This is a genomic window from Lactococcus garvieae subsp. garvieae (assembly GCF_029024465.1).
Taxonomy (GTDB): domain Bacteria; phylum Bacillota; class Bacilli; order Lactobacillales; family Streptococcaceae; genus Lactococcus; species Lactococcus garvieae.
On record NZ_CP118950.1, the window covers coordinates 229427 to 285014 of the forward strand.

Here is a 55588-nt window from a genome sequence, read left to right on the forward strand (position 1 = left end):
ATAATATTGATAGGTTCAATATTTGATGAGTGGAAAGAGCCCCCAGCTTTTGTATGGGATGTGCTGTATTCTTCCTTCATCAGACCCAATAATTAGGATAGGATGTTGCAAACAGATGCCTGAGTTACCAGAAGTCGAAAATGTACGCCGAGGCTTGGAAAAGCTGGTGAGAAATAAAAAAATATTGGAGATTGAAAGTTCTTATCCACGAATGGTTTTAACAGGATTCGAGGCGCTAAAAAAAGAACTTGAAGGCCAAGTCATCAAAGATATCCAGCGCCGTGGGAAGTACTTGCTTTTTGATTTTGGCCAGTGGACCTTGATTTCCCATTTACGTATGGAGGGGAAATATCGGGTGGAACCCCAGGACTTTGTAAAACAAAAGCATGATCATGTCTTTGTCAAGTTTTCAGATGCGACACTTATTTATGCAGATGTCCGCAAGTTTGGGACTTGGGAATTATTGAAAAGTCAGGATGTTGAACGTTATTTCATTTCGAAAAAGATTGGCCCAGAGCCCAGCTTTGAAACCTTTGATGAGGGGATTTTTGCTGAAAAACTAAAGAAATCGAAAAAAAAGATAAAACCTTATCTTTTAGATCAGACTTTAGTTGCTGGGCTAGGAAACATCTATGTTGATGAGGTACTTTGGCGTTCACAAGTGCATCCTGAAATGTTGGCTTCAGCCTTGAGTGAATCTCAAATTCACCGCATTCATGATTATACGATTGACGTCCTCCAAACGGCAGTTGAACGTGGAGGTTCTAGTATACGGACTTATAAAAATGCAATGGGTGAGGAAGGAAGTATGCAGGAATTGCTCATGGTTTATGGCAAGCAAGGGCAACTTTGTCCGAATTGCCAGCACGCGGTGATTGAAAAGATAAAGGTCGCAGGACGCGGCTCACATTTTTGTCCATATTGTCAAAAAGTATAGTGAAAACTTCAATTTTTTACGTACTAAAATATGCGGTGCAATCAGTTTCAAACAAATTTAAAAATGCTATAATATAAAGAGCAAGAGATTAACGGAGAAAATAATGGCTACAAAGAAAAAGAAAAAATTAGAAGATATCACAAAAAAATATGGTGCAGAACGTGAAAAAGCGTTAAAAGATGCGCTTGACCTTATCGAAAAGGATTTTGGTAAAGGTTCTTTGATGCGTTTGGGTGAAGCTGCGAGCCAAAAAGTTCAAGTGACAAGTTCAGGAAGCTTGGCTTTGGATATTGCACTTGGTGCCGGTGGTTATCCTAAAGGTCGTATCATCGAAATCTACGGACCAGAAAGTTCTGGTAAGACTACGGTTGCGTTGCATGCGGTTGCTCAAGTGCAAGCCGAAGGCGGGATTGCTGCCTTTATCGATGCGGAGCACGCTTTGGATCCTGTCTATGCTGCAGCGATCGGTGTCGACATTGACCAACTTCTTTTGTCACAACCTGACTATGGTGAACAAGGCTTACAAATTGCTGAAAAATTGATTGAATCTGGTGCAGTGGACCTTGTTGTTGTCGACTCTGTTGCTGCCTTGACACCCCGTGCCGAAATTGACGGTGAAATCGGAGATTCGACAGTTGGTTTGCAAGCACGTATGATGAGTCAAGCCATGCGTAAGCTTGCTGCAGGCATCAACAAAACAAAAACAACAGCAATCTTTATCAACCAATTGCGTGAAAAAGTTGGTGTTATGTTTGGGAGTCCTGAAACAACACCTGGTGGTCGTGCCTTGAAATTCTATGCTTCTGTACGTTTAGATGTTCGTGGCAGCACAAAAATCGAAGAAGGTTCCGGTGACAACAAAACAGCCATTGGTAAATTAACGAAGATTAAAGTCGTTAAAAACAAAGTTGCGCCACCGTTTAAAGTTGCTTTAGTAGACATCATGTTTGGCGAAGGTATTTCTAAAACAGGTGAACTCTTAACCATTGCCGTTGAAGAAGGCATTGTGAAGAAAGCAGGGGCTTGGTTCTCTTATAATGATGAAAAAATCGGTCAAGGTGCGGAGAAAGCGAAAGCCTTCCTTAAAGATAATCCTGAAATTTTCAATGAAATCGACCGTAAAGTACGTCAAAATCACGGTTTGACTGAAGGTGATGAAGCGGATGAAAAAGAAGAGGTTAAACCAGCAAAAGCAGATGAAAAAGCAAAAGTTGAAGCTGCTGGCGTAGAAGAAATCGAGCTTGAATTAGAATAAATAAAAAAACTTCTGTATTCAGAAGTTTTTTTATTTATAAGTCAACTGTTTTTTCTTTACGTAGATAAGAAATAATCCCGAAGACGACGATCCAGATTGCTGAACCAATTGCTGGTATACGTGTATCTTTGAAGAAGAAGAGGGAAATAAAGATCAAGCCAAATGCGACGATAGTTACTGGAACTAAGACGTTTGGCATTGGAACCTTAAAGCCGTCTTCAAGATACTCGCTTGATTTTCTATATTTTGTATAAGCAATCAAGGTCATGATATAAACAATCAAGAAGAGATTAGTCGCAACACTTGTGATAAAGACAAAGCCGTTAGACACACCTGGAATAAGTGAGATAAATGGAGCTAAGAAGATCAGTGCTGCTGTGAAGAAAAGCGCATTTGTAGGAATACCATTTTTTGAAAGTTTTGTGAAGGGCTGTAATGCTTTGTCTCCATGTAATTTTGAAAGAGAGAAAAGATTACGTGTAGTTGAGAAGAGTGCTGAATTAAGTGCGGAAGCTGCAGAAGTCAAGACGACAAAGTTAATGACTGCAGCTGCCCACTTGAAACCGATAAGGTCAAAGACCATCACGAATGGGGATTGATCCGCAGGAATATCTGTCCAATGATAGATAGACATAATCGCAGTAAGTGCTCCGATATAGAAGATTAAAATACGAATCGGAATTTGATTAATTGCTTTTTTAAGTGTTGGGCGTGGGTCCAAGGTTTCAGCAGCAGTCATTCCGATGAATTCCATCGCAACAAAGGCAAACATCACCATTTGGAAGCTTCCGATGAAGTTTGTGACGCCATTAGGGAAGAAGGAGAAGTCCTTCGTCACATTGCTTAAGCTAACTGTTGTACCGTCTGCTTGGAAGCCACTGAAGGCCATGATGATAGCAGTAACAATCAACCCAACGATAGCAACGATTTTTATCATCCCAAACCAAAACTCTGTTTCACCGAAAAATTTAGCATTGAGTGTGTTTAAAGCTGTTAGGGCCAAGAGAATAACTGTTTCGGTCAGCCAGACAGGCACACTTGGTAACCAAAACTGGATGTAGACCCCGACAGCGGTTAACTCAGCCATCGCCATAAAGATAACAACAAGCCAATAAGACCATTGAATAAAATATCCGGCCTTGTTGCCCAGATAGTGACTGACGAAGTTAAGGAAAGAGTGTTGCTCAGGATCCATATAGAGCATTTCACCGATTGCACGGAGCAAGATGAACATCAAGGCCCCAATAATGATATAAATCAAAAGAATGGATGGACCAGTCATACTGATAGATTGACCTGCCCCTAAGAAAAGCCCTGTTCCGATAGTTCCCGCTATTGCAATAAGCTGGATGTGACGATTTTTCAGACCTCTTTGGGTCTGATTGTTTTCATTATTCATAAAAACCTTTCTGTAATTTTATGTACAATTATAGACATTATCAGTTAATTATATCTTTTTTGAATTAATTTGGCAAGATGAGGTGACACAAGTTTAGAACAGACTTCTAAAAAATGTCATTTATTGTAGATCAAAAAAACAAAGAAAGTTATCTAAAGAGGGTTGAGAAAAAGCAGTAAAGCTGCTTTTTTTGGTATAATAAGATTATGTTAATCATAAATGAACAGTTGTTTGAAATTGATGATTTAATCGATGAAGTGGTTAAGGATTTTTTGGAATTACCTGAAGTCGCTGCTTATCGTGATTTGAAAACGACTTTTGAAGAAGATGAAGACTTACAAGCTAAGCTCCAACTTCTTACAGAAAATCAGGAGTATATCGCTTTTAGGCCAGAACTGGCTCAGCTCAGAAAAGAAATCCTGCTTAATGAGAAGGTTTATCAGCTCCGTATAGCTGAAAATGATTTGCAAGAGTTGCTATCCGAGTTAACAAAAGACATCAGTTCAGCAATTTCAGCACACATTTTTGTAGATGAAAATTTACCCTTGAAAGGAGGAAGCCGTCATGGACGCCATCATTGATAAAGAAATAGTGACCAAGAAATCGGAAGATAAGACAGTTCGTCCGCTTGAAAAGCAAGGGAGAATTGCGCTTTTTGTCTATTGCAACTCTTACAAAGGGAACAGACAGCTTAGCCACTATGGGGATCTTGGCTATACAAGTCGCAAAGCACATTATAGCTTGCTCTATGTGAATGAAGAAGATGTTTCCGAGACAATCAAGAAACTTAAGGCACTCAAATTTGTGAAACGAGTACGCCCAAGTCATCTGAAAGATCTCAACCAGAATTTCTCTGAAGCTTTTGCGGAGACAAATGAAGCGATTAAAGGACAACTTGAAGCTGCTTTAGGCAAATTGTAATGAAGATAAGACATCATAGACACAGCCTTACAAGCTCTAGTCTACAAAAAAACTGCCATTAGGCAGTTTTTTCAATGTGACGAAGATAATTTTGAATAAGGACTTGTGAGCAATTTTCAATGTGTAAACATTCAGTATCGGTATAAATCAAAGTAGAGGGTACTTGGGTAAACTCATTTTTATAAAATTCCTGAGCATTCTTAATCATTTGTTTTTTAGCGAACTGGCGATGGGTAATAAAGTCAGCGGTTGTGAGCTTTATTTCGCAGAGAATTTCATGGCGCATTTGGTTGTTATAATCCAGTATGCTGAGGTTGTCCAGTCTCTCCTGTAAAGCTAAGATGAATTTTCGCCCGTACTTTCTTCCGTGTAGATTTATCGTCAGGAAATCAGAAGAAATCTTTTGGAGGCGATCAAAGCTTGCGTTGAGATTTTCGATATTTTTGGGAAGGTCACTGTTGTCACGTAACTCTTTAGCTGCAGCAAGTGTAGCTATTGGATAGAGGTACCAGGTGTGCGCATCAAATTCGGAAAATTGATTGAGAATAGGCGTGAAAAAATGATGAATATCGTACATGAGAGTTATTGTTTTCCTTGTTAAAATCTTTAATATTATTGTTTATCAGTTGTGTATCCACGTTGTATAGTGTACCAAATTTTATATAGGAGACCAAATTATATGCAAAAAAGTGCTGAACCGCACTTTTATTGCTTTTTCAGATGGCGCAAACAGTCTAAGAAGCGCACAACTTTTGATTTTGAAAAACGAAATTCAATATGATTTTTTTTCAAGAAAGCAAGGAAATCTTTTTTACCTTGTTCACTATCAGTCACCTCTAACTCCAACTCATAATCAGTATGACCAAGATAGTCGTTCTTATCCAGAGCAGCAAGACCAATAGGGAGATGCTGTTCGTAGCGGATTGTGGTTAAACTACCAATCAGAGTAATACTCTCCAAATCTACCCCACGTTCGACTAAAATGTCGCAGATTTCACTCAGGTCAGTTTTACCGCAAGTGATACTTTTTTGCGCGAGCAGATATTGTGCTTCTTCAAGCGTGAGATCGATATTATGTTCGATATTCCCGACCTGTTGAGGAACCTTGAGTGTCATTTCTGCTGAACGATCAAAGGTACGGATACGCAGAGCGAGCTTTTTCTTACGCAGTGTAAAATCTTGAGAATCAAGATAGTGGTTGGTCTGTCGGACCGGAGTGACATGTGAAAAAAGTGTTTTCAAGCGGTCATACTCCGGCATAGAGAGCATCGTCTTATGCTCAATTTCTAAATTTGTTGACATTTTTATGTATAAAAAGATGCTCTGTTTAGATTACTCTTTACAAGATCTCCAAGAGAGGCATCCTCCCTTCTTATTAAAATGATGATTGATCTATTATCTAAAAGTATATCAAAAGCCTGTATCTAAGTAAAGCCAGAAAAGAAGAGAAAGCTCCTTTGTTACGGACTACAGTGCCATTAAAACAACATTTCGCTTCTTTTTCATAGTCGTAAATTAGTCAAGCTGTCTAGTGAATAGGGGCGATATATGGTATAATTGATAAAGACCTGTAATAAAATACAAAGGAGAATTGATCGAGCGTCAATTTGGATAAGCATATGACTGAAAGTACAGCAACTGAATTTAACTGGGAAGAATTTCTTGATCCTTATGTCCAAACGGTTGGGGAACTGAAAATCAAACTTCGTGGTGTGCGTAAGCAATTTTTAAAGAAAAAACTTTACTCACCGATTGAGTTTGTCACGGGGCGCGTGAAGCGACGTGATTCGATTCGGAAGAAAGCAGCCATGCGAGGTTATACGAAAGAAACAATCCGGGAAATGGAAGATATTGCTGGTGTGCGTGTCATGGTGCAGTTTGTTGATGACGTCTGGGATGTTTTAGAGCTTTTACGAAAACGTAAAGACTTAAAAATTATCGAAGAGCGGGACTATATCCATAACCAAAAAGCAAGCGGATATCGTTCATATCACGTGGTTATTGAGTATCCGATTGATATGATTGAAGGCGCTCAAGTGGTGCTTGCCGAAATTCAAATCCGGACCTTGGCAATGAATTTTTGGGCAACGATTGAACATTCCTTAAGTTATAAATATGGTGGGGTGATCCCTGAGGAAGTCCGAGAGCGCTTGAGCGCTGCGGCGCAGATGGCTGCGCAGTTGGATACGGAAATGGGTGCGATTCGTGAAGATATTCAAGAAGCCCAATTGCTTTTTGATGACCCACAAGCAAGACTGGACTACAAGAAAGAAAACGGAGAAGACAATGAGCTCTGGTAAAAAGATCTGGTTGGTAGGGAATTCAAGTGAAAAATCACAAAAGACGCTGTTAGAACTAACAGCGCTTTTGCAGTCAAAAAATTTCAAGTTTGAAAAGGAAAATCCAGAAATTGTTATTTCAGTCGGAGGAGATGGTACGCTCCTCAAAGCCATGCACCTCTATGAGAACAAGCTGGATAAGATTCGTTTTGTCGGCGTTCATACGGGACATCTGGGCTTTTATACCGACTTTATGAACACCGATCTTGATAAGGTGGCGCTTGCCCTAGAGTCTGAAACAGCTGAGCATGCGGTCCATTATCCCCTTTTGCGGATACGTGTGAAATTTCAGGACGGTTCAGAAATGCTCCACTATGCACTGAACGAATCGACGATTCGTCGAACGTCTAAGACTTTAGTTGCGGATATCAGGATTTCGGATTTTCTCTTTGAAAAATTTCGAGGCGATGGCTTATCTGTATCCACACCAACGGGATCAACAGCATATAATAAATCTATTGGTGGCGCCGTTTTACATCCGCGTGTGGAAGCCATGCAGATGGCCGAAATAGCCAGTCTTAATAATATTGTTTATCGGACATTAGGGGCACCAATGGTTGTTGCGAAGAAAGACAGTATTATTATCTGTCCAGAAGATGTTGAGGATTATAGTGTTACTGTTGACCAGCTGACCTTCAACTACGAAAAAATTGAAGCCATCGAGTACAGCATGGATGGTAAAACTATCGCTTTTGCAAATTGTGCCCATACAAGCTTTTGGGAACGTGTCAAAAATGCATTTATCGGCGAGGTGGAATAATGCTGCAAGCACCTTATATTGCTTATAGAGTGTTTCTTGGCATAATTATATTTACAGAGCGAGCAAATATGGTATAATAAAGTTCTGTTCTAGGCAAACTCCGACATATGTTGGAGTTTTTAGATGGAGAAAAATCAGCCCAGAGAGTGGGAGAATACTTCAACAGTAAGGTAACCAATGTCAGAGCAGACTTAAAAGGAGAAGTTAAACAGTGGAATTTTCATTTACAAATACAATTGATGGAAGTACGGTAAAGGCCCTACTTAAACGTCATGGCGTTTCCAAGCGCTTCCTTTCACATATTAAATTTGACGGCGGTGAGATTTTAGTGAATGGTATGGAGCGTAATGTTCTCTTTCCTTTACAAGTGGATGATGTTGTTACGATTGTTACACCTATCGAGCAAGGTACTGATTTATTGATTCCTGAAGATATTGACCCAGAAGTCGTTTTTGAAGACGATCATTATTTGATTGTGAACAAACCTGCAGGACGCACTTCAATTACAGGGCGTTTACACCCGACAGGAGCTATGTCTAACATTGTAAAGGGTTATATCGTACGAAAGAAATACGAGGACCAAATGGTACACATCATTACACGATTGGACCGTGATACGAGTGGCTTGATGATTTTTGCTAAACATAGTTTGGCTCACTCTCTCATCGTACACCCTAAATATAAGGACAGTGTGACCAAACGCTATTATGCCATTATTCATGCAGACGAGAACTTGCCCAAAACAGGGGAAATTAATTTGCCTATCGGTCGGGTTGAAACATCAATCATTGAGCGACGTGTGCATCCTGAAGGGAAAGAAGCCAGAACAAGTTATGAAGTTGTTGCAGAGAAAAATGGCTTGATGCAGCTAGATGTCGTTTTACATACCGGCCGTACACACCAGATTCGTGTTCATTTTTCACATCTGGGGCATATTCTTGTCGGGGACGAACTTTATGGCGGCAATCATGAGCTTATTGATCGTCAAGCTCTCCATTGTCATCATTTACAATTTGTCCATCCCTTTACAGACGAATTGATTGATATTGAGTTAGAAATGCCTGAAGATATGCAAAAACTGATGCGTTAGTCTTTCAATGTTAAAATAAACCCAATTCGAGTGCTAGGCGTGCATGCTAGCCCTCTTTTATCGGTAAAAAATAAAAAAGCGGTATCGAAACAGAGATACCGCTTTTTCTTGTGCCTCAATTTCTTGCTTGCATTTGCAAGGCAGTTGAAGTTGGGACTAGCGCTATAAAAAAATCTTCTGCCGACACAGAAGATTTTTTTTATTTATTTTTTAAAGTCCCAACCTTTGATAATTTTAACGCCAGTAATTTTTTCTGGATTGACAGGAGATGATTCTTCTTGTGGGTTATTTGGGTTCGCTTCCACTTTTCCTGCAGCAATTTTATCCACAACATCCATACCTGAAATCACTTGTCCAAAGACCGTGTATTGTCCGTCAAGGAAAGGTGAGCCCCCTTTTTTATAAGCATCGATAATCTTTTCGGGATATTTGCTTGTACTTAAGCCTTGCTCAGCTGCTTGAGGATTTTGGACGATAAAGAATTGCGAACTGCTTGTCTCTCCAGGACCACTGTTTGCCAAAGAAACTGCGCCGCGAATATGATAAAGCTGATTTGAAATCTCCGTAGCAAATGGTTTGTTGTTGTTGACTACAGATTTACTTCCAGTTCCCTTATTGCTTGGGTCACCGGTTTGAATCATGAAATCATTAATGACACGGAAGAATTCATTGTTTTTATAGTAACCTTCCTTGGCCAAAGTCAAGAAGTTTTCGACAGCCATTGGTGCCAATTTAGGGAAGAGCTTAATATTGATGTTCCCAGCTGTCGTTTGAATTTGAACTTCAGCTTCATCCTTGCCCACTTCTTTCGACAACTGAGGGAGTTCAACACTTTGCAAATCATTTTTTGCATCTGTCTTGCTGTCAGAACTGTTCGCAAAGTAAAGAAGACCACCAATGATAACAACGATGAGGACCAACAATCCTCCAAAGATAATATTCGTATTTTTTTTATTTTCCATTTCTATATTTTAACATAAAAGTTTCGAAGACTAAACGGCAATAAAAAGTTTATACTTGCAAATTTTAAAATAAAGGACTATACTAAATAAAAAATATCAGGAAGGAGAATCACATATGTTTAAGTTTGACCTACAATCTCAACATCATCATGCGCATAGATAAGAGTTGTGTCATACTTTGGTATAGATGCAACTTTAGAGTACGCTCGAAAGACATCTATGCCGGTGATTCTCAGAAAGACCGGATGGCTAGGCTATACGGTCTTTTCTTTTGGGCAAAATTATGCTGTAAATGAACGAAGAAGTAGTAGAGAAAGAAAAAAATATGAAAAATGAAAATCAAGTAAAGCGCAATTTAAAACAAAGACACATCACCATGATTGCGCTTGGTGGCACGATAGGAACAGGCTTGTTCCTAACCTCAGGAGCGACTATTAGTCAGGCTGGACCTTTTGGAGCAGTACTGGCTTATATCTTTGTCGGGATTATGGTTTATTTTGTCATGACCTCTTTAGGAGAGATGGCCACTTATTTACCCACATCAGGCTCTTTTACAGATTATGGGGCACGCTTTGTGGATCCAGCTTTTGGCTTTGCCTTGGGCTGGAACTATTGGATAAACGGTGCAATTACGATTGCGGTTGATTTGACAACGGCAGGATTAATTACTCAATTTTGGTTCCCTCAGGTCCCTTCGTGGATATTCTCTGGTGTAGCCACAGTTCTTATTTTTGCGATTAATATCATGGCGGTACGCGCTTTTGGGGAAACAGAATATTGGCTCTCCATTATCAAGTTGATTACAATTATTGTCTTTTTGGCTGTTGGGGTGTTAACCATTATCGGAATTTTTGGAAATCATATTGATGTTGTTGGTAATCTAACAGCGGGGAATCACGGATTTACTGGTGGGGTGACCGGATTTGTTGGTGTTTTACTCATCGCTGGCTTTTCTTTTCAGGGCACAGAACTTCTGGGAGTTACAGCAGGTGAATCAGAAAATCCTGAGAAAAGTATTCCCAAAGCGATGAACTCTATCTTTTGGCGCATTCTTCTTTTCTATATTTTTACGATTATTGTTATTGCAGCTATTATTAATTACAAAGACCCACGCTTGCTTAACCCTGATTCGACAGCGGTTATGAGTCCTTTTACTATTGTTTTTAAGAATATTGGTTTGGCCGTAGCAGCGAGTCTAATGAATGCTGTGATTTTAACATCGGTTATCTCCTCAGCAAACTCAGTCATGTACGCTTCAACACGTATCCTCTACTCTTTGGGTAAAAAAGAAGGCGCGCCACGTCAGTTCTCAAAGATAGCCAAAAACGGTATTCCTATCAATGCTTTATTGGCAACGACAGCGGTCTGTGTGGTCGCATTTTTAACAGGAATTTTCGGCACACAAATTTATCTTTTGCTTGTGGACCTGTCAAGTTTGACCGGATTTATTGCATGGCTTGGGATATCTATCAGTCACATTCGTTTCCGTCGGGCTTTCTTGGCTCAAGGTGGCGATTTGAGCAGTTTGCCTTATCAAGCAAAATGGTTTCCCTTTGGCCCCATCTTGTCTCTCATCATGACGGCAATGATTGTTGTTAATTTAGACCCAGCTATGCTTTTCAGTAGTCACTGGGGTGAAGGCTTGGCCATGTATGCCGCAATACCACTTTTCTTGGCCCTATACTTTGGATATAAATGGAAGTACAATACAAAATTAGTGCCACTCAAAGCGGTAGATTTGAGCCGGGAGAAATGATAAAATGAAAGCATGAAGAAAATCAAATTCTACCTGCTTCCCTTCCTCTTGTTATTTATTTTTATGAGCTTGACGGCTTGTGGGGTAAACACGAAGAAAAATACATGGCAAAAGATTGAAGAAAGCAAGACGATTACTATTGGTTATGAGGCAGACTTTGCGCCTCTAACTTCAAGGCAAGAGAGTGGAAAACCTGAAGGTTTCAATGTAGCTCTAGCAGAGGCAATCTTTGCTTCTTATAATATAAAGGTTGACTGGAAAGCATTGGACTGGTCGGCCAAAGAAAAAGCCTTGAAAGAAGGAGAGGTTGATCTGATTTGGGGCCCTTATACAGCAAATAAGACAAGGGAAAAGACCCTTTTATTTAGTCAACCTTACCACACGGGAAATTTGGTGTTGCTTGTCCCTAAAGAAGCAGAACTTTATAATATTGGCGATATGCATGGTCAAGCAGTTGGTGGGCAAAAAGCTTCAGCAGCTTATGATTTGTTTAGCGAGTATCCACAGATTTTAAAAAATATTGTCAAAGAAAATCTGATGTTTCTCTACAACCAGCCGAGCAATGCCATCGCCGCCTTGCAGGCAGGTGAAATTCAAGCTGTTCTTTTAGATAAGGACTATACTCAAACTTATCTTCGTCATCATCAGCTTGAAGGATTATATAATATTCTAGAAACGCCTTATCCACAAGTTGAGTATGCCGTAGCAGCACGAAAGAAAGATACTGAATTAATGGATAAAGTCAACCAAGGCTTACAAGCCCTTCAGCAGTCGGGTGAATTTAGCAAACTCTCTAAGCAGTGGTTTCTTCCTTAAGGTGTTAAAATAAAAAGAGCGAAAGCTCTTTTTATTTATAGTGAAGAGGAATAAAGATGAAATTTATTGCAATAGTAGGAACCAATGCCAGCTTTTCTTACAATAGAAAGTTGCTCTGGTATATGAAGAAACATTTTATTAATGAAGCTGAGATTGAAGTTATCGAGATAGCAGGCTTACCCTTGTTTTCGGAAGACAGCATGGACTTGCCCGACAGAATCCGTGAAATCGCTGAAGCCATTGAAGCCGCAGATGGCTTGATTATTTCTACTCCGGAGTACGATCATGCCATTACTGCGGCCTTGAAGTCTTTGCTGGAATGGCTCTCTTGGGGAGCATTGCAACCCATTATTAATACACCGGTTATGATTGTAGGCGCTTCTCTAGGAAAGCAGGGGTCTGTTTTTGCACAGGAAAATCTCAGACAAATCCTCCAATCCCCCGGATTGGAAGCCTTTGTCTTACCCGCTAACCAATTTTTATTGAGTCATGCGGCTGATGCTTTCGATGTCTCAGGAAATTTAATTGACAGACAAACGATTTCTTGGTTGGAACATTGTTTCAGAAACTTTTGCCGTTACAGCGAGAACTTGCAGCCTTTACGCGCGCTGATAGAAACAGATGCGGATACTGGAGCATCGGAGTATGAGTGATTTTTTGTCTCAAAAATATCGAGGTTTAGGTACAGTTATTGAGCTAAGTTTACTTGAGGTGGATAAGTCAGAGACTACAGAAAGACTTGATCAGGCCCATAGAAAAATTGCTCATTATGAAGATTTATTCACAGTCAACAGGGCGTTCTCGGAGCTCATGGCGGTCAACCAATTCGCAGGATTAAAAGCTGCTCCCTTGTCGGAAGAAGTTTATACTTTAACGAAAAAAGCTGTGCAGATCAGTCAGGAGCATTTTGGTTTTAATGCAAGTATTGGACCATTAGTGCGCCTTTGGCACATCGGTTTTGCTGATGCCCGTATTCCTTCCGAGCAAGAAATTCAAGACATGCTTGCTTTGGTAAGTCCAGATCATATCGTTCTGGATGATCAGAAAAAGACTGTTTTTCTCCCTCAAAAAGGAATGTCCTTAGACTTAGGAGGTATAGCCAAAGGATATATTGCAGATAAAGTTGTAGAATTTTGGAAAGAAACTGGTCTTTCCACAGGCATCGTTAATCTTGGGGGTAATATTCGGTTTTTGGGATTGCCTCTAAAGGGACATTGGCGTGTCGGAATTCGTAACCCACTTACTCATGGGATATCGTTGGTACAGCAAGTGCTGACCACTTCCTCGTCTGTCGTAACTTCTGGAATTGATCAACGCTATTTAGAGCGAGACGGAAAGAGCTATCATCATATTCTCAATCCTGAAACAGGTTATCCTCATGTGAACAACTTAGCCAGCGTGACGGTATTTTCTGAAAAGTCATTAGATGGGGAGATTGAGGCGAAGAGAATGTTCTTTTCGGAAGAACCTGAAAAAGTCTTTGCTAAAAGACAAGATGTGATTCAAGCTGCAGTACTTATTACCAAAGAGAAGGAAATAAAAATCCTTGGACTTAAGCCCAAGGATGTACGTTTAATAGATAAACGTTTTAAGATTTTAAACTGAGTATTGCTCAGTTTTTTTCTTTATTCAGGTCGTGCATAAGAGGCAATCATTTGCTCGGCACACTTAAGACCATCAATGGCTGCCGATACAATCCCGCCAGCAAATCCGGCACCTTCACCAGATGGATAAATGCCTTGTGTGGAAATAGATTGGAAACTTTCTTCATCACGATTGATGCGAACAGGAGAAGAAGAGCGAGATTCAACACCAGTCATAATTGCATCGTTCATGGCGAAACCTTGGATTTTTTTGTCAAATCCAAGAAGAGCTTCCTTCATAGAAGAAGTAATATATTCAGGGAAGAGTTGGCTTAAGTCCGTTGGAGTGACACCTAAAGCATAAGAAGGCGTCACTTTACCGATGCCAGTAGAGGGGCGATCTGCAAGGAAATCTCCAACCAATTGAGCAGGGGCTTGATAAGTTTTACCACCGAGGACAAATGCTTTTTCTTCAAGTTTTCGTTGGAATTCGACCCCAGCAAGTGGATGATCTTGGCCAAAATCTTCTGGGAAGACTTGAACCAGTAAGCCACTATTGGCATTTTCTTCAGACCGGGCATGTTCGCTCATACCATTGGTTACTAAACGGCCTTCTTCCGACGCGGCGGGCACGACAAGTCCTCCAGGGCACATGCAGAATGTATAAACGCCTCGTCCAGAACTGGCCTTGTGTGTTAACCGATACTCTGCTGCGCCAAGACGAGGATGCTCAGCAAATTCTTTGTACTGTGCTTGATTAATCAAGCTTTGAGGATGTTCGATGCGAACTCCAACAGCAAAAGGTTTAGCTGTCATATTAATTCCCTTATCGTACAACTCAGAAAAGGTATCGCGTGCGCTGTGTCCGATGGCTAAAATGGCATGATTGGAGAGGATTTCTTCGCCATTTTTGAGAACAATACCTTGAAGCTTATTTTTGTCGATGATAAATGAAGCGACTTGACTGTCAAAAAGAACGTCTCCACCCAAAGCAATAATCTGTTCACGAATATTCTTGACAATATCGCGAAGTAAATCTGTACCTACGTGCGGATGCGCTTTGTAGAGGATATCTTCAGGGGCGCCGGCTTTTACAAATTCTTCTAAAACTTTGCGCCCACGCAAGTCGCGTACACGGGAAGTAAGTTTTCCATCTGAAAAGGTACCTGCACCACCTTCACCAAACTGGACGTTTGAAGCAGGATTGAGTTTTCCTTTTTTCCAGAACTCATCGATGGATTTCACACGTTCTTCAACTTTTTGGCCCCGTTCTAAAACGATAGGACGGTAACCCATTTGCGCTAAGAGTAAAGCAGAAAACATGCCAGCAGGACCAAAACCGATGACTAAGGGACGATGTTTCATGGCTTCTGTTCCGATTTGTGGCTCTTTATATTTCAAGTCTGGCGAGGGTGAAACATTTTTTATTTTTTTCTTGAGGAGTTTGGCTTCATTTTTGACTTTGGCATCAACCGTGTAGATAAAGTTGATTTCTCCCCGATGGCGCGCATCGATTGATTCCTTATAAATACGATAGTCAATCAAGTCGGATTCTTGAATTTTTAATTTTTTCAAAAGTAAGCTTTTCACTTTTTCCACAGGCTCATCAATTGAAGTTTTTATTTGAGATATTCTTAACATAGTTTGTTCTCTTATCTAGATAAAGTGTTGCTGACAAAAGCTAGCGCACACTTCTTGATTGTAAAAACCCAGCCCTGAGAACTGGATTTTTGCTTTTATTTCATTGTTGGGAAGAGTAAGACATCACGGATAGAAGTTGTACCAGTGAAGAGCATGACTAAACGGTCGATACCGATACCGAGACCACCCGTTGGTGGCATACCGTGTTCCAATGCTTCAACATAATCATAATCTACACCGGTGGCTTCATCATCACCCAGTTCTTTCGCTTTCGCTTGTGCTTCGAAACGTTCAAGCTGATCGATTGGGTCATTCAACTCTGAGAAGGCATTAGCATATTCTTTACCGTTGATGAAGAGTTCGAAACGGTCAGTGAAGCGTGGATCTTCAGCATTCATCTTCGCAAGAGGAGAAATTTCTTTTGGATGTCCAAAAACAAATGTGGGTTGAATCAATGTATCTTCCACGTATTTCTCGAAAAATTCGTTGATAATATGGCCAACCGTTGTGAAGTGGTTTTCCACATAAATATCATGTTCTTTCGCCAAAGCAGCAGCTTCTTCAAAATCCATTTCTTTCCAGAAGTCAACGCCTGTTTGTTCTTTAATTGCATCGACCATGTGGATGCGAGCGAATTTACCACCCACATTGATTTCTTTACCATCGTATTCAACGATATCTTTGCCGAGGACAGAGTGCGCAACGTGTTGGAAGATTCCTTCAGTCAAATCCATGATATCGTCAAAGTCAGCATAAGCTTCATAAGATTCCATCGTTGTAAACTCAGGATTGTGTGTCATATCCATTCCTTCGTTACGGAAAACACGACCAAGTTCATAAACTTTTTCCATACCACCGACGATTAAGCGTTTCAAGTGCAATTCTGTTGCAATACGAAGCGCCATGTCGATGTCTAATGAGTTATGGTGTGTATAGAATGGACGTGCTGCTGCACCGCCGGCTTCGTTGTTTAAAACAGGAGTTTCAACTTCAAGATAGCCGCGGCCATCCATATAACGACGGATTTCGCTGATAATTTTAGAACGTGTAACGAAACGATTAAAGCTTTCTTTGTTTGAAATCAAGTCCAAATAACGTTTACGGTAACGCGTTTCAGTATCTGTCAGGCCGTGGAATTTTTCTGGCAATGGACGAAGTGCTTTAGACAAGAAAGTCAACTTGCTTGCCTTAATAGAAAGCTCGCCCATATCTGTCTTCATGATTTGTCCTTCAACACCAAGGAAGTCACCGAGGTCAGCCTGTTTGAAAATTTGGTAGTTTTCTTCGCCAACTTCGTCTTTACGCACGTAAATCTGAATTTGTCCTTCACGGTCTTGAATATGAGCAAAACCAACTTTACCCTTACCGCGTTTTGTCATTAGACGTCCCGCGATGGTTGCATGCAAGTCTTTTTCGTGTAATTCTTCTTTAGTATTTTCATCGTATTCTGCATGTAATTCTGCAGAGTTGTGTGTACGAGTAAATTTATGTCCGAATGGATCAATGCCTGATTCACGCAGTGTTTCCATTTTTTCACGACGGACTTTCATTTGGTCATTAAGTTCTTCGATAATTTCAGCCAAAATGTTTTTCTCCTATAAAAAAGTTTATATCAACCATATTTTAGCATAATTTTACGGCTTTTGACAGCTTATAATCATGTTTTTGAAAAATCTTATGAAAGAAAAGTTGAACTTTATTTTTAGAAAAATAAAATGCCGTCATTTACAGACTTGAAATATGACATTTTTCAGAGAAAAAGAGAAATAGTCCCGAAATATAGAGCTTAAGAAAGCTTGTTTTAAAAGACTTTCGGTCACTTTGTCTTTCTGTTGCATTTGTTACTGAAACCAAACATAAAAATACTACTAAAATTAATAAAAAAATGCTACAATAGTTGAGTTATCTTGGAGAGGCCTCTTTATGCTAGGAAAGTCAAGCCTAGACTGAATTAAGCCGGATAAATCCAACTTAAAGATTTTATGATACAGGAGTTACGTTTTGAAAAAAGTCAAAGAGCTTTTAATTGGTAAATCTTTAAAGTCAACAGTAGGAGATTCACACCTGCTGACTAAATTACAGGCCTTAGCCATGTTATCGTCAGATGCCTTGTCATCAATTGCTTATGGACCTGAACAAATTCTTTTGGTATTGGTTGCAGTAGGTGCAGGGGCTTCATGGTATTCGATACCTATTGCCTTAATTATTTTAGTTTTACTGTTTGCGCTGATTGGAAGTTATACGCAGGTTATTCATGCCTATCCATCAGGAGGCGGAGCTTATCTGGTTTCAACAGAAAATCTTGGTACAATCCCAGGATTAATATCCGGCGGATCGCTTCTGGTCGACTATATGTTGACGGTTGCTGTATCTACAGCTTCAGGAGCGGATGCTATAACCTCAGCTTTACCTGAACTTCATCAGTACAATTTAGAAATTGCAGTGGCCCTTGCCTTACTGCTTATGCTGATGAATCTCCGAGGCTTACGAGAATCCGCAGCCTTCCTCATGATTCCTGTCTATACGTTTATTGTGACGACAGTTGCCCTCTTAGGCGTTGGGGTGTTCCGCATCTTATCGGGAAGTTTACCCTACCAAGCACCGGCTCATATCGGTACAACCGTAGGAGGGGTTTCACTTATCCTCTTGCTCAAAGCCTTCTCAACAGGTTCATCATCTCTGACAGGGGTAGAAGCCATTTCGAATGCTGTACCATTCTTTAAGCAACCGAAAGAAAAAAATGCAGCCAAGACTTTGGTGATGATGGGGATTATTTTAGCAGTGTTCTTCAGTGGTGTAATCTTCTTTGCTTATTGGCTTGGATTGACACCGCGTGGTGACGTGACCATTATCGCCCAAATGGCGCAAAAGATTTTTGGAGACAGTGTTTTTGGGCATGCATTCTTCTTTATCTTCCAAATTGCTACAGCTCTCATTTTGGCGGTAGCAGCAAATACAGGTTATTCAGCCTTTCCAATGCTTGCTTTTAATATGGCGAAGAAAAAATACATGCCTCACTTGTTCACTGCGCGTGGGACACGTTTGAGTTATTCAAACGGGATTATCAGCCTGGCTATTGGTGCAGTTATTCTCTTGTTTATCTTTGATGGGCAAACAGATCGCCTTATCCCACTCTATGCTATTGGTGTATTTACACCATTTACGTTGGCTCAAATCGGTATGGTTGTCCATTGGCGCAAGAAGCTTGGAAGTAAGTTCTTGCTACGTTCTATCCCTAACATTATTGGGGCAATCATTTCTTTTGTCGTGGTGATGATTTTGCTCATTTTCCGCACAGCTGAAATTTGGCCATTCTTTATTGTTTTACCTATTTTGATTTTCTGCTTTATCCGTATTCACAGTCATTATATGAATGTGGCGGAACAATTGCGTTTGCGCAAAGAAACCGCAGAGCACAAGTTTGATGGTAACACAGTTATCGTCTTGGTCGGAAATGTAACCAATGTTGATGTTGGAGCGATTAACTATGCACGTTCTGTAGGAGACTATCTTATTGCGCTTCACGTGTCGACAAAAGAAGATACGGAAAAAGAAGCAGAGATCGAACGTGATTTCAATGAAACTTTCCCAGACATCAAGTTGACTGTTGTACATACCAGCTATCGGAGTATCATCACGCCAGCTGTTCGCTTTATTAATCTCGCTGCAAAACAAGCAAAAGCGCACAATTATACAACCACTGTTTTGATTCCAACTTTCATTCCGTCAAAACCATGGCAAAATATCTTCCACAATCAGACTGGCTTACGCCTCCGTTACTATCTGAATGCTCATGAAGATATCATCCTTTCAAGCTACAACTATCATTTAAAAAAATAAATAAACCAAGCGTTCAAGACAACAGAAAACTGTTGACTGGGCGCTTTTTTCTTTCCCTTTAAATAAGAAAATAACTTCATATTAGGACGATAAATGAGACGAATAGGACATGTCAATGAATACACAAAATAATTTTTGTTTTTTGCTATAATAGTTGTCATGTTAAATAAGAAGATTATGCCAGGTTTGGGGCTCAGTTTTGTGGTTGCCTTAGTGAGTTACTTTTTAAATCTCTTTGTTTTTAAAGGGCTAGGTGCAGCAACTATTGCTATCTTACTGGGAATTATTTTGGGGAATGTTTACTTCAAACAACCGGTCCTCTTTGCAGGTACGGCTTGGTCAGAAAAGAAACTTCTTGAGTTTTCAGTCATGTTTTTAGGAGCGACTGTTACCTTTCAAACGATACAAAAATTAGGCTGGAGTGGTATAAGCTTTATTCTTCTACAAATGGTCCTTACAATTGTGTTTGTCCTGTTTATTGGGAAGAAACTTGGTTTTTCCTCGAAAGTTAATGCGCTGATGGCCTCTGGGAATGCCGTTTGTGGTTCTTCAGCCATTGCAGCAGTTGAGCCAGTTATTGGAGCTGAAGATAAAGACAAGCGAACAGCGATAACAATGGTTAACCTTATGGGGACAGTCTTAATGCTTCTATTACCGCTTTTAGGGACCTGGTTTTTTGGAGCAAATGATTTCCTACGTGGAGCTCTGATTGGGGGAACCATTCAATCTGTGGGGCAGGTTGTGGCTTCAGCAACAATGGTGAATACGGAAACAACAACAATGGCTACCTTGTTTAAAATCATGCGTATCATCATGCTTGTCTTTGTTGTCCTCTATTTTTCTTTCCAAACACGTCGCACAGAGAAAGCACCAACTGGACAGGAAGGTCAGCTCAAGATTAAGCGTCAATCCTTTCTGCCTTGGTATGTATTAGGATTTATTATTCTGTGTAGTCTGGATACAGTTTTTCAATTTCCTAAAGTCATTACGGAAACGGCACGTTTTATCAGTAGTTGGTGCGAAATTATTGCTTTAGCCGCTATCGGTTTAAGGCTTAATCTAGTGGAATTCGTCCGCGCGGGAAGAAAGTTAGCAATCTACGGCTTAGCTGTGCTTGTTTTCCAAGTGGGAATTGCATTAGTGTTGATTCGTCTATTATTAACCTAGAAAAATAGTGAATGTGGTATAATAGCCTGTACTGAAATTCTATCAGGAATAAAAAGATAACCTTATATTAAGTAACAAAGGAAAATAAAATGACTATCGTATACGATGAAATTATGGTTCGCTATGGTGAACTTTCAACAAAAGGAAAAAACCGTGGCTTTTTTATCAATCGTTTGGCCAACAACATCAAAGAAGTGCTTGCTGATTTGACCGACTTGAAGATTACAGCGCAACGAGATCGCGCTCATATCCAGTTAAATGGTACAGATTACGAAGAAGTTTCTCAACGTTTAACTAAAGTTTTTGGGATTCAAAATTTTTCAGCATCCATCAAAGTTGAAAAATCAATTGAAGGTCTGAAGGCAGCAGTTGTTGACTTGATGAAAGAAATTTACCATGAAGGAATGACTTTCAAAATCGCAACACGTCGTGCGGACCATAGCTTTGAGCAGGATTCCACAGAGTTAAACATGACTTTAGGCGATGTTGTCTTTGACAATTTTGACTATGCTAAAGTACAAATGAAAAAACCAGACATCACTCTCCGTGTCGAAATTCGACTTGAGGGTGCTTATCTTAGTTTCGAAACCCTTAAAGGTGCAGGAGGAATGCCTGTAGGAACAGCAGGCCGCGGGCACTTGATGCTTTCAGGTGGTATTGATTCTCCAGTTGCAGGCTATTTGGCTCTTAAACGAGGTGTAGAAATTGAGGCTGTTCACTTTGCTTCGCCACCTTATACAAGCCCTGGTGCTTTGAAAAAAGCAAAAGATTTAACAGCAAAATTAACAGCTTTTGGTGGAACAATTACTTTTATTGAAGTTCCGTTTACGGAGATTCAAGAGGAAATCAAAGCCAAAGCGCCACAATCTTATTTGATGACTTTAACGCGTCGTTTTATGATGCGTGTAGTTGACCGCATTCGTGAAGACCGTGGGGGGAAAGTGATTATTAACGGTGAAAGTTTAGGACAAGTTGCTTCACAAACATTAGGTTCAATGTCTGTGATTAATGAAGTCACCAATACTCCTGTTATTCGTCCTGTAGTCACAATGGATAAGATCGAAATTATCGATATCGCCGAAAAGATTGATACCTTTAATCTTTCAATTTTACCCTTTGAAGATTGCTGTACTGTATTTGCACCACCATCGCCAAAAACAAATCCTAAACTAGAAAATGTTTTAGCCTATGAAAAGCGTTTGGATGTAGAAGGTATGGTCGATCGTGCCGTTGAAGGCATCATGATTAGCCGCATCACAGGTGAAAACTGGGACAAAGCAGAAACCAATGAATTTGACGATTTACTTTGATTTTTGAAAACTGTATCATGAGATGCAGTTTTTAGTCTCTTTATAGGAAAATAGAAAGGAAATGAATGAAAAACAGAACAAAAGTACTGCTCACCATTGGTTTATTTACACTCATGTCAACTTTAGATGGCTCGATTGTAAATATTGCCTTACCTACAATGGCGCGTGAGCTAAATGTATCAACTTCACAGATTACGTGGGTGGTCACCATTTATTTGATTGTTATTAGTGCAATCATCCTTATTTTTGGACGACTTGCGGATTTGATTGGGAAAACAACCGTAACAAGATGGGGCTGGACGATTTTTATTGTCGGCTCGTTATTGGCTGGACTAAACATCGGCTTAGGCTTACCATTCTTACTTTTTGCACGTGTCGTGCAAGCTATCGGAGCCTCTATGTTTATGGCAACGAGTTTTGGTATTGTGGCACAAGTTTTTCCTGTTGAGAGTCGTGCACGTGCCATGTCCATCACTTCCATGTTTGTATCTGTTGGATCGATCGCAGGACCAGCCTTAGGCGGTTTAATTTTACAGGTTGCCTCTTGGAATTATATTTTTTGGATTAATGTGCCCATAGGGATACTGGCTTGGATTTTTGGGAGCCGAGCTTTGCCAGAAGATGAAGGGCAAGGATCTATAAAAGAAGTTGACCTGTCTGGCGGATTACAAATGACTGCCGTGATCGTCCTTTTATTCATGGCTTTGAATTTTGGCCAAACTTTAGGATGGAACAATCCGCTCTTACTTCTCGGTGTGGCACTTGGTTTTATACTTTTTATTAGCTTTATTTTTACGGAGCGCCGAAAGGAAAAACCTTTACTTGATTTGGGGATTTTTAAAAATAGACTCTTTTCTTTGAGCCTGCTTATGTCACTTTTAAACTTCACTGTTGCGATGTTTGCGAGCATCTTGCTTCCTTTCTACCTGCAAGATTATCGTGATTATGCGCCTGGTGCGGCTGGTTTTATCATGATGGCCTATCCTGCGGCCATGCTTATTGTGAGTCCAATAGCGGGTGCACTTGCAGATAAAATAGATAAGGAAGTGATTACCTTTGTGGGAATCTCAGGAATCGTTCTTTCGCAGATTGGTTATCTTTTGATTCGAGCAGATTCGCCACAATGGTGGGTCGTTGCGATTCTTTTGCTCCAAGGTGCCTCAATGGGGGCTTTCCAAAGTCCGAATAATGCATTGATCATGGAGACAGTAGAACGTAAGTATTTAGGAATAGCAGGCTCTGTGAATTCCTTGATTCGGAATATGGCCTTTGTTTTAGGGACTTCTGTAGCAACCATTATTTTGTTCCTCTCTATGTCCAGTCAACTTGGTTATACGGTAAGGACTTATCTGCCTGAACATCCAGATACCTTTTTACAGGGGATGCATATGGCTTTCGTATGCTCTCTTGTCCTGACAAGTATTTCTTGGGTCTTGGCGGGCGTTCGTCTTTTGGGACGTAAAAAAATAAAAGAACACCTGAGCGAAGGTTAAAGCTCGGTGTTTTTTTTATTTTTATTTATTTGTTTGTTGAAAATTCGTTGTTTGTTGTCCTTTGAACTTTTTTACGTCTCTTTTCAATAAAGTCGTAGAGTAAGGTATGATGATTACTTGCAAGGGAATAATCCTCTAAAGTATTCACATTTTGACGTAAGACTTTTGCTTCGCCAATCGTTAACTCGCCACGGGATTCATATTCAAAGATTGTTTTACGCTCTAAGTAGTAAGCACGCATCATTTCTTTCAGGTTATTAGGTTGCGCACGATGCAAAATACCAGTAATGTATCCACCGCGGGCAACAAACTCTGCGGAACGTAAACGTTCTGCTTGCAAGTAATGAATCAAACGCTCATCGTAAACCGATTCCAGATTGTCTAAAGCTTGAAGGACTAACTCCGTATTAGAAAAGTAAAGCTCGGTAATTTCACGATGTGCTGTAGCATTGTCAGGCCGTGTTTTGCGGAAACTGAAGTCTAGTCGAATAATTCTTGAGAAGAAAAAGTGAAGCACACGGATGGAAATGGCCGAAGCAAACTGGATACTGGAAACCAAATTATGCGCAACAGATTGTTCCATCGAATGAAGGTATCGCTGATAAGTGCGATAAGTATACATGGAAATTTCATTTTGTCTCAAGGCGTTTTCCAGTCCCTCAGCCTCAAGACGGACGATAAGCAATTGTAATTCATTGAAGTCAATCGAAGTATTCGAACTTTCTTGCTCGATGATGAGTTTTTGAATGCGGTCTTGATAGCTGTCGATAGCGATATTATAACCAAGACGGGCTTTTTCTTTTGTTACTTGTTTGAGATCATTTTCCAACTCTCGAACGACATCAGCTAAGATAGAAATTTTTACCATGTTGTCAACTTTGACAACTTTTTTGGCGGCAATTAAAGGTAAAACAAATAGTCCGGTTAAAAAGCTGAGCGCGGTAACTGCCGCACAGAGGAAGATGATTAAGCTGTGCGGGATATCTACTGTCCGTGGCAACAAAAGGACAGTGGCAATACTGACGGTACCTTTGGAACCAGCAAAAGTGAGTAACAAGATATCGTTCCAGTAAGCAGAAAAGCTTTGATTGCGACGCAGAGATACATAACGATAGTAGATAGCCAACAATGAAAAACGAAGAGCAAAAAGACCAAGTGTTAAAAGCAAAACCATGAACAAAAGGGAAGTCGTAGAGTAAAGGGGATCAGCAATAAGCGGAAAAACAAGCTGATGTAACTCTATCCCGAGGAAAAGGAAGACCGTTGAATTTAAAACAAAGGTCAACAAATTCCAGATAGTATTTTTCACTTTTGTGACTTGGGCATCAAAGAGCGTAGTCCTTTTAAGGCCATTGGCTTGCATGACCCCAGCAACAACGACAGCGATAATTCCGGAAACTTCAAGCATATCAGCGATTAAAAATGCCGATAAAGGAAGCATAAGCTCCAAAATAAGGTAACCTGTAACATCTCGCGCATCGACATCCTCCAGAATTCTGAGAATAAAGGACTTCATCCAAACGAGAATAAATCCGACCAGTGCACCACCGATTGCGGAAACCACAAGGTCAGCAGAAGCGTGAGTCAGGGAAAATTCCCCAGTGACCAGTGCGAGAACCGCAATCTGGAAGGAGATGATACCAGAAGCATCATTAAGAAGCCCTTCGCCCGTAAGAATACTCATGACCCGCTTAGGGAAGCTGAAGCGTTCGGATAAGGCGGCAACAGCAATTGCATCTGTCGGTGCCAATGAAGCCCCCAAGGCAAAACAAGCAGCCAAAGGTACAGATAAATAAAAGAAATGCGTTAAGTAGCCTAAACCAATAGTTGTAATGAAAACTAAGGGAAAGATAAGCATTAATATCGTTCGAGTATGTTTAAAGATATGTTTGACATCTGCCTCTTCACTCTCACGGAAAAGCAAAGGAGCAATGATGAAGCCCAAGAAGAATTCTGGGTCAACCTGCAAAAGTTTTGATGCACCTAAAAAGCCCAAACATAGCCCAATCACGACTTGAATCAGCGGAAGAGCCAACTTTGGGAAAACTTTATTGATGATATTTGAAATAACTAGAGCAAGAAGAAAAATGATGACATAAAAAATAGTATGGAGCACAAATTTTCCTTTCTTTCGTCTATTTTTAGAGCAAGAAGCTGCACTAAAAGTACAGCATATGAGTTATAAGCCTAAAAGGTTACTTTATTTTTTTGAAAAGTTCCTTTTTTTGATTAATCTTCTGATCGATTTTGGCACAGCTCTTTTTACTTAAGAGAGCTCGACAGCGCTTGAGCTCCAGTTCTGTTAACTGACGTTTAAGCTTTTCTTTTTTGGTGAAGTCTGATTCACCACTGTCGATATATTCAAGTTTTTGCTGAAGAAGAGATTGTTTATACTTGAGAGCCTCAATTTGATGTTTCAGCTTCGATATTTGTTCGTAACTGGCATCTTGCTGATGGAAATCCTTGAGTTTTTGAGACAAGAAAAGTTTCTTCTCTTCAAGAAGATGAAGTGATTCAAGTATTTTGTGTCTTTTTTCCTCTTGTGAAACGGGAGTATAAATCTCACCTTTTTCAGAATCAGAGGCTTCTTCTGTAATTTCTTCTTTTTCTAAATACTGTTCACGTAAATCTCTCAGCATTTGCTCAAAATCTTTATCAGACATGCTATTATCCTTATAATCTTGTTCTTAACCTCTATTATATCATGATTTAATTAGAAAAATAATGCGTGTGGATTAAAAAAACAACAGGGAGTTCCCTGTTGCTACTTATAGATTAGACTTGCACTTAGTAAGTCAAGATGAAATTTTTCTTTTTACCACGGCGAACAACAGTAAGTTGATTGTCGATTTTATCTGCATCGGAGAAGTTATAGTCCAAATCTTGAACACGTTCTCCATTGATATAAATGGCACCGTTTGTGACGTCTTCACGCGCTTGACGTTTTGAATTTTCGATTCCTGCAGAAATCAAAAGTTCAACAATATTGCGGTTGTCGTCTGCTTTCACTTGATATGTAGGTACATCTTTTAAGCCAGAAAGGATGGACTTGGCATCAAGGGCTTTCAAATCACCGCCACCAAATAAAGTTTCCGTGATTTTTACGGCTTGCTCATAAGCAGCCTGTCCATGGACAAGAGTAACAACTTCGCGTGCAAGTACTTTTTGAGCCAAGCGTTCGTGACGTGCAGCCTCAAATTTCTCACCGATTTCAGCAATTTCTTCAAGAGATAAGAAAGTGAAAATTTTGAGCATTTTTACAGCGTCATCGTCGTTGACATTTAGCCAAAATTGGTACATTTCAAACGGAGACGTTTTATCTGCATCGAGCCAAATGGCATTTCCTTCAGATTTACCAAATTTTTTACCTGTTGAATCGGTAATTAATGGGATAGTGATGACATGTCCTGTTTTTCCAGCTTTACGACGGAGCAGTTCTGTTCCTGCAGTCATATTGCCCCATTGGTCAGAACCACCGAGTTGCAATGTAATGCCATGACGTTGGTTGAGCTCGTAGAAATCATAACCTTGCATGATTTGGTAAGCAAACTCGGTGTAAGAGATCCCTGATTCGATACGACTTTTAACTGAATCTTTACTCATCATGTAGTTAATTGTGTAATATTTACCGACATCACGAAGGAAATCAATAAAGGATAAGTTTTCGAACCAATTGTAGTTGTTTTCCATCTGCGCTTTATTTTCGCCATTTTCAAAGTCAAGGAAGCGTTCCAACTGAGCGCGAATTTTATCTGCCCAAGCCACAACAGTATCTTTTGTTTGTAAACCACGTTCGGCATCTTTGAAAGAGGGGTCGCCAACAAGTCCAGTAGCGCCACCAACCAATGTATAGGGTTTGTGTCCAGCCATTTGTAGACGTTTCATTGTAAGAATCAGGACCAGATTACCAAGGTGTAAACTGTCAGCAGTAGGATCGTAACCAACATAATAACTTACCATGCCCTCAGTTAAAGCTTCGCGAAGAGCTTTTTCATCAGTGGTTTGGAAAATCAGACCACGTTCTTTTAGTTCGTCAAAAATATTCATGTTACCTCCTAAATTTAGTTAATACTGACAGTTTTATTATCGTTTCTCTCAGTAATTAGATTAACGTTCTCATTATATCAAAAAAAAGGAAAAATAGGGGCGAAAAAAGAGCCTAAGTTTGGTATAATATGTATTATGAAAAAAGATCAAGAACAGTCGAAGGAACGTGCGCAGGCACGTTTGCAGGCTAAAATGGAGAAAAAGCGTGCGCGCAAGACGCAAGAAAGACGTGAAAATTCTCCGAAAAAGCCTCAAAAGCCGAAAAAAGTTCAAGCAGATGCAGAAGAAGGTAAAACAACACTTCAGACTATTTTTTCAGTCGTGCGTGGAGTCGTTGTCATTTTTGGTGTGCTTTTTCTTTTAGTTGGTGTGTTTGGCGCAGCAGCAGGCGTGGGATATTTTGCCCGCCTTGTTGAAAATACCAAAGTTCCAAGTAAGGAGCAACTTCTCGAGCAGGTTAATAATATTCACGGTGTATCTGTCATGAAATACAGTAACGGTGAAAATATTTCTGATGTTTCCAGTGATTTGGTAAGGATTAATGTAGCAAGTGACCAAATTTCAGATAATGTGAAAAAAGCCCTGATTGCGACAGAAGATGAAACCTTTAAGACGAACAATGGTGTTGTGCCAAAAGCAGTAATTCGAGGCGTACTGGGTGCCGCAGGTGGTGGTACCAGCTCCGGAGGGTCAACGATTACGCAACAGCTGGTAAAACAACAATCTCTTGGAGACAGTGTCACTTTCCAACGTAAGGCCAGCGAAATTGTTTATGCACTCCAGCTTAATCAATATTTAAGTAAAGATGAAATTTTAACGGATTATCTTAATGTTTCACCATTTGGGCGAAATAATCAAGGGAAAAATATTGCGGGTGTTCAAGCTGCGGCAAAAGGAATTTTTGGTAAGTCTGCAAAAGATTTAACTGTGCCAGAAGCAGCTTTCATTGCTGGGTTGCCACAAAGCCCAATTGTTTACTCCCCTTATAACGTGGATGGCTCACTCAAATCAAAAGAGTTGCTCTCTTATGGTTTGGCACGTCAACAAAATGTCCTGTTTAATATGTATCGTGCAGGGTATTTGACTCAAAAAGATTACGAAAAATACAGTGCCGTGGATATTTCCCAAGCGTTTCTGCCTTCACAACCCCAAGATTCTGTAGCTCACGGTTACCTTTATAATGTTGTGTACAGTGAAGCCCTTAATCATGTTTATGATTACTTGATTAAGAGAGATAAGGTTTCGGCAACCGACCAAGGAAACGACAGCACTAAACAAAAATACCGTGAGTTGGCCGCGCAAGCCTTACAAACAGGCGGCTATACCATCACAACAACGATTAATCGTGGCGCCTATGATGCCATGCAAAATGCAGTAGCGCAGTATGGCGGTATTTTACAGGATGGTACAGGTGAAGTTCAAGCCGGGAATGTACTCATGGACAATAAAACGGGAGCAGTACTTGGCTTTATTGGTGGTTTAGACTATGCAACCAATCAAAACAACCATGCCTTTGATACCAAGCGGAGTCCAGGTTCGTCGATTAAACCAATCTTAGCTTATGCGCCAGCAATTGATTTGGGACTGATCGGGTCAGCAAGTATGCTGAGTAACTACCCAGCAAGTTTCTCTGATGGTACTCCAATCTTGCACGTTGGTGAAACAGGAACCGGAATGGTAAGCCTTAATGAAGCTTTAGGTGTATCATGGAATATTCCTGCGCATTGGACCTATCAAGCTATTCTTGATTCTGGCAATAGTGTGGAACCTTACATGAAGAAGATGGGCTATTATGTGCCAGACTACAGCGTGGAGTCTCTTCCACTCGGTGGTGGTATTGAGCCAACTGTGGTGCAACATACCAATGGCTACCAGGCCTTAGCGAATGGCGGGGTTTATGAGCCACACTATGTTGTCGAAAGTATTAAAGACGACTCTGGTAAAAACATCTACGAACATAAGAGCCAGGCAGAGAGAGTCTTCTCACAAGCCACATCAACAATCACTGAGGATCTTTTACGGAATGTCTTGACCTATGATGTAAGTCGCCGTACAACGAACTTTTTACAGGATTTACAGGCCATTAATCCCACACTCGCAAGTAGTGTAGATTGGACAGGTAAGACAGGGACTTCCAATGATTATGTAGACGGTTGGCTCATGCTTTCAACACCTAAGGTGTCCCTTGGGGGGTGGATTGGTCATGATGATAATACGCCGATGGGCAGCAAGACGGCTGCGGTCAATAATGGTACATATATGGCAAACTTGGTCAATGCTATCGCAGCAGCTGATCCAAATGTCTTTGGTCCGGGTGAAAAGTTCCCAGACCCAAGTAAAGATCCCGATGTGATTAAGAGCACTGTTCTTAAGTCGACCGGTCAAAAACCAGGTACTGTAACCGGTGGAAATCTTAAAAATGTTAAGGTTTCCGGTGAAACAACCACAAGTTATTGGGCTAAAAATGGAGCACCTGTGACACAATTCAAGTTTGGAATTGGCGGTACAGAGGCGAATTATAATGACGCGTGGAACCGAATTTTAGGAACTAGAAAATAGTGAAAAAAGAGAGGAATTCTCTCTTTTTTTGTGGGTTGAGGTAGTTTCTGGGTGAGAGAACTATGTTATAATAAGGACATGAAGAAGCCCCTTTATAAAAACTATATCGCCACGCCCATTGGTCAAATGATGAGTATCAGTGATGCGGAGTTTCTTTACCGCTTAGATTTTACAGATCAAAAGGATTTTCAGGGGAAGATTGCAAGCTTGGATGCTCCTCTATTGGAACATCCAACTCCGGTTTCATGTCAACTAGAGGAAGAGCTGCAAGAGTATTTTGCAAGACAAAGAAAAAGTTTTAAACTCCCTTTAGCTGTGCAAGGCACAGAGTTTCAGCAAAAAGTCTGGAAAAAAGTTGAAGAGATTCCGTTTGGCCAAACAAGAACCTATAAAGAAATCGCACAAGAGCTCGCACAGCCGCAAGCCAGTATTGCAGTAGGCGCAGCAAATGCAGCCAATCGCTTTGCCATCGTGATTCCTTGTCATCGATTGAAAAAAAGCTCTGGGCAGCTGGCAGGTTATGCCGGAGGGATATGGCGTAAAGAATGGTTGTTGGATTTTGAGGAGAATACTACTTATGATGAATGAGAATATTCCGCTTTCTGTGGAACGTAATGCTAAGGGACAGATTACACAGGTTTTTTTCGATGACCAACACGAAAAAACGACTTACGAAGACCTTAACGAGAACCAAAACTTTGTATTGACCACAGGAACACCATTTCAACAAGCTGTGTGGTTAGAACTTCCCAAAATTCCTGCGGGAACGACCATAAGTTATCAGGAAATGGCTGCGCGTGTCGGAAGTCCCAAAGCACAACAGGCTGTAGGGCAGGCTTTAGCACGTAATCCTTTGCCTGTCGTTTTACCCTGTCATCGTGTCACGCGTAAAGATGGAAGTTTGGGCGGTTTTATGGGCCAAGAAGCAGCAGTGGATATTAAACAAAGCATACTCAACTATGAAAAAAGCCTTGACATATAGTCAAAGCTTTTTTGATTTAGGCCGCTTCTCTCATGCTTTTAGGCACGTAGCGCTGAGGTTTTTCTGAGTTTTTATAATGAAGATAAGTTGGATAAGTGAGGCAGATGACTGAAAGTCCCCAAAGTAAGCCGCCTAAAGTATCCGAAGGATAGTGTACCCCAAGAAGTACGCGTGAAAACATTGTTAAAAAAATTAATCCCACAGCGATAAGGCCCACCAAAGTCTTGCTCCATACAGAAGTGAGATAGTGCAAGAGGATGAAAAAGAGACAGCCGAAGAGAACTACAGCAAAGGTTGTATGTCCACTGGCAAAACTTTTTCCAGGCTCATTTGTAAAGGCGGCAATACGATGAATGTCAGGGCGGTCACGGCCAATAACTAACTTAATTAAGGTATTTCCTCCCACAGCAATTCCGGCTACAAGAGCTAACCATATTGCTGAAACCTTATCTTTGATGAAAATAATGGCAGCAATAATAAGACCAACTACAGCGCCCATCGTGTCGCCAAGAAACTTCGCAATTACACTTGAAATCTGAACCAGAACTTCATTGTTTTGAAGATGCCAAGCAACTGTTTGTAAATGCGAATCAATACTTGGAATAGGTGCGTGTGTATAAGACAGTTTTACAATGGCAGTCAGTGTGATAAAACTCACCAGAGTAAGTAAACCAGCAGTATAGTAAAGTTTTTTATTCATAAATTTCCCTTAATGCATATTTGGTGCTTTTTGATTTTACTTTTTCTTTCTGAAATAAAACTGAATGACTGAATTTTATGAATATAAAAAGAGGCTTATACCCTCTTTTTATATTAGTAATTTTTAATAGCTGCAATTTTTTCTTGGTCAAGAGTAGTAACGATAGCTCGGATAAAGTTTTGCGCTTCTGTGAAGTCATCCATGTTGAAGATGGTTTGGTGACTATGGATATAACGGGCACAAACACCAATAGTTGTTGAAGGCACGCCTTCGTTTTGCAAGTGTGCTGCACCAGCGTCTGTTCCACCTTTTGAGATGTAAGCCTGTGTTTTGATCCCATTAACTTCTGCTGTATTGAGGAGGAAGTCTTTCATGCCAGGAAGCATGATATGACCTGGGTCGTAATAACGAAGAAGTGAGCCTTCACCAAGGCGACCGTTATCGTTTCCAAAAGTATCTGTTGCGGGAGAACAGTCAACGGCAAAGAAAACTTCAGGATTAAATTTAGTTGTTGAAACATGGGCACCGCGAAGGCCAACTTCTTCCTGAACATTCGCACCGATAATCAAGGTTACTGGTAATTCTTTGTCTTTAAGGTAGTCCAAAAGTTCCAAGACCATAAGACACCCATAACGATTATCCCAGGCTTTACTGATAACATTTTTACCATTAGCAGTTAAAATTGTTTCAGATTCAGGTACGATAACGTCACCTTGACGAATCCCAAATTCTAAAACTTCTTCTTTGCTCATGAAACCACCGTCAAAGATGATATCTTCCACTTGAGGCATAGCAGGAGCGCCCGCTGCTCCACGTAAAAGATGTGGTGGCAAGCCACCAGTCACAACAGGTATTTTTTTACCTTCACGTGTGAATAGCGTAAAGCGTTGTGCACTAACGACCAACGGATTCCATCCCCCCAGTGTAACCACACGTAATGTACCATCTGCTTTAATTGAAGATACCATGAAGCCTACTTCATCCATGTGAGCCGCAATCATGACACGAGGTGCATTTTCTGTTTTGCTTTCTTTAGTGACAAAGATACCACCCAGACCATCAGTTTCAGGCGTATAGCCAAGTTCCACCATACGTGCACGAAGATAGTCACGCATTGGCGCTTCATAGCCACTTGTTGCTTGAATTTCAGTTATTTCTTTAATTTTGTTAAATAGAGTCATCTCGTCTCCTTTGATTTTTTATACTCCCTTATTGTAGCATTTAAAAGCCGTATATAGTAGTATTGGCATAATAACATGAATAAAAATAACTTTTAAAGACAGTTAAGTTTCAGGGTTTTTTAGAAAATGAGAACTTATCTTGAGAAGAACAGTAATTATAAGTACTAATATACTCGAATTTATGTTAAAATTTTTTATATGAAAAAATATTTGAAAGTTGGTTTAGGGCTGCTGGCTGGTGTAGCTGGTGCGCATGTACTTTATCATAGTTATAAACACGTTGAAGAAAATTTGCGGGCAGAGGTTATTCAAGCAGTACGTGAAGCTTTTGCTGACCGAGATATTCAAACAGTATGGATCTTTGAGGATGCTGATCGCGGAGCTATTTATAAAGGTGGCGTGATTGTTGGCGAAAACCAAAACATCAATTTTGAAATTGATGGAGAAACCTTAAAAATTACAGAATTAGGAGAGGAGTATTTATGATTATTCCACAAAATTATGAGGAACTGGCTGAAATTGTAAAATCAGAAGGGAAACATGTCCTGTTTTTCACTGCAGGATGGTGCCCAGACTGTACTTTTATCAAACCAAAAATGCCAGAATTAGAAGCAGAATTTTCAGATTTTGATTTTGTAGAAGTTGACCGTGACGAATTCATGGACCTGGCTATTGAATGGGGAATCATGGGGATTCCTAGCTTTGTAACTCTTGAAAATGGTAAAGAAACAGGGCGCTTAGTCAATAAACTACGTAAAACTAAAGAAGAAGTAAGTGAATTTTTGAAGGGTGTAGATAAATAAAATGATTGCAACGTATAATAAAAATGTTGGTGATGTTCTCATGCTAATTGTAGCAAACAATGAGGGAGCAGAAGTAACTTATGAACGTAAAGCAGATGTTGCGCGTATCTTCCGCGAAGATACAGGGCAAACAGTGGGCTGGAATATTTTCGATATCAAAAAAGATTGGCCAGATGTGGCACAGGGACAAAATGATTTATCGGAGCATCAAGTAGCGGAACTTAATGAAAAACTTAAGGCTGCTGGTTTTGACGAACAGCTCACATATGACGGTCAACCTAAATTTGTAGTTGCTGAGATTCTGACAATGGAAGACCATGCAGACAGCGATCATTTGCATGTGTGCCAAGTAGAAGTTGGTTTAGACGCACCCGTTCAAATCGTTTGCGGTGCGCCAAATGCCTTTGTTGGCATGAAAACAGTAGCGGCTTTGCCTGGTGCAATGATGCCTTCGGGCTCTTTAATCTGGCCAGGCGCTTTGCGTGGCGTTCCTTCTTATGGTATGCTCTGTTCAGCACGCGAACTTGACTTGCCAAATGCACCGCAAGTTCGTGGTATCATTGAATTGAATACAGATTTAGAAGCTGGATTAGCTTTTGATGCTACAAGCATGTGGCAAGCCTAAATACAAAATAATAAAGATCTTAGTGAAAGCTGAGGTCTTTTTTCGTACAAAGAGCAAGGAGGTGTCAAAATGAATAAAACGTTATTGGTGGGTCGACTCGTTGCGGATCCAGAACTTACTAAAACATCCAATGGGAAAAGTCTATTGAGGATAAATCTCGCTGTCAAGCGACGTTATAAAAATGCTTCAGGTGAAAAAGACACAGACTTTTTTACTTTGGTCTTTTGGGAAAAACAGGCGGAACACTGTATGTCTTATGCTAAAAAAGGAGCCTTGCTTGCTGTGGAAGGTGAGATACGAAGCAGGAGTTATGTGGACAAGAATGAACAAAAACGCTATGTGACAGAAGTACTCGTAAAAGCATTTGATCTTTTGGAAAGTCGCGCAACTGTTGCCATGCGACAAGATTCTATAGAAAGTAGTGCGCTTAATTTAAAAGAAGACGAATTACCATTTTAAATTGAAAAAAGCGTTTTCTTTTGGTAGGATGAAAACAGGAAAGTGAGGTGAAGCAAAATGGTAAAGGCAAAAACGAAAGAAGAGCTGATTTCCTTTTCAGAAGAAAACTGGCATAAGATGTGTCATTTAGTCGATGCATTGCCTCTAGAAGCACAAACGGCAACTTTTGTCTTTGGTCAAGAGAAGGGAAAAGAGGCCCATTGGGGGCGAGATAAGAATATCCGCGATGTATTTGCCCATCTTTATGAGTGGCAAGTACTGTTGCAAAATTTTGTAAAAAGTAATGTTTCAGGGAAGGCGCAAAGCTTTTTACCCACACCTTATACTTGGAAAAACTACGCGACAATGAATCAAGAAATCTGGAAAAAGCATCAAGCGACTTCTTATGAAGAAATAAAGGAAAAACTTGCGGCAAGCCACCTCAGCACTATCCAATTATTGCAAGGTTTTTCAGATGAAGAGCTTTATACAAAGCAATTTTATCCTTGGACGGGGACAACATCCTTAGCACAGTATTTTCAGTCCTCTTTGGCTTCACATTACGATTGGGCCTTGAAGAAACTTAGGCTTCATAAGAAAACGATTTAAAAATCAAAAAAAGAAGTTTTTTTCTTGACTAATTTTGACCTTCGCGGTAAAATAAGATATATAAATTAGCACTCCAACTTAAAGAGTGCTAAAATAACATAAAATGGAGGAATAACATGTTGAAACCCTTAGCGGATCGCGTTGTATTGCGTATAAAAGAGGAAGAAGAAAAATCTTTAGGTGGGATCGTCTTGGCCTCAGCAGCACAAGAGAAACCACAAGTTGCAGAAGTTGTGGCAGTAGGCCCAGGTAAAACAACTCCTCACGGTACAGTTATTGCACCAACAGTACAAGTTGGTGATGCAGTTCTCTTTGAAAAGTTTGCTGGTACAAATGTGAAATTTGAAGGCGAAGATTTCTTGATTATCAAAGAATCTGATATTCTTGCGATTGTTTAAGGAAAATAAAGACAGGAGATAATAAAAAATGGCAAAAGATATTAAATTTTCATCAGATGCTCGTTCAGCAATGGTTCGTGGTATTGATATTTTAGCAGATACAGTAAAAACAACACTTGGTCCTAAAGGTCGCAATGTTGTTCTAGAAAAATCTTATGGTAGCCCACTTATCACTAATGATGGTGTAACTATTGCAAAAGAAATTGAATTAGAAGATCACTTTGAAAATATGGGCGCAAAATTAGTCAGTGAAGTGGCCTCAAAAACAAATGATGTTGCGGGTGATGGTACTACAACAGCGACTGTTTTGACACAAGCGATCGTTCGTGAAGGTTTGAAGAACGTAACTGCCGGAGCTAATCCAGTAGGTATTCGTCGTGGTATTGAGTTGGCAACTGAAACGGCAGTGAAAGCACTCAAGGAATTATCTATTCCAGTATCTGGTAAAGAAGCAATTGCACAAGTTGCCTCTGTATCTTCTCGTTCAGAAAAGGTCGGAGAGTATATCTCAAATGCCATGGAAAAAGTTGGTAACGATGGTGTTATTACTATTGAAGAGTCAAAAGGTATGCAAACTGAACTTGAAGTTGTAGAAGGTATGCAGTTTGACCGTGGTTACTTGTCACAATACATGGTAACAGACAATGAAAAAATGGTTGCCAACCTTGATAACCCATACATCTTGATCACAGATAAGAAGATTTCAAACATTCAAGAAATCTTACCATTGCTTGAACAAATCTTGAAAACAAATCGTCCATTACTTATTGTGGCAGATGATGTTGATGGTGAAGCATTACCAACACTCGTGTTGAACAAAATCCGTGGTACTTTCAATGTTGTAGCTGTTAAGGCTCCAGGATTTGGTGATCGCCGTAAAGCACAACTTGAAGACTTAGCAATCCTTACAGGCGGAACAGTAATTACTGAAGAACTTGGCTTGGAACTTAAAGATGCAAGCCTAGATGCACTTGGTCAAGCCAACAAAGTAACTGTTGATAAAGAACATACGACAATCGTTGAAGGTGCCGGTTCAGCAGATGCTATTGCTACACGTGTAGCAACAATCAAAGCTCAAGTTGAACAAACTACTTCAGAATTTGATCGTGAAAAACTTCAAGAGCGTTTAGCTAAACTTTCTGGTGGGGTTGCCGTGATTAAAGTCGGCGCCGCTACAGAAACTGAACTTAAAGCGCAAAAACTTTTGATTGAAGACGCACTTAATGCAACACGTGCGGCTGTCGAAGAAGGTATTGTTGCTGGTGGTGGTACTGCACTTGTTACAGTTATCTCAGCCCTCGACAGTCTTGAAGAAGAAGGGGATGTGCAAACAGGTATCACAATCGTACGTCGTGCACTGGAAGAACCAGTACGTCAAATTGCGGCTAATGCAGGTTACGAAGGCTCAATCATTATTGATAAACTTAAATCAGCAGAAAAAGGTATTGGCTTCAATGCCGCAACTGGTGAATGGGTTGAAATGATTGAGACAGGTATTGTGGATCCGGCTAAAGTAACACGTTCAGCCCTCCAAAATGCAGCCTCAGTAGCAGGACTTATCTTGACCACTGAAGCAGTCGTTGCTGATAAACCAGAACCAGCTGCACCAGCAGCTCCAGCTATGGATCCGTCAATGATGGGTGGCATGATGTAGAATTACAAAAGAACCCTTGCTATTAAAGGGTTCTTTTTCTGTTTTTGGGCATAAAATATATAAAGTGGGCATAAGGTGGGCAAAAATTTAAAATAAATTATCAAGGGCAGCTGTTATCTGCTCTTTTGATTTCTTAGTAACGTGGTTATAGATTGATAATGTTGTATTTGCATCAGCGTGTCCCACACGTTCCATTATTGCCTTTAGTGGTATATTTGATTCTGCTAGAATAGATACGTGTGTATGTCTAAATATGTGGCTAGTGATATTTTTTTCTAAACCAATTTTATTCCCCGCTCTTTTTATGACAGGATTAAAAGCATGGATAGAAAGAGGATTTCCAAATCGTGATAAGAATATATAATCTTCTGGTTCGGTTGTAAACTTTAATGAATTTATTTTTTGTAACTCTAAAAGAATATCAATTGCTTTATTGGGTAAGACTATAATTCTTTCAGAACTTTCGTTTTTTGTTGAAGTTTTTATGGCTTTATCCATTGTTGTTAAAGTATAATCCAGTGTTCCTTCTACACTAATTGATTTTCCATCAAAGTTCTTCCACTGAAGTGCTTGTAATTCACCATATCTTAGACCCGTCAAAACTAGAAACTCTGAAATCATCCCATGAAGTTTATTGGAATTTTTAGAGTATAGAGCAGCAAGTAATAAATCCACTTCATCTTTTTCTAAATATTTTTCACTTAATTTCTTTTTGTTTTTTCGTTCAATTTCTCTTTTAGGTATTACTTTGGTTTTAGATACAGGATTTTGTTCTATATATCCTTTATCGACTGCAAAATTAAACATTGCTGAAATAGTTGTTCTTGTTTGTTTTGTGTAATTTAAAGAATAGTCTCCAAACGTATACATGTTATCTATTACCTTCATGACAAGTTCAGAAGTGATGTTTTTTACTAACATATCTTTGGTGATAGTAGGAAATACATGCTTATCTAAATAGAATGGGACTTTAATCCAGCTACTTCTTTTATTTTGAACTTTATAATAACGAAACCATTCTGTGCAAAGATCTCCAAAGTTTATATTACTTTGGTTAGGGTCCGTCTTTAATTTATTATATATCTTATCCAATAGTATTTTCTGTGACTTTTTTATAATTTGGGGAGTGTCTTTTTCAATTACTATTGAACTGGTACGTGTTTTTCCTGTGTAAGGATCTTTATATCGCTCACGAAGATTAAATTTTCCATCTTTCCTAGCTTCTACCCACATTTGATTTCTACTCCTTTTTCTAGTAAAATAGAGTACAAGAAAACTACACATTGACTGTGTCTTTTTATACTTAGTTGTTTAAATCCGTCTTTGCCGTCCAAAGCTTTTGGGCGGATTTTTTTGTTTTTGGAATTATACTCTATGTCTACGATAGTGTTCTTTTAATACTAAGTCCTCAAGAATACTATTCTTCGTAGAATGTGCATAATCTAACTCATTGATAAGTTCGTTCAAGGAGAGTTTATGAAGATATTTAAGACACCTATTGTAGTCTAATATTACTCCTAAACTTACTTTAATAAGTTTCATTAGTCGAACTCCATATCTGAAATTCCATCTGTAAAACCTTCAAGAAATTCTTTTTCATTTAAAAATTCAATCCAGTAGTCTATTTCATCGTCGTGAGTGTAGAAAAGAGGTTTATTTTTTTCAGCTTTTATTCCATCAGTCACGCTGTTGTAAGAATTCTTAAGTGTCATTTCCCACATTTTCTCACATTCTTGGTCAATTTTAGAAGAACTCCAGCGTGCGGAACTTTTTCTTTTATTATTTTCTTCAGTCAGATAATCAAAAGCTTTATTTAAAAAGATATCTGCAGCTCTACTGTTTTTATCAACATAATTTTTGAATTCATTAAAATACATATTGCCTCCTAATTATTAATAAACTAATAAGTGCTTATTTTTCTTTGCTATTTTTTTCATTTCCTGTTCTGCCATGTCGTAGAATAATTCAACGGAAAGTTTAAAACGCTGTAGAAATCTCTCAGGAGTGAAATAATTAACCATATAATCAACCTCAACTAGATAATCTTCAGCTTTACGACTAATCATAAATCGATTAGCTTTAGCTTCATTGACTATATGGAGCTGTGGTGCGCTTAACTTAGATAGTGTACATCCGGTTATTTTATGGCCACATTCATGAAGTACCACTAATTCTAATCCTTCACCATCTAGCGTTCCGTCAGCAACAAGAGCACCTTCATCACCGTATTCAAATGCGTTCGGTAAATAATACCCGCCTCTTTCTAGTGGAACTGGAGACAGGAGTAAAGGAACTCCTATTTCGTCTAATATTTCTTTGTAATTCATAAAATCTCCTGTTATGATTTTATATTATTTGTCTTCAGGTTTACTTTCCATATAACCTTTGATCATTGCTTTAATTACTTCTCTGTCATGAGCAGACATAGGCTTTCCGTCGTATGCTTCAGCACTGCTAAGCATGCGGTCAACGTCTTTTTCATTAAATGGAGAATCAGTTAATCCGATTAGATAATCTGTAGATGTCCCAAAATATTTAGCTAATTTTTCTAATGTAGCACCATTAGGTACGCTGCGTTTCCATCTATATGTTGCATTTGTTGTTAATCCGAATTTTTCTTCAAATTCAGCAACCGTCATTTTCCTTTTATCAATAAGGAATTTCACACGATCATAGACCGTCATTTTTGCACCTCCAAAAAGATACAAAACAATCTACTATCTTTTTTGTATAGTTATGATTTGACACTATACAAAAAAGATAGTATAATTAGTTTTGTAGAAATGAGTTAAGTTTCTAGTTAAGTTTTCAATCAATAAAAACACTTATCAAATACAATGAACCAAGCCGCCAAGCAAGTTTATTATGTAGTTGTTAAGGCTTTTAACTATGTTTTTATTCTAAACTATTTGTATAGAAATGTCAATAATAAATACAAAAAAAGCAGAAAAAATACTAACTAAACTCTTAACTATTTTCTATATCAGGAATAACAGCAGAGTCAACTGCTCAAGTGGTGATAGTACGGCAGACGGAAACCTAAACTTAATGAGCGAAGCAACTTGTTATTTCTTATTTTTGAAGAAATGAAAGGAGCATATATGCCAGAATCAAGTAATGCAGGTAAATTAATTCTGGAATGGATTGAATTAACTGGAGTACGACAGGATTCTTTAGGTTCTGAATATGGCCAAAAGAAAATCCAGTTTAATCAAATGTTGCACAATAAAAAACCAAAACCAGAGGCTAGTGTGCTTATGTCGCGTATTATGAGCGATAAAGGAATTACATTAGATAAGTTAGATGAATTACGTAAATTGAAAGAGGTAGTCAATGGATAAACCTATCAATTTAGTCAAAGTAAACTCCCTATACGAAATAGACAGCCCTTATGCTGATGATGAATCTATCACACGCTATTACAATCCGTTTGTAACAGAGGGAGACTGGTCAAGAGCATATAGAGCCACGCAAGATAAACTTAGAGAATTTGAGGATTTCACTCATGGAGAATTTAATAGATTCTTGAGAGGACGTGCCACAAATTTAAAAGCATTTGATGCATGGTTAGTATGGAAAAAGCAAACTAGAGGGATTGCACGTCCACCCAAATTCGAATTTAAAGAAAGGAATTTATAAGAATGAATCAATTAATTAAAATCACACACAATGAGAACAATGATCAGGTAGTAAGCGCACGAGAGTTACATAAAGTTCTCGGAGTGAAAACAAGATTCTCACTTTGGTGGGAACAAAACACCTCACTATTAGTTGAAGGTGAAGATTTTACAAGTGTAGTTTCAACTACGGTTGTAAATAATGGAGCAAATCGTAAACTCCAAGACTACGCAGTTACTGCAGATAATGCAAAACATTTAGCAATGCAAAGTCAAACTAAAAAAAGCCGTGAAATTCGTGATTACTTCATCCAAGTAGAAAAAGAATTTAAAAAACATCAACAAATACCAACAACTCAACGTGAGCTTGCTCAATTGGCTTTGGCTGCAAATGAAGAAACAGCCCAGCGTATGGATGTTGTAGAGTCTAAACTTCATGATTTAGAGGAAAACAAACTTATCACAACTGAAGATAAGGGAACAATTGACAGTTATGTTCGTAAAAAAGTTTCAACTATCTGTCGTGATCAACATTTAGATAGTGAAGCAAGAAGTTTACTCTTCCAAGACTTGGGATCTAGCATCAAGAAATTATTCAATGTTCCTAATCGTGGACGCATTAAAGATAAAGACTTCTTACAGGTTCTTGATTTTGTTAGTACTTGGGAGCCTTCGTCAGTAACCAAAGCAAAAATAAATCAATTGCATATTCAATAAGATAGAAAGGGATATTCATGTATCTAATCGTAGAACGAGAGACCAGCGAAATATTAGCAGATATCATCACTAAGAATGATTGGTGGATGAATATCATAGCTAGCCGGCTGAATGCAAAAGCAGTCAAACTTTAAGGAGAAAATAATGCCATTTGTATCACAATGCAGAATGTATGAATTAGAAGTAAAAGAACGTGACTATGATCAATTATCACATGACTACCGTGAAAAATGTATCGAAGTTGAAGTTTTAAGACGAAATGCACAAACAAGAGAAAACTTGGTTAATAGACGTGAAAGCGTAACTGAGTATATAGATCCACAAGGGCGCCTTATTCGTGAGGAAACTCAATCAGTTAAAACTGTTGTTGAACCACCGGTAAGGAGTTTAGGAGATTGGTTTAGTTCAGGTCCATTTTGTAAAGGTAAATAATATGATTTATAAATTCTTAGATCGTCCTGTACCTTTTAATTTGATCCAGGATGCAAACAAAATCAAAGAAGAAATGATATTAGAATTTGAAAGAAAATACTTCAAATTATCTGATGTCTACCGAAACCACCTAAAACTATTACCTTGCAGCTGGTTGGGGAAAGAATTAGCAAAATTAATAAGAGGAGCACACAGTGGGTAATGAATTATTAGCGATAGGAATAGAAGAACTTTTATCTAGAACAACTGAGATATTAAAAAATCAGCAATTAATAATGGAAAAAATAGATATAAAAAAAGAAGATTGAAAAATCTCCTATATTATCATTTTGAAACCAATGCAAGAGCTTGGTCAGCATCATAATCAGCTGCAATAAATGTGGCGGATGCAAGTAAGAAAGCTTTCAAATCATTTAAATCTTTATCATTATGCTTTCTTACATAATGAGTCTCATCATTTCCAATCCAAGCAGTAGCTTTAGCGAGATTTTGAATTTTTGGAAAATCGTCAAGATAATTAGAAATAACAACACTTAAAAATATGGATTTAATATTTTCCTCTTCTTCTTTATTTTTCATTATGACATAGTCTTTAATAAGGAATTCTGCCGCTTTTCTATAAGCAACACCACAGATGTTCATAAGACCATATGCTTCAGCGGTTGCAGCTTGCTTATAAATATTGACAAACTCTTCAGAAACTTTCTCAATATTTTTTGGTAAGGACACATTTATATCCTTGGTATAAGAATAATTTATTAATTCTGTCGTTTTGAGTCCTTTATTTATGATTAGATATTCATAGACAGAATATCGTTCACAGCTAGGACATTGAAAAGTAATAGCAATTGTTTTATCTACTCTCTCATTATAAGTTGAGGTTGAATTAACGATAAATCCAACCTCTTTATAACAATGGATACATTGAGTTGGTATTTCTAAATCAAAATTTACTTTGTATCCATCACTTCCACTTACCTTTATAGTTTTTTCCATATTTTCTCCATTTTGTATTTAAATAAAAAGTTCCCAACGGCAATTGGGAACTATAAAAAGAATGTGTAATTCTCAATTTCTACTCTAATTATAGCATAAAAAAGTGAAAATAGACTTGTTTTAATGATTAAAATAAAGAGTACGTAACTCCTTATATATCAATGGTTCAAGGTAGTATATTCCTTTTCCGATTATGTTATATATTTACCATTATTTGGAGGTGATAGATTGATAGAAATTCAAGAATATGAGATGCATCTGATCGATAATGAGATCGCTGCAAACACACGAAAAAACTATTTGAATACTTTGCGGCAGTTGGATGCATTTTTGGAAATTAATGATTGTGCGTTAAGTAAAGCAGCATTGATTAAGTTTAAGCAATACTTGCGAGAACATGAGTACAAACCTAAAAAACACTACACCATGAAAACCATTAATCAGAAAATCACAAGTATTAATGTATATCTCAATTGGTTAGAGCGAGAAGAATTCATAACTGATAAACTTTCTATCAAGCTTTTGAAAGCTCAAACAATGGAACACAGGGAATCTATCACAAAGAGCGACTATAAAAAGTTGTTAAAGAATTGTGATGATGAAGAATTAGAACTTTTCATTCTGACAATTGGAAATACTGGTGTACGAATAACTGAGGTTTGTTCTCTCAAGGTATCTGATCTCAACCAAAAGACTATTTTAGTTGAGAATAAAGGGAAAGAACGAGCAATTGCCATGCCACAATTTTTGAAGAAGAGATTGAAAAAATTTGTGCGGACTAATGGTATTACAGATATTATCTTTGCAAAAGACCAAAGAACGTATCGTGCGGACTTGAAAAACCTTGCAGGCAAAGCAAAAGTGAATAAGGACAAAGTTTATCCTCACTCCATCAGACATTACTTTGCAAAAGCATTCTTGGAAAATGGTGGAGATTCTACAGTTTTGCAGCAGTTGCTGGGCCATAAACAGATAGCAACAACAACTATTTATACCAAGCTCAATTCTAATGAGTTGAGCGAACAATTTAGCAACATAAAAAATATTTAAATTATGTGCCGGGATTCACACTAAAAGCGAACAGAAAAGTTTGTCCAGAACACGAATAATAACTGAAATCGTATTTTGTCATTGAAACCACGGAAAAGCTATAGTGTTCACCAAATGGACTGCATCCCAGTAACAAGGATTGGAGTCTTTGTTTACTGGATTTTATAGAAAATTAACTGACCATTGAAAACTGAATAGCCGTAATAATTACTCTTAGAAGTGCTTCTTTTCTTGTAATGATAATTTAATTTTTAAAGTACGTACATTTAACTTGACTAAGTACGTACATAAATGTATAATGAATTTATAAAAATTAGATAGAAAGGGGATACTAAATGAATTTAGTTAAGATTCAAGTCCAATCCAAATACTGTCTTGAAGAGTTCAAAAGAATTTTTTGTGACTGAGCAAGCAAAGAAGAAAAAGGGTCGTCCTATGGTTGGCAATAAGCCAAGAGATAGGCGCTTTGAATTACGTATAGATGAAGATTCACTTAATCGTCTAGATGAAGAAAAAAAGCGCACAGGCAAGACCCGTGCACAAATAATTATTGAGCTTATTAAAAAGCTTGATGATTAGCTAATTAAGAGTAACTCGACTAACTTTGGTCGGTGAGCGAGTTACTCAACAATCGAAATACTTGAAAAGAAGCATTTCTAAGAGTAATTATATATTAAATTACGGCTTTTTTCAAGGTGTTTTCATGCACTCAAGAAAGGAGCCGTTTTTTTGTACGGCTAAATTAGGTAATAACATGGCAATAGTATTAGAGAAACAAACACTACACGGAAAAGTATATGTTTGGCAAGATGATAATCCACAAGGAACAAAGTTATCTAGAATTGAAATAAAGTGGCGCAATCCAGAAGGGAGACTTATTAAATCAGATAGTGAGGTATTCGATCGCTTACCTCTGGTACACCTTAAAGCAAAATTTGAAAAAGCCGTAGAATTAGTTGAAAATCCCGAATGGATAGATGAACAAGAAAAAAACTATATCGAGCGTCTGGAGCTAGAAATAGCAGATAGACAGCGCAAGATTCAATTAGCAAAACTTACCAAAAGATTAGGAGAAGCAATATGACGGAGGAGAGTAACTTCCAAGGAGCGAACTATTATGTTGTTATCCCTGAACAAGTTCTACACGATAATAGACTTACACCTTTATCAAGATTAATATATGGAGAGGTTTCAGCTCTTGCAAATATTAATGGATTTGCTTGGATAAGCAACAGTAAACTGGCAGAAAAATATGGAACATCAATAAAAACAATTAGTGTTTCCATCAGTAGTCTTCAAAAAAATGGGTATATCAGAATACAGCTGACTTATAAAGAAAATAGTAAGGAAGTGGTGAAAAGAAGTATTTATATTAACGATATTAACAAAAAAGTAAATAGCCTATTTACAAAAACTTCTATCCCCCCTTTACAAAAAGGTAATGCCCCTATAGAAAAAAATGTAAAGGATAATAACACAATGAATAACACAATGAATAACACAAATAATAATATAGCGGACAAGTCCGCTAAGTTAGATTTGGATAGCAGATTTGAAGCTTTGTGGAAGTTATACCCTAGAAAAGCAGGTAATAAGCAAAAAGCAAGGGCATCTTATAAAAAAGCTATAAAGTCTGGTGTTACTGATCAAATTATCCAACATGGCATTGAGAACCTTATTGCAGAAAATAGGGAATTAAAATATATTCCTCACGGTCAAACATGGTTTTGTAATGAACGGTGGAATGATGAGCCTATGAAGGTAGGTTCTGCATCTTCTGAACGTCAAGAATATTCAGATTTAGATTTACCATTTTAGGAGATTTGTATGGAAGAAATTAAAACACAAATTATTGAAGAATTCGAAATACAACACTATCCTTTAGGGGCTTTATTCAAGAAAAAATTAATGCAAGCAGATATCTATTCCATACAAGGCAAATTGCGAAGTATGGAGACAATACCAGCGGTTGTAAGATTTGGAGGAAAGTAATGCAAACCATCGGAAGTGTGATTGGCAAGAATCCAAAAATAAAAGATAATTTCAAAAAACTGATAAAAGAAGTTTTAGATAATCAAGAAATAAAAGATTTTATTTCAGAACACAATATGTCTGAAGATGAAATTTCTCGAAGTTGCTCTAGGTTTTTTGAATATGTCAAAGAACGCGACAAATTTAATTCTGGTGAACAAACTCTTATGAAGGGTCATAAGCCAGTTCTTGTTATGTCTGATAATTTTGCGACTGTTAGTTATCAAGAGACAGAAGAGCTTATCAGAACCAGAAAGCAGCAAAAGGATTATAAAAGGCTCAATAGAGACAGCATAATCAATGACAATACTATAAGGAAAGCTACTTTTGAAAACTTTATAGCTGAAACTGAAGAAGAAAAAACAGCTTTAGATTTTATGAAAAGAATTGCTCAGTATTATAAAAAAGGTGGAACTGGGAATACAGTAATCAGTGGTCCGGCTGGTACTGGTAAGAGCCATTTGTCTATGGCCGTTTTAAAAGAGTGTTTAGAAAATGAAAATACAACAGTACTCTTCATAAGTTTTTCAGAAATGCTTGATCTCATGAAAGATTACTTTGATAATAAAAGCAGCCCTTACAGTCCAGAATACTTTAAACGATTAATGAGTGAAGTAGATTTACTTGTTATTGATGATATTGGTGCTGAAAAAATCACGGAATACTCGCAAGATGTGCTAACTAAAGTGTTAGATTCACGAACTGAAACAATTATCACTACTAATTTAGATAGTAAAGAACTCCGCAATAAGTATCATGGAAGAATTTACAGCCGTATTTTTAGAGGAATTGATAATAAAGCCTTTAACTTTAAGGATATTAAAGATAAGCGAGTTTCACAATTACCATTTTAAGGAGAAACAAGATGAAGAAGTTTGCAGAAAAAGAAGTAAAAAGACCGACCGCTACCAGTTTAATACCAGTTACTTACAGAGAAAATGTGCTTAAGGAGTTATCTAAGGCAGTAAATGCCAATTACACCAAAAATGCACAGATATTACGAGAACATAAAGAGTATATCTATTTTCTTGAAAGTAGACTCAAAGAGTGTGAAAATTTAAGAATTGAAGCTAACAATGAAGCTGCTAAAGAGTACGCTCTGAAATGTGAAGTAGTAGAAGATCGGGCAGAACTTAAGCGTGAGATTGACAAACTCAAATCCCAGCTCGAAAATCAGCAGCCAGAGATTCCAGAAGTTCCGCAGTTTGTTGCTGATTGGCTCGAAAGTGATGATCTAGAAGACTTAATTGATGATTGGTACAACCACACAAGTCAGCTACCCGAAAAGGTCCGAGATTATTTAGATAGCTTGGGTGAAGATGTCACGACATCCGAAGATTGTTATAAAGAAACAGTCCATCTAATCGCTCGGGCTAAGATAGATGACTACACAGTCGCTAAGGAGAAGCGGTTTTATCTTAGGAATAAGCTGACGGGGCGCTATCTTTACATAGGAATTTGTGGCGAGTATAGAGAAGAAGAAGATACCACAGGTTTTATCAAATCTTTCCAATTCACTCAGCAAGACATCAACCGCATGGAAACTGGAAGCTATGAGCAGATTGAGGTGAAAGAATGAGTGAACAAAAATATTATGTGAAGCTAAAAAAGGAGTTTCAGGCAACTGGTGTGACTTTTGCAGATATGAGTTTGTATCTTTATAAGAACGGTGCTTTTGATTATGGTTATAACAGTTACCCTTTCACAAAATCAGAACTTGCTGAAATCATGGGTGGGGCTTTGTATAAAAAAGCAGATTACTGTGAATTTATGGAACTTCCTCCAGATTGGGAAATGATAAATGATAAACATAATAAATGGCAGTGTGAATGGATTAACCCACTCATTGAGCTTGTGCCTGTGGAGGAAGAATGAGCAATTGTATTATATCTGAAAAATTGTTAGAAACGTTGTTAAAACAAACAAATCAATCTATCAATAAAGAGGTTGATCGTGTACGTTCTGAGGTGTGGAAGAGTAGTCCTTTCGCTTCTTCCACCACCGACGAACTTTCTGTTGAAAAACTCCAAGAACGCTGTGACAGATATGAAAAGAATCTTGCCACGGCTGTTGAAGCTTTGAAAGATTTAGTTTCAGCACAAGAGCAACTATGGACAAGCATAAACGGAAGAGGTCTTGTAGATGATGCTATTGACAATGCTAAGCAAGCACTCGCAGAAATCGGAGGGGAAGATGACTGATAAAGATATAGAAGATATAAAAAAAGCATTTGAACCTGTTCTTATCATGATTCTAAAATTACCATTCTGGCTAGAAAGACATTTGAAATGGTACACAGTGGATTCAAAATATGACAAGTATAGAAATGAAGGGAGCGGCGATGAGTGAATTAGAAGATATTACACGGCATATTGTACGACAGGAAGAAGAACGACAAGTCGAAAAAATTAAGCTTGAATCTGAAATAAAAGCTCTTGAAGAAGTGCTTGAACATGGTATCTCGACAGAGTTTGTCGAAGATGAAGTGATTTATATCTACTCTCCAAAAACGGCGCATGATATGAGAGAGAAATTGGAAGAAAACTACAAACAGCTTCATCTCAACTAACGATTCCTCAAAGCATTGCGGATGAGTTGGATAAACGTTGGGAAGCTCAAAATAAATATTTACAACGAAAAGTTACTGTCCCACGAGACGCTTTGTACAATGCTGTAAATCCCTATGACAACCAACTTGCAGCTACAAAAATAGGAAAATGGATTGACGAGAGTCAAAATATTTGCTTCGCCTACCTCGCAGGCAAGGCGCTCGGTGTTGAGCTTGTGGAGGTGACAGATGATTAAATAGAGCTGTGGCTATCACGCTGACCTATTTAAACGTATATCAGATGACAAAGGAAATACATTAAAGACTGAGAAGTTTAAGGAGTGTTGGGAATGAAATTACCTTATTTTAAAATAGATAAAGTAAGTGGTGTTTGTAGAAAATGTTCAAATATTAACTGCAATCATGAGCGGAAATATAATAAGAAAAACGTAAAACCTTATGTTTCTCGAAGTCGAATTAAGAAATATGAAAAGGACATAATAAAGGAGCAATTGGAAGATAAAAACAACGCATTTTAACAAAAATAAAAAAATCCTTATAAAGGCAGTGATGGCAAGGGAGTACAGCTTATAAAGCCACTTCCGATTATATTATATATTTACCATAGTTTAAGGAGAAAGAAATGAAATTAGATAAAGTTGCAAATTCTGGTAATGATGAGTTTTATACACCAGAGTATGCAATAAAACCACTATTAAAATATATTCCGAAAAATGCTAAGGTTTGGTGTCCATTTGATACATCAGACAGCCTATTTGTGAAATTACTACTTGAACACGGCTGTGAAGTAGTGAATACACATATTTCACGAGGAGAAGATTTCTTTGAGTTATCAAATAGTGAAATAGCGGACTGGTGTGACTACATTATTAGTAATCCTCCTTATTCTAGGAAAACAGAAGTGTTGGAGGAGCTGTTCATGACCGAAAAACCATTTGCTATGCTATTGGGGTGTGTTGGCCTATTTGAGAGCCAAAAAAGATTTGAAATGTTTAGGGATAATAGTTTTGAGATTATGATGTTTAATCGACGTATCTCATATTTCCAAAGTTATGAAGAACAGAAACCTTCAAAAAATCCTCCGTTTTCTTCATGGTATTTGTGCAAGGGAATTTTAAATAAACCGTTTGTGTTCGAAGAGGTAGTCAAATGAAATCAAGCTGGAAAAAGCAAAGGCTTGCTACTAAGAAGCGGAGTATTAAGTTAATGAAGTGGAAGAATAACTTTATTAGGAAATATGGATATAAAAGGATAGCAGCATTTTGCGTTAGAGCTAGTGAGGCAGCACGGAGGTTTGTAAATGCTTTCTACTCTGTTCGAAAATCTATCACAAGATTACGGAAAGCAAATGAGGTAATGGAATGAATAAGTTTATTGAAAATGCAGTCACAGGAATTCTGTTAGGTGGATTTGCAGCTCTATTCATTGCAGTGATTTATCGCACTGTAAGATGGATTCTTGGATTTTAGAAAAACAAAAAAGCCCGGTAGCAGCGGGCTTAGGTAAATGTTTTGTTCTATCTAAATTATACCATATAAGGAGGTTAAAGTTTTGGCTGATAAGTTAGATAGACTAATAAAAGACTACGTCACTGGTAATCTTGATAGGCAAATTCAATCAAGGGTGAACAGTATCACTTTTAAGATGAAATATAAAAGTAAGCCAGACAATTTGGGAATCCGAACGGCATATTCTGGTGGGTCTGAACAAGAGAGTGCACTCCTATTGCAAGAAGAAATTGATAGAGCTATTGAAACGGATAGCTTAATTAATGAGATAAAGTATAAAAAATATCAACTTGAAACATGGTTTGGCACTCCTGGTAAAAGGACTGATGACTATTTAATCTGTGAGGAACGGTGGAAAAATAAGTCACCGCAATGGTACATTGCTCAAAAGATAAAATTCAGTGAAAAAACAGTACAAAGGAACTATTTGGCATTGAAGAAATCAATAATAGATTGGGGAGAACTTGAAGAATACATTTGAGCTGTCCGATTTATGTCCGAAAGTTGTCCTTTTAAGCCGATGTAATCGTGCTAATATTGTATTATGAACAATTCGGCAGAATGCTATCATGGTTAGTCTCGATGAATCAAAAAGTGCGAGATTGTTCATAAGTAACCGACATGGTCAAGGGGTTAAGACACTACACTTTTAATGTAGAGACGTGAGTTCGAATCTCGCTGTCGGTTATAGCAGGTACTTACAGGAAGTGCCTGACTCTAGAAAATACTTATAAACACTATCCTGTTAAAGCTGTCAGAAATGGCGGCTTTTTATGTCATAATATCACAAGGAAGTTTGAATTTTTCGCAAACGTGAAAAAGGTGGAATGACTTGTTTGAGTCATTGAATAGAAAGAGTTTGATTTCCTTTGGTGATTACATTACTAAGGGTTTCGGATATAGTTTCGGTTGATATAAAGTAGAAGTGTAATTAAGGTCAATTTTGTATATATCATTAAATAAAAATATAGGAAGGAATTTAAAATTATGCCAATGATTGGACGATGTCGAGAGCTTAATTGCCATGCGATGGTTTTTCGGCCAGCTGTATACTGCGCTAAACACAAGGCTATGGAACACGCCTACCAAGAGAAGCGTAAGGAATATGACCGCGTTCGTTTTCAAAATTATAACTACAAAAGAAATAATATGAACCGAATGAAGTCCGAACAAAACAAGTTCTACCATACTAAACTTTGGAAAAGCATTAGAGCGACAGCTTTAGAACGTGACAATCATTTGTGTCAATACTGTTTGTCTCGTGGTCGCATTCGAACAGGTAACATCGGTGACCATATCGTGCCTTATGAGTTTGACTCAGAGAACAGATCAAACCTTGAGAACATTGCGACCTGTTGCGCGAAATGCCACAGTACGAAGACAAAATGGGAACAGCTCTATTATGGGACGGGTGTCAAGAATCGTTTAAAAAAAGTTGTGCCGATTAGAAACGTGAAGGATGTTCCAGATTTTCAGACTGATATTTAATATCCCCCCCCACTATTACAATTTTTGGAGAGCACTCACAAGGTGTTTTCTTGCGTGAAAACCAAATTTTTAAAATTTTTAGGTAGGGGGGGGTCAAACAAAAAAGAAAGGAGATTATTTTTGGCTAAAAAGTCGTATAAAGACATTAATGATGGTGGTTTAAGCTATCGTCCGCCTGACCATCTTGGTCGTACTGCGAAACAAATTTGGCGAAAAGTAGTCGTCTTTTTAGAAACTCAAAAACCTGTAGAACGGATTGACCAAACATTAGTTGAAATGTATTGCACGCAGTATGAAATTTATCGCAATTCATACGAACATCTAAAAAAACATGGCGAAGTGCAAGAGATTTGGAAACCTGTGCAAGATATGACCGGAGAAGTCATTGACAAAATCTTCCAAGGATATAAACGCAACCCTATGACTCAGATTTACTCTGACGCCATTAAAAATTTATCTAAAATTGGTTCTGAGTTAGGACTATCACCAAAATCAAGGTCAGAGTTAATGACACTGAACTTACAATCAAGTGATGATGAAGATGACGGAATGGGGGACTTCTTCGATGATTGAAAAAATAGATTTGACTCAAACGCATGATGTCATAGGCGCTTATCAAGCCATCAACTACAATGATATTCGTGCGACTTACCAAGATGAAGGCACGCAGTATGCGTTTGATGTGCTCGATGGGAAGTACACCACAGGCTACTTAATGAAGCTTGCTTGTTTTAGACACCTTCAAGACTTGAAGCGCATCAACGAAAAAGCTTTCCCTTATCAGTATTCTGTGAAGCATGTCAGTCGTTTGATGAAGTTTTCAAGAATGGCACCAAATGTGGATACGATGGAACCAACCAAGTTAATGGCTTGGCAACAATTCATGCTTGCTTCGTTAATTGGATGGAGAAACAAAGAGGGTGGTAAACGATATAGTCGTGCCATCATTTCAGTCGGACGTGGGCAAGGTAAAACCTACATGTTAGCCATTCTAATGGCTTATTCATTTTTTGTAGAGAGTCGTGGTTTGTCTAACCAAGATTTTTTAGTTTCGTCCATCAATGCAAAACAAACAGGTAAATTATACGGCTATTTGAAATCTATGATGACTGTTCTGATGGCATTCAACCCGTGGAAAAAAATTTCAGAAGAGACAGATTTAGTCTTAAACTCTGAAAGAATCATCATGAGACACAATAATAATGTGATTCGTCCGATTTCGCATGAATCCGGTCAATACGATTCTTACCACTTTACAACCGCCATTTTTGATGAAATCGGTGAGGTCAAGAGTCGTGACAAGATTTCTAAGATTATCTCAGGGCAAGTGAAAGTTCCTAATCGGCAGTTTATTCAGATTTCTACGGCTTATCCAGACCCTACCGTCCCCTTTCATGAAGATGAAAAAATGCTCCAACAAGCCATGGAGCAAGATTGGAATCGAGAGGCAGATACTTATCTATGCTTGGTGTGGTCCAATGATAGCTTAGAGGAAACCTACCAACAAGAAACATGGGTGAAGTCTAATCCTTTACTCGACTTACCAAAAGAACATGATAATTTGATGCAAGGTTTGATTGACAAACGAGACAATGACGCCTTAACAGGGGCAACTCATGACTTTCAGTGTAAAAATCTTAACATGTGGTTGACCTCAGATGTCAATAGCTATCTACATTTGGCAGATGTCTCAAAGGCGATTGTTCCAATGTTTGATATCAGATGTAAACAATGTTATGTCGGGGTTGACTATTCCATGATGTCAGATAATACGGCCATCGCTTTTGTTTTTCCTTATCTTGATGAAGAAGGTCGACCAAAATGGCATATTACCCAACATTCCTTTGTACCCTTTCACAAAGCTGGCTCAATTGAGGCTAAAGAAAAACAAGATGGTATTAATTATAGAGAACTTGAAAAGAAAGGACTGTGTACGATTACCAGCCACCCTCAAGGGCTCATCAATGATGATGAAGTCTATGAGTGGATTGTTAATACCATTGAAGACAATGAATTAGATGTCCTCTTTTTCGGTTACGACGCCATGGGAATGACGAAAGTCATTCAAATGTTGCTCAATAATACAGGGATGAATCTTCAACCGATCAGACAAAGAACAAGTGAATTGAAAGACCCGACCAAATTTTTACAAAAACTCTTTGTCGAAGGGTCTGTGAGTAGACTTGATGATAAAATTATGGAAAAAGCCTTGTTAAATGCGGTGTTACGCGAGGATTCAATCGGCATTCAAGTGGATAAGCGTAAAGCAACATTGAAAATAGACGTTGTAGACGCCATCATCGATGCCCTTTACCAAGGGATGAACCATTTTGAGGACTATGGTATGGCAAACGATAAGAGCTGGCAAGTAGAGCACATGACGCCAGAGCAAGTGAAAGATTGGGTAACCAACCAAGAATCTGGCTTATTAGATGTAGAAGATTTTGATGAAGATTGGGGATTTGATGATGATTTTTAAAAACTTGTTTACGTCAATTTGGAAAGCATTCGATGTACTTATGTTTATTGCTTTTTCAATCACGATTACAACAACGATGTTTATGTGGAATACAACAGCTGGTGGAATTACTTTATCGGTTGTTTTTGTTTTAGCAGGACTAGCTTCCGAGTTGATAGAAAAGAAGAGAGGTGATTAATTTTGCCTGTATTTAACCTTTTCAACTCATCCCAATCACCCCCTAAATCTAAAAGGGGCATTCAAGATTATTTTCCAGATGGAAATGATGGAGCACTCCTTGAGCAGTTATTGGGTGGCGATGAACGCTGGGTGTCGGCTCAAACTGCTCTTAGAAATTCAGATTTGTTTGCCATCATTTTACAACTCTCTAATGACTTGGCGAATATCAAAATGAGTGCTGAGAAAAAGAAAAACCAAGGCATCATCGACCGGCCGAGTACGAATGCGAACACACATGGTTTTTGGCAATCGATGTTTGCCCAACTCTTATTGGGAGGGGAGGCGTTTGCTTATCGCTGGCGAAACGTAAACGGCTCAGACTTGAAGTGGGAATTCTTGAGACCCTCTCAAGTCAATACGTATTATGACGAATACGAAAACGGACTCTACTATAATGTGACCTTTGATGACCCTAAAATAGGGTCTATCCAACAAGCCCCTCAGAGTAATATGATTCATTTACGTTTGCTTTCCATTGATGGAGGAAAAACAGGGATAAGCCCACTCTATGCTTTAGGACGTGAATTCAAGATTCAAAAAGCATCTGATAATTTGACCGTGAATGCCTTGAAAAACTCCATGAATATTAGCGGAGTGCTCAATATTGAAAAAGGTGGCTTATTGAACGACAAAGATAAAGCGGCGCGTTCAAAAGCCTTTATGAAGCGGTCACGTAGTGGTGGGCCAGTGGTCTTAGATTCTCTTGAGTCCTTTACTCCACTAGAAATTAAATCTAATGTGGCACAGTTACTTTCTCAAACGGATTGGACTTCCAAACAGTTCGCCAAAGTGTTTGGGTTACCAGATAGCTACGTCGGGGGTCAAGGTGACCAACAGTCGTCGATTGAGCAAATCAGCGGAATGTATGCAAGTGCCTTAAATCGCTATATTCGACCCGTTATTAGTGAGCTAGAGTACAAGTTGAACGACACAATCAAAGTCAATGTATGGCAAGCCATCGACCCACTGGGTGATTCTTACATGTCTACCATGAGTAAAGCGACAAAAACAGGAATTTTAGCGCAAAATCAAGCGCTTTTTCTTTTACAGAAAATGGGTTATATCCCAGAACAACTGCCAGAAGGCAAGAATCTTAACCCTATAACGATGAATGTTAAACCCGTCCCAACAAATGAAGAAGAAGGGAGTGAGGTTCAAAATGAATGAACTTAGAAAGGAGGTCAAGGATGACAGAAATTGAAATTAAAGGAGACATT

The 55588-nt window shown here is 38.6% G+C and carries 67 protein-coding genes and 1 tRNA gene (1 of these 68 only partly in view); 52 read left to right on the forward strand and 16 right to left on the reverse strand.

The genetic code is table 11. The features are described 5' to 3' along the window. Positions 1-115: 115 nt before the first annotated feature. Both mutM and recA read left to right on the forward strand, forming a co-directional pair. On the forward strand, positions 116-937 hold the full coding sequence (gene mutM / locus PYW30_RS01140) for a DNA-formamidopyrimidine glycosylase (protein ID WP_042217630.1): 822 nt from the start codon (positions 116-118) through the stop codon (positions 935-937). Positions 938-1040: 103 nt separating this feature from the next. Then, entirely contained in the window at positions 1041-2192 is a 1152-nt protein-coding gene (recA, locus tag PYW30_RS01145; RefSeq protein WP_042217627.1) for a recombinase RecA, read from the forward strand. A 34-nt stretch (positions 2193-2226) separates the two neighbouring features. Here the strand turns inward: recA and PYW30_RS01150 are convergent, their stop codons facing one another. Further along, positions 2227-3591: an amino acid permease gene (locus tag PYW30_RS01150; RefSeq protein ID WP_042217625.1), complete on the reverse strand. Its 1365-nt coding sequence runs from the start codon at positions 3589-3591 to the stop codon at positions 2227-2229. A gap of 206 nt (positions 3592-3797) precedes the next feature. On the opposite strand from PYW30_RS01150, the gene PYW30_RS01155 reads away from it, so the two are divergent. Further along, complete coding sequence (locus PYW30_RS01155) at positions 3798-4172, forward strand: YlbF family regulator (protein WP_042217623.1); 375 nt, start codon at positions 3798-3800, stop codon at positions 4170-4172. Then, the gene (locus PYW30_RS01160) at positions 4156-4512 is read left to right on the forward strand and encodes a YlbG family protein (protein ID WP_003133842.1); all 357 of its coding nucleotides are present in this window, start codon (positions 4156-4158) and stop codon (positions 4510-4512) included. Before PYW30_RS01155 ends, PYW30_RS01160 begins: the two co-directional genes overlap by 17 nt. 58 nt (positions 4513-4570) lie before the next feature. Here PYW30_RS01160 and PYW30_RS01165 read toward each other — a convergent pair whose 3' ends face one another. Continuing rightward, on the reverse strand, positions 4571-5089 hold the full coding sequence (locus PYW30_RS01165) for a hypothetical protein (protein ID WP_042217622.1): 519 nt from the start codon (positions 5087-5089) through the stop codon (positions 4571-4573). Positions 5090-5217: 128 nt separating this feature from the next. Further along, positions 5218-5814: a CYTH domain-containing protein gene (locus PYW30_RS01170; RefSeq protein ID WP_003133845.1), complete on the reverse strand. Its 597-nt coding sequence runs from the start codon at positions 5812-5814 to the stop codon at positions 5218-5220. A 317-nt stretch (positions 5815-6131) separates the two neighbouring features. On the opposite strand from PYW30_RS01170, the gene PYW30_RS01175 reads away from it, so the two are divergent. The 3 genes from PYW30_RS01175 to PYW30_RS01185 all read left to right on the forward strand — a co-directional run bounded on the left by PYW30_RS01175 (position 6132) and on the right by PYW30_RS01185 (position 8701). Then, on the forward strand, positions 6132-6812 hold the full coding sequence (locus PYW30_RS01175) for a GTP pyrophosphokinase (RefSeq protein ID WP_016171021.1): 681 nt from the start codon (positions 6132-6134) through the stop codon (positions 6810-6812). Then, positions 6799-7611 (forward strand): NAD kinase, encoded by an 813-nt coding sequence (locus PYW30_RS01180; protein WP_016171020.1) that lies wholly within the window; start codon positions 6799-6801, stop codon positions 7609-7611. Before PYW30_RS01175 ends, PYW30_RS01180 begins: the two co-directional genes overlap by 14 nt. A 211-nt stretch (positions 7612-7822) precedes the next feature. After that, positions 7823-8701 carry an RluA family pseudouridine synthase gene (locus PYW30_RS01185; RefSeq protein ID WP_042217619.1) on the forward strand — a complete coding sequence of 293 codons (879 nt, stop codon included), beginning with the start codon at positions 7823-7825 and terminating at the stop codon, positions 8699-8701. A 203-nt stretch (positions 8702-8904) separates the two neighbouring features. On the opposite strand, the gene PYW30_RS01190 is transcribed toward PYW30_RS01185, so the two are convergent. After that, the gene (locus PYW30_RS01190; protein ID WP_003133853.1) at positions 8905-9663 is read right to left on the reverse strand and encodes a peptidylprolyl isomerase; all 759 of its coding nucleotides are present in this window, start codon (positions 9661-9663) and stop codon (positions 8905-8907) included. Between the two features lie 325 nt (positions 9664-9988). Here PYW30_RS01190 and PYW30_RS01195 point away from each other — a divergent pair, with 325 nt between their 5' ends. Genes PYW30_RS01195 through PYW30_RS01210 form a run of 4 tightly spaced genes read left to right on the forward strand, consistent with a single transcriptional unit; the run spans position 9989 to position 13840 of the window. Further along, positions 9989-11419: an amino acid permease gene (locus tag PYW30_RS01195; protein WP_014024230.1), complete on the forward strand. Its 1431-nt coding sequence runs from the start codon at positions 9989-9991 to the stop codon at positions 11417-11419. Between the two features lie 12 nt (positions 11420-11431). Continuing rightward, a complete protein-coding gene (locus PYW30_RS01200) occupies positions 11432-12235 on the forward strand; it encodes a transporter substrate-binding domain-containing protein (protein ID WP_042217617.1) in 804 nt (267 codons plus the stop codon). A 56-nt stretch (positions 12236-12291) separates the two neighbouring features. Continuing rightward, entirely contained in the window at positions 12292-12888 is a 597-nt protein-coding gene (locus PYW30_RS01205) for an NADPH-dependent FMN reductase (protein WP_014024232.1), read from the forward strand. Beyond that, a complete protein-coding gene (locus PYW30_RS01210) occupies positions 12857-13840 on the forward strand; it encodes an FAD:protein FMN transferase (protein ID WP_042217615.1) in 984 nt (327 codons plus the stop codon). The genes PYW30_RS01205 and PYW30_RS01210 overlap by 32 nt, the downstream gene beginning before the upstream one ends. Positions 13841-13860: 20 nt before the next feature. Here PYW30_RS01210 and PYW30_RS01215 read toward each other — a convergent pair whose 3' ends face one another. Together PYW30_RS01215 and lysS are read right to left on the reverse strand one after the other, a co-directional pair. Then, positions 13861-15459: an NAD(P)/FAD-dependent oxidoreductase gene (locus tag PYW30_RS01215; RefSeq protein WP_042217613.1), complete on the reverse strand. Its 1599-nt coding sequence runs from the start codon at positions 15457-15459 to the stop codon at positions 13861-13863. A gap of 95 nt (positions 15460-15554) precedes the next feature. Continuing rightward, positions 15555-17045, reverse strand: coding sequence for a lysine--tRNA ligase (gene lysS / locus PYW30_RS01220; RefSeq protein WP_141921038.1), 1491 nt, complete (start codon positions 17043-17045; stop codon positions 15555-15557). Between the two features lie 415 nt (positions 17046-17460). Here lysS and PYW30_RS01225 point away from each other — a divergent pair, with 415 nt between their 5' ends. The 4 genes from PYW30_RS01225 (at position 17461) to PYW30_RS01240 (ending at position 23269) form a co-directional block, all read left to right on the forward strand. Further along, positions 17461-19299, forward strand: coding sequence for an APC family permease (locus PYW30_RS01225; protein WP_003133865.1), 1839 nt, complete (start codon positions 17461-17463; stop codon positions 19297-19299). Positions 19300-19458: 159 nt separating this feature from the next. Beyond that, positions 19459-20466 carry a YeiH family protein gene (locus PYW30_RS01230; protein ID WP_016171016.1) on the forward strand — a complete coding sequence of 336 codons (1008 nt, stop codon included), beginning with the start codon at positions 19459-19461 and terminating at the stop codon, positions 20464-20466. A gap of 89 nt (positions 20467-20555) precedes the next feature. Then, a complete protein-coding gene (gene thiI / locus PYW30_RS01235) occupies positions 20556-21776 on the forward strand; it encodes a tRNA uracil 4-sulfurtransferase ThiI (protein ID WP_019299732.1) in 1221 nt (406 codons plus the stop codon). A 65-nt stretch (positions 21777-21841) separates the two neighbouring features. Continuing rightward, entirely contained in the window at positions 21842-23269 is a 1428-nt protein-coding gene (locus PYW30_RS01240) for an MFS transporter (RefSeq protein WP_014024238.1), read from the forward strand. Between the two features lie 25 nt (positions 23270-23294). On the opposite strand, the gene PYW30_RS01245 is transcribed toward PYW30_RS01240, so the two are convergent. The 3 genes from PYW30_RS01245 to tyrS all read right to left on the reverse strand — a co-directional run bounded on the left by PYW30_RS01245 (position 23295) and on the right by tyrS (position 27316). Beyond that, entirely contained in the window at positions 23295-25385 is a 2091-nt protein-coding gene (locus PYW30_RS01245) for a cation:proton antiporter (protein ID WP_042217609.1), read from the reverse strand. A gap of 79 nt (positions 25386-25464) precedes the next feature. Then, a complete protein-coding gene (locus PYW30_RS01250; protein WP_003133870.1) occupies positions 25465-25932 on the reverse strand; it encodes a hypothetical protein in 468 nt (155 codons plus the stop codon). 124 nt (positions 25933-26056) lie between these two features. Beyond that, a complete protein-coding gene (tyrS, locus tag PYW30_RS01255; protein ID WP_042217606.1) occupies positions 26057-27316 on the reverse strand; it encodes a tyrosine--tRNA ligase in 1260 nt (419 codons plus the stop codon). A gap of 135 nt (positions 27317-27451) precedes the next feature. Between tyrS and PYW30_RS01260 the strand changes: the two genes are divergently transcribed. From PYW30_RS01260 to PYW30_RS01270, 3 genes are all read left to right on the forward strand, one after another. Beyond that, positions 27452-29875, forward strand: a complete 2424-nt coding sequence (locus PYW30_RS01260) for a transglycosylase domain-containing protein (RefSeq protein WP_042217604.1) — start codon at positions 27452-27454, stop codon at positions 29873-29875. Positions 29876-29953: 78 nt separating this feature from the next. Continuing rightward, the gene (locus tag PYW30_RS01265) at positions 29954-30463 is read left to right on the forward strand and encodes a methylated-DNA--[protein]-cysteine S-methyltransferase (RefSeq protein WP_042217603.1); all 510 of its coding nucleotides are present in this window, start codon (positions 29954-29956) and stop codon (positions 30461-30463) included. Continuing rightward, positions 30453-30857 (forward strand): methylated-DNA--[protein]-cysteine S-methyltransferase, encoded by a 405-nt coding sequence (locus PYW30_RS01270; protein ID WP_041825249.1) that lies wholly within the window; start codon positions 30453-30455, stop codon positions 30855-30857. The genes PYW30_RS01265 and PYW30_RS01270 overlap by 11 nt, the downstream gene beginning before the upstream one ends. A 16-nt stretch (positions 30858-30873) precedes the next feature. On the opposite strand, the gene PYW30_RS01275 is transcribed toward PYW30_RS01270, so the two are convergent. Next, on the reverse strand, positions 30874-31557 hold the full coding sequence (locus tag PYW30_RS01275; protein WP_042217598.1) for a phosphatase PAP2 family protein: 684 nt from the start codon (positions 31555-31557) through the stop codon (positions 30874-30876). A 113-nt stretch (positions 31558-31670) separates the two neighbouring features. Further along, entirely contained in the window at positions 31671-32738 is a 1068-nt protein-coding gene (gene pepA, locus PYW30_RS01280) for a glutamyl aminopeptidase (RefSeq protein ID WP_003133879.1), read from the reverse strand. 198 nt (positions 32739-32936) lie between these two features. Here pepA and PYW30_RS01285 point away from each other — a divergent pair, with 198 nt between their 5' ends. The 7 genes from PYW30_RS01285 (at position 32937) to groL (ending at position 37265) form a co-directional block, all read left to right on the forward strand. Then, positions 32937-33224, forward strand: a complete 288-nt coding sequence (locus tag PYW30_RS01285) for a hypothetical protein (protein WP_042217596.1) — start codon at positions 32937-32939, stop codon at positions 33222-33224. Beyond that, positions 33221-33541, forward strand: coding sequence for a thioredoxin family protein (locus tag PYW30_RS01290; RefSeq protein WP_003133882.1), 321 nt, complete (start codon positions 33221-33223; stop codon positions 33539-33541). Before PYW30_RS01285 ends, PYW30_RS01290 begins: the two co-directional genes overlap by 4 nt. 1 nt (position 33542) lies before the next feature. Then, positions 33543-34166 (forward strand): YtpR family tRNA-binding protein, encoded by a 624-nt coding sequence (gene ytpR, locus PYW30_RS01295; protein ID WP_042217594.1) that lies wholly within the window; start codon positions 33543-33545, stop codon positions 34164-34166. Positions 34167-34235: 69 nt separating this feature from the next. Further along, a complete protein-coding gene (ssb, locus tag PYW30_RS01300) occupies positions 34236-34625 on the forward strand; it encodes a single-stranded DNA-binding protein (protein ID WP_042217592.1) in 390 nt (129 codons plus the stop codon). A gap of 57 nt (positions 34626-34682) precedes the next feature. Further along, a complete protein-coding gene (locus tag PYW30_RS01305) occupies positions 34683-35213 on the forward strand; it encodes a ClbS/DfsB family four-helix bundle protein (RefSeq protein WP_042217590.1) in 531 nt (176 codons plus the stop codon). Between the two features lie 116 nt (positions 35214-35329). Then, positions 35330-35611, forward strand: a complete 282-nt coding sequence (groES, locus tag PYW30_RS01310) for a co-chaperone GroES (RefSeq protein ID WP_003133888.1) — start codon at positions 35330-35332, stop codon at positions 35609-35611. A 28-nt stretch (positions 35612-35639) separates the two neighbouring features. Then, positions 35640-37265, forward strand: a complete 1626-nt coding sequence (gene groL, locus PYW30_RS01315; RefSeq protein WP_003133890.1) for a chaperonin GroEL — start codon at positions 35640-35642, stop codon at positions 37263-37265. An 87-nt stretch (positions 37266-37352) separates the two neighbouring features. Here groL and PYW30_RS01320 read toward each other — a convergent pair whose 3' ends face one another. The 4 genes from PYW30_RS01320 to PYW30_RS01335 form a co-directional block, all read right to left on the reverse strand. After that, positions 37353-38498 (reverse strand): tyrosine-type recombinase/integrase, encoded by a 1146-nt coding sequence (locus PYW30_RS01320; protein ID WP_042217588.1) that lies wholly within the window; start codon positions 38496-38498, stop codon positions 37353-37355. Positions 38499-38806: 308 nt separating this feature from the next. Beyond that, positions 38807-39142, reverse strand: coding sequence for a hypothetical protein (locus PYW30_RS01325; protein WP_042217587.1), 336 nt, complete (start codon positions 39140-39142; stop codon positions 38807-38809). A gap of 15 nt (positions 39143-39157) precedes the next feature. Continuing rightward, positions 39158-39592 (reverse strand): hypothetical protein, encoded by a 435-nt coding sequence (locus PYW30_RS01330; protein ID WP_042217585.1) that lies wholly within the window; start codon positions 39590-39592, stop codon positions 39158-39160. 24 nt (positions 39593-39616) lie between these two features. Beyond that, on the reverse strand, positions 39617-39949 hold the full coding sequence (locus tag PYW30_RS01335; protein ID WP_042217583.1) for a helix-turn-helix domain-containing protein: 333 nt from the start codon (positions 39947-39949) through the stop codon (positions 39617-39619). 417 nt (positions 39950-40366) lie between these two features. Between PYW30_RS01335 and PYW30_RS01340 the strand changes: the two genes are divergently transcribed. The 5 genes from PYW30_RS01340 to PYW30_RS01360 all read left to right on the forward strand — a co-directional run bounded on the left by PYW30_RS01340 (position 40367) and on the right by PYW30_RS01360 (position 42233). Beyond that, positions 40367-40606 (forward strand): hypothetical protein, encoded by a 240-nt coding sequence (locus tag PYW30_RS01340; protein WP_042217582.1) that lies wholly within the window; start codon positions 40367-40369, stop codon positions 40604-40606. Then, positions 40599-40904, forward strand: coding sequence for a hypothetical protein (locus PYW30_RS01345; RefSeq protein ID WP_042217580.1), 306 nt, complete (start codon positions 40599-40601; stop codon positions 40902-40904). Before PYW30_RS01340 ends, PYW30_RS01345 begins: the two co-directional genes overlap by 8 nt. A gap of 2 nt (positions 40905-40906) precedes the next feature. After that, positions 40907-41599 carry an antA/AntB antirepressor family protein gene (locus PYW30_RS01350; protein WP_042217578.1) on the forward strand — a complete coding sequence of 231 codons (693 nt, stop codon included), beginning with the start codon at positions 40907-40909 and terminating at the stop codon, positions 41597-41599. A 144-nt stretch (positions 41600-41743) separates the two neighbouring features. After that, the gene (locus PYW30_RS01355) at positions 41744-42031 is read left to right on the forward strand and encodes a hypothetical protein (protein ID WP_143467449.1); all 288 of its coding nucleotides are present in this window, start codon (positions 41744-41746) and stop codon (positions 42029-42031) included. A gap of 1 nt (position 42032) precedes the next feature. After that, positions 42033-42233 carry a hypothetical protein gene (locus tag PYW30_RS01360; RefSeq protein ID WP_042217572.1) on the forward strand — a complete coding sequence of 67 codons (201 nt, stop codon included), beginning with the start codon at positions 42033-42035 and terminating at the stop codon, positions 42231-42233. Between the two features lie 122 nt (positions 42234-42355). Here the strand turns inward: PYW30_RS01360 and PYW30_RS01365 are convergent, their stop codons facing one another. Further along, complete coding sequence (locus PYW30_RS01365; protein WP_042217570.1) at positions 42356-43027, reverse strand: DUF4145 domain-containing protein; 672 nt, start codon at positions 43025-43027, stop codon at positions 42356-42358. A 228-nt stretch (positions 43028-43255) separates the two neighbouring features. Here PYW30_RS01365 and PYW30_RS01370 point away from each other — a divergent pair, with 228 nt between their 5' ends. The 22 genes from PYW30_RS01370 to PYW30_RS01475 all read left to right on the forward strand — a co-directional run. Beyond that, on the forward strand, positions 43256-44077 hold the full coding sequence (locus tag PYW30_RS01370; RefSeq protein ID WP_042217568.1) for a tyrosine-type recombinase/integrase: 822 nt from the start codon (positions 43256-43258) through the stop codon (positions 44075-44077). Between the two features lie 375 nt (positions 44078-44452). Further along, positions 44453-44656, forward strand: coding sequence for a ribbon-helix-helix protein, CopG family (locus PYW30_RS01375; protein ID WP_143467448.1), 204 nt, complete (start codon positions 44453-44455; stop codon positions 44654-44656). Positions 44657-44831: 175 nt separating this feature from the next. Next, positions 44832-45161, forward strand: coding sequence for a hypothetical protein (locus tag PYW30_RS01380; RefSeq protein WP_143467447.1), 330 nt, complete (start codon positions 44832-44834; stop codon positions 45159-45161). Continuing rightward, positions 45158-45895 carry a helix-turn-helix domain-containing protein gene (locus PYW30_RS01385; protein WP_052370174.1) on the forward strand — a complete coding sequence of 246 codons (738 nt, stop codon included), beginning with the start codon at positions 45158-45160 and terminating at the stop codon, positions 45893-45895. The genes PYW30_RS01380 and PYW30_RS01385 overlap by 4 nt, the downstream gene beginning before the upstream one ends. Before the next feature lie 9 nt (positions 45896-45904). Further along, complete coding sequence (locus PYW30_RS01390; RefSeq protein WP_169740171.1) at positions 45905-46069, forward strand: hypothetical protein; 165 nt, start codon at positions 45905-45907, stop codon at positions 46067-46069. Then, the gene (locus tag PYW30_RS01395; protein WP_042217561.1) at positions 46069-46962 is read left to right on the forward strand and encodes a DnaA ATPase domain-containing protein; all 894 of its coding nucleotides are present in this window, start codon (positions 46069-46071) and stop codon (positions 46960-46962) included. The genes PYW30_RS01390 and PYW30_RS01395 overlap by 1 nt, the downstream gene beginning before the upstream one ends. Positions 46963-46973: 11 nt before the next feature. Further along, on the forward strand, positions 46974-47687 hold the full coding sequence (locus PYW30_RS01400) for a DUF1642 domain-containing protein (protein WP_052370173.1): 714 nt from the start codon (positions 46974-46976) through the stop codon (positions 47685-47687). Further along, positions 47684-47983 (forward strand): hypothetical protein, encoded by a 300-nt coding sequence (locus tag PYW30_RS01405; RefSeq protein ID WP_042217559.1) that lies wholly within the window; start codon positions 47684-47686, stop codon positions 47981-47983. Before PYW30_RS01400 ends, PYW30_RS01405 begins: the two co-directional genes overlap by 4 nt. After that, on the forward strand, positions 47980-48309 hold the full coding sequence (locus PYW30_RS01410) for a hypothetical protein (RefSeq protein ID WP_052370172.1): 330 nt from the start codon (positions 47980-47982) through the stop codon (positions 48307-48309). Before PYW30_RS01405 ends, PYW30_RS01410 begins: the two co-directional genes overlap by 4 nt. Then, positions 48302-48457, forward strand: a complete 156-nt coding sequence (locus PYW30_RS01415; protein ID WP_155269385.1) for a hypothetical protein — start codon at positions 48302-48304, stop codon at positions 48455-48457. The genes PYW30_RS01410 and PYW30_RS01415 overlap by 8 nt, the downstream gene beginning before the upstream one ends. Beyond that, the gene (locus tag PYW30_RS01420) at positions 48450-48677 is read left to right on the forward strand and encodes a hypothetical protein (RefSeq protein WP_042217557.1); all 228 of its coding nucleotides are present in this window, start codon (positions 48450-48452) and stop codon (positions 48675-48677) included. Before PYW30_RS01415 ends, PYW30_RS01420 begins: the two co-directional genes overlap by 8 nt. A gap of 26 nt (positions 48678-48703) precedes the next feature. Continuing rightward, positions 48704-48913, forward strand: coding sequence for a hypothetical protein (locus tag PYW30_RS01425; protein WP_052370171.1), 210 nt, complete (start codon positions 48704-48706; stop codon positions 48911-48913). Positions 48914-49006: 93 nt separating this feature from the next. Further along, positions 49007-49195: a hypothetical protein gene (locus PYW30_RS01430; protein WP_042217555.1), complete on the forward strand. Its 189-nt coding sequence runs from the start codon at positions 49007-49009 to the stop codon at positions 49193-49195. A 104-nt stretch (positions 49196-49299) separates the two neighbouring features. Then, the gene (locus PYW30_RS01435; protein WP_042217553.1) at positions 49300-49830 is read left to right on the forward strand and encodes a methyltransferase domain-containing protein; all 531 of its coding nucleotides are present in this window, start codon (positions 49300-49302) and stop codon (positions 49828-49830) included. 398 nt (positions 49831-50228) lie between these two features. Then, positions 50229-50666: a DUF722 domain-containing protein gene (locus PYW30_RS01440; protein ID WP_052370170.1), complete on the forward strand. Its 438-nt coding sequence runs from the start codon at positions 50229-50231 to the stop codon at positions 50664-50666. A gap of 134 nt (positions 50667-50800) precedes the next feature. Continuing rightward, positions 50801-50872, forward strand: a tRNA-Lys gene (locus PYW30_RS01445). A 300-nt stretch (positions 50873-51172) separates the two neighbouring features. Beyond that, on the forward strand, positions 51173-51673 hold the full coding sequence (locus PYW30_RS01450) for an HNH endonuclease (protein ID WP_042217549.1): 501 nt from the start codon (positions 51173-51175) through the stop codon (positions 51671-51673). Between the two features lie 120 nt (positions 51674-51793). Further along, positions 51794-52246 (forward strand): phage terminase small subunit P27 family, encoded by a 453-nt coding sequence (locus PYW30_RS01455; RefSeq protein ID WP_042217547.1) that lies wholly within the window; start codon positions 51794-51796, stop codon positions 52244-52246. Continuing rightward, complete coding sequence (locus PYW30_RS01460) at positions 52206-54152, forward strand: terminase large subunit (RefSeq protein ID WP_232254513.1); 1947 nt, start codon at positions 52206-52208, stop codon at positions 54150-54152. Before PYW30_RS01455 ends, PYW30_RS01460 begins: the two co-directional genes overlap by 41 nt. Further along, positions 54121-54330, forward strand: a complete 210-nt coding sequence (locus PYW30_RS01465) for a DUF1056 family protein (protein ID WP_042217542.1) — start codon at positions 54121-54123, stop codon at positions 54328-54330. The genes PYW30_RS01460 and PYW30_RS01465 overlap by 32 nt, the downstream gene beginning before the upstream one ends. A gap of 2 nt (positions 54331-54332) precedes the next feature. Next, positions 54333-55538, forward strand: coding sequence for a phage portal protein (locus PYW30_RS01470; RefSeq protein WP_042217541.1), 1206 nt, complete (start codon positions 54333-54335; stop codon positions 55536-55538). A 20-nt stretch (positions 55539-55558) separates the two neighbouring features. Further along, a protein-coding gene (locus PYW30_RS01475; RefSeq protein ID WP_042217539.1) for a head maturation protease, ClpP-related crosses the window boundary here: on the forward strand, positions 55559-55588 show its 5' end (the start). 675 nt of this gene lie beyond the right edge of the window; the window shows 30 of its 705 coding nt (coding positions 1-30); it begins with the start codon at positions 55559-55561; its stop codon lies off the right edge, out of view.

What these genes read in the sequence shown, in the direction of transcription:
- mutM (WP_042217630.1), top strand. Translation starts at nt 116, where the DNA reads ATGCCTGAGTTACCAGAAGTCGAAAATGTACGCCGAGGCTTGGAAAAG.
- recA (WP_042217627.1), top strand. Translation starts at nt 1,041, where the DNA reads ATGGCTACAAAGAAAAAGAAAAAATTAGAAGATATCACAAAAAAATAT.
- PYW30_RS01150 (WP_042217625.1), bottom strand. Translation starts at nt 3,591, where the DNA reads ATGAATAATGAAAACAATCAGACCCAAAGAGGTCTGAAAAATCGTCAC.
- PYW30_RS01155 (WP_042217623.1), top strand. Translation starts at nt 3,798, where the DNA reads ATGTTAATCATAAATGAACAGTTGTTTGAAATTGATGATTTAATCGAT.
- PYW30_RS01160 (WP_003133842.1), top strand. Translation starts at nt 4,156, where the DNA reads ATGGACGCCATCATTGATAAAGAAATAGTGACCAAGAAATCGGAAGAT.
- PYW30_RS01165 (WP_042217622.1), bottom strand. Translation starts at nt 5,089, where the DNA reads ATGTACGATATTCATCATTTTTTCACGCCTATTCTCAATCAATTTTCC.
- PYW30_RS01170 (WP_003133845.1), bottom strand. Translation starts at nt 5,814, where the DNA reads ATGTCAACAAATTTAGAAATTGAGCATAAGACGATGCTCTCTATGCCG.
- PYW30_RS01175 (WP_016171021.1), top strand. Translation starts at nt 6,132, where the DNA reads ATGACTGAAAGTACAGCAACTGAATTTAACTGGGAAGAATTTCTTGAT.
- PYW30_RS01180 (WP_016171020.1), top strand. Translation starts at nt 6,799, where the DNA reads ATGAGCTCTGGTAAAAAGATCTGGTTGGTAGGGAATTCAAGTGAAAAA.
- PYW30_RS01190 (WP_003133853.1), bottom strand. Translation starts at nt 9,663, where the DNA reads ATGGAAAATAAAAAAAATACGAATATTATCTTTGGAGGATTGTTGGTC.
- PYW30_RS01195 (WP_014024230.1), top strand. Translation starts at nt 9,989, where the DNA reads ATGAAAAATGAAAATCAAGTAAAGCGCAATTTAAAACAAAGACACATC.
- PYW30_RS01200 (WP_042217617.1), top strand. Translation starts at nt 11,432, where the DNA reads ATGAAGAAAATCAAATTCTACCTGCTTCCCTTCCTCTTGTTATTTATT.
- PYW30_RS01205 (WP_014024232.1), top strand. Translation starts at nt 12,292, where the DNA reads ATGAAATTTATTGCAATAGTAGGAACCAATGCCAGCTTTTCTTACAAT.
- PYW30_RS01210 (WP_042217615.1), top strand. Translation starts at nt 12,857, where the DNA reads ATGCGGATACTGGAGCATCGGAGTATGAGTGATTTTTTGTCTCAAAAA.
- PYW30_RS01215 (WP_042217613.1), bottom strand. Translation starts at nt 15,459, where the DNA reads ATGTTAAGAATATCTCAAATAAAAACTTCAATTGATGAGCCTGTGGAA.
- PYW30_RS01230 (WP_016171016.1), top strand. Translation starts at nt 19,459, where the DNA reads ATGTTAAATAAGAAGATTATGCCAGGTTTGGGGCTCAGTTTTGTGGTT.
- thiI (WP_019299732.1), top strand. Translation starts at nt 20,556, where the DNA reads ATGACTATCGTATACGATGAAATTATGGTTCGCTATGGTGAACTTTCA.
- PYW30_RS01240 (WP_014024238.1), top strand. Translation starts at nt 21,842, where the DNA reads ATGAAAAACAGAACAAAAGTACTGCTCACCATTGGTTTATTTACACTC.
- PYW30_RS01250 (WP_003133870.1), bottom strand. Translation starts at nt 25,932, where the DNA reads ATGTCTGATAAAGATTTTGAGCAAATGCTGAGAGATTTACGTGAACAG.
- tyrS (WP_042217606.1), bottom strand. Translation starts at nt 27,316, where the DNA reads ATGAATATTTTTGACGAACTAAAAGAACGTGGTCTGATTTTCCAAACC.
- PYW30_RS01260 (WP_042217604.1), top strand. Translation starts at nt 27,452, where the DNA reads ATGAAAAAAGATCAAGAACAGTCGAAGGAACGTGCGCAGGCACGTTTG.
- PYW30_RS01265 (WP_042217603.1), top strand. Translation starts at nt 29,954, where the DNA reads ATGAAGAAGCCCCTTTATAAAAACTATATCGCCACGCCCATTGGTCAA.
- PYW30_RS01270 (WP_041825249.1), top strand. Translation starts at nt 30,453, where the DNA reads ATGATGAATGAGAATATTCCGCTTTCTGTGGAACGTAATGCTAAGGGA.
- PYW30_RS01275 (WP_042217598.1), bottom strand. Translation starts at nt 31,557, where the DNA reads ATGAATAAAAAACTTTACTATACTGCTGGTTTACTTACTCTGGTGAGT.
- pepA (WP_003133879.1), bottom strand. Translation starts at nt 32,738, where the DNA reads ATGACTCTATTTAACAAAATTAAAGAAATAACTGAAATTCAAGCAACA.
- PYW30_RS01285 (WP_042217596.1), top strand. Translation starts at nt 32,937, where the DNA reads ATGAAAAAATATTTGAAAGTTGGTTTAGGGCTGCTGGCTGGTGTAGCT.
- PYW30_RS01290 (WP_003133882.1), top strand. Translation starts at nt 33,221, where the DNA reads ATGATTATTCCACAAAATTATGAGGAACTGGCTGAAATTGTAAAATCA.
- ytpR (WP_042217594.1), top strand. Translation starts at nt 33,543, where the DNA reads ATGATTGCAACGTATAATAAAAATGTTGGTGATGTTCTCATGCTAATT.
- ssb (WP_042217592.1), top strand. Translation starts at nt 34,236, where the DNA reads ATGAATAAAACGTTATTGGTGGGTCGACTCGTTGCGGATCCAGAACTT.
- PYW30_RS01305 (WP_042217590.1), top strand. Translation starts at nt 34,683, where the DNA reads ATGGTAAAGGCAAAAACGAAAGAAGAGCTGATTTCCTTTTCAGAAGAA.
- groES (WP_003133888.1), top strand. Translation starts at nt 35,330, where the DNA reads ATGTTGAAACCCTTAGCGGATCGCGTTGTATTGCGTATAAAAGAGGAA.
- groL (WP_003133890.1), top strand. Translation starts at nt 35,640, where the DNA reads ATGGCAAAAGATATTAAATTTTCATCAGATGCTCGTTCAGCAATGGTT.
- PYW30_RS01320 (WP_042217588.1), bottom strand. Translation starts at nt 38,498, where the DNA reads ATGTGGGTAGAAGCTAGGAAAGATGGAAAATTTAATCTTCGTGAGCGA.
- PYW30_RS01325 (WP_042217587.1), bottom strand. Translation starts at nt 39,142, where the DNA reads ATGTATTTTAATGAATTCAAAAATTATGTTGATAAAAACAGTAGAGCT.
- PYW30_RS01330 (WP_042217585.1), bottom strand. Translation starts at nt 39,592, where the DNA reads ATGAATTACAAAGAAATATTAGACGAAATAGGAGTTCCTTTACTCCTG.
- PYW30_RS01335 (WP_042217583.1), bottom strand. Translation starts at nt 39,949, where the DNA reads ATGACGGTCTATGATCGTGTGAAATTCCTTATTGATAAAAGGAAAATG.
- PYW30_RS01340 (WP_042217582.1), top strand. Translation starts at nt 40,367, where the DNA reads ATGCCAGAATCAAGTAATGCAGGTAAATTAATTCTGGAATGGATTGAA.
- PYW30_RS01345 (WP_042217580.1), top strand. Translation starts at nt 40,599, where the DNA reads ATGGATAAACCTATCAATTTAGTCAAAGTAAACTCCCTATACGAAATA.
- PYW30_RS01350 (WP_042217578.1), top strand. Translation starts at nt 40,907, where the DNA reads ATGAATCAATTAATTAAAATCACACACAATGAGAACAATGATCAGGTA.
- PYW30_RS01355 (WP_143467449.1), top strand. Translation starts at nt 41,744, where the DNA reads ATGCCATTTGTATCACAATGCAGAATGTATGAATTAGAAGTAAAAGAA.
- PYW30_RS01360 (WP_042217572.1), top strand. Translation starts at nt 42,033, where the DNA reads ATGATTTATAAATTCTTAGATCGTCCTGTACCTTTTAATTTGATCCAG.
- PYW30_RS01365 (WP_042217570.1), bottom strand. Translation starts at nt 43,027, where the DNA reads ATGGAAAAAACTATAAAGGTAAGTGGAAGTGATGGATACAAAGTAAAT.
- PYW30_RS01380 (WP_143467447.1), top strand. Translation starts at nt 44,832, where the DNA reads ATGGCAATAGTATTAGAGAAACAAACACTACACGGAAAAGTATATGTT.
- PYW30_RS01385 (WP_052370174.1), top strand. Translation starts at nt 45,158, where the DNA reads ATGACGGAGGAGAGTAACTTCCAAGGAGCGAACTATTATGTTGTTATC.
- PYW30_RS01390 (WP_169740171.1), top strand. Translation starts at nt 45,905, where the DNA reads ATGGAAGAAATTAAAACACAAATTATTGAAGAATTCGAAATACAACAC.
- PYW30_RS01395 (WP_042217561.1), top strand. Translation starts at nt 46,069, where the DNA reads ATGCAAACCATCGGAAGTGTGATTGGCAAGAATCCAAAAATAAAAGAT.
- PYW30_RS01400 (WP_052370173.1), top strand. Translation starts at nt 46,974, where the DNA reads ATGAAGAAGTTTGCAGAAAAAGAAGTAAAAAGACCGACCGCTACCAGT.
- PYW30_RS01405 (WP_042217559.1), top strand. Translation starts at nt 47,684, where the DNA reads ATGAGTGAACAAAAATATTATGTGAAGCTAAAAAAGGAGTTTCAGGCA.
- PYW30_RS01410 (WP_052370172.1), top strand. Translation starts at nt 47,980, where the DNA reads ATGAGCAATTGTATTATATCTGAAAAATTGTTAGAAACGTTGTTAAAA.
- PYW30_RS01415 (WP_155269385.1), top strand. Translation starts at nt 48,302, where the DNA reads ATGACTGATAAAGATATAGAAGATATAAAAAAAGCATTTGAACCTGTT.
- PYW30_RS01420 (WP_042217557.1), top strand. Translation starts at nt 48,450, where the DNA reads ATGAGTGAATTAGAAGATATTACACGGCATATTGTACGACAGGAAGAA.
- PYW30_RS01430 (WP_042217555.1), top strand. Translation starts at nt 49,007, where the DNA reads ATGAAATTACCTTATTTTAAAATAGATAAAGTAAGTGGTGTTTGTAGA.
- PYW30_RS01435 (WP_042217553.1), top strand. Translation starts at nt 49,300, where the DNA reads ATGAAATTAGATAAAGTTGCAAATTCTGGTAATGATGAGTTTTATACA.
- PYW30_RS01450 (WP_042217549.1), top strand. Translation starts at nt 51,173, where the DNA reads ATGCCAATGATTGGACGATGTCGAGAGCTTAATTGCCATGCGATGGTT.
- PYW30_RS01460 (WP_232254513.1), top strand. Translation starts at nt 52,206, where the DNA reads ATGATGAAGATGACGGAATGGGGGACTTCTTCGATGATTGAAAAAATA.
- PYW30_RS01465 (WP_042217542.1), top strand. Translation starts at nt 54,121, where the DNA reads ATGAAGATTGGGGATTTGATGATGATTTTTAAAAACTTGTTTACGTCA.